We start from the raw sequence: 57,671 nt of genomic DNA, 5'->3' as shown, positions 1-57,671 counted from the left end.
GAGGTTACAAAAGGAGATGTGTTAGCCACTGTTGAAAGTAATGAAAGTTTACAAAACTACAGCATCACGGCACCAATTACCGGTACTGTTGTACAAAAAAATGCGACAAATGGGGAGTTAACTCAAAATACCAAACCGATTTATGAGGTAGCAAATTTAGCGAATGTATGGGCTGATTTTACTTTATATCGTAAAGATGCTCCCCTTGTGAAGCAAGGAATGGAGGTTATTGTCACGGGAGATGAAGGAAAACCTAAAACCTTCAGTACTATTTCCTATATCTCTCCTTTAGGAATTGAAGACAGTCAAACGAATTTAGCGCGAGCTATTCTTCCCAATGAGGAGCGTGTCTGGTTGCCTGGCATGTACATTAATGGTGCGATTATCATTAATAAAAAAACAGTTCCAGTGGCTGTTCCTCTCTCCGCAATTCAGAAAATGAATGAAAAAGATGTGGTTTTTGTTCAGCAAGGTGATTATTTTGAGGCAACCCCTGTTCTTTTAGGACAGGAAGATGGGCAATGGGCAGAGGTTCTTTCAGGTCTTGATGCCGGTCAGCGCTATGTCAGTAAAAACAGTTTCTACATTAAAGCGGAATTAGGCAAGGAAGGAGCCAGTCATGAGGATTAAGGATACAAGATGCTTGAAAAAATTATACACTTCGCTCTAAGACATCGTTGGTTTGTCCTTTTATTTACAATAATTGTCGCATTGCTTGGTGTCTATAATTTCCAGCGTCTTCCAATTGATGCAGTACCTGATATTACGAACGTCCAAGTACAGATTAATACCCAAGCCTCGGGTTATTCCCCGTTTGAAGTAGAGCAACGCATCACTTTTCCTATTGAATTGGCGATGAGTGGTCTGCCCAATTTAGATTACACGCGTTCTTTATCGCGTTATGGGTTATCCCAAGTTACCGTGGTATTTAAAGATGGGACGAATATTTATTTTGCACGTCAGTTGATCAATGAGCGTTTGCAAGAGGTTAAAGATAAACTTCCGGCAGAAGCAGAAACGACACTCGGTCCTATTTCTACTGGTTTGGGTGAGATATTTATGTACATTGTGAAGAATAAGTCTAATGTGCCTGTGTCTCAACGTTATAATCCTACAGAGCTTCGTACGATTCAAGATTGGCTCATTAAACCCCAGTTACGTAATGTGGAAGGCGTTGCAGAGGTTAATACGATTGGCGGTTATGAAAAGCAATTTCACATTACACCTGAACCGAGCAAACTGGTTCGTTATGGTTTGAGTTTAAATAGTGTGGTTGAGGCGTTACAGCGTAACAATGCCAATGTAGGGGCAGGATATATTGAGCGCAATGGCGAGCAGAATCTCATTCGAATTCCAGGGCAGGTGAAAAATATAGCTGATATTGAAAATATTGTAATCGCCAGTTTTGAGGGAACTCCTGTTCGCATCCGCGATGTGGCAAATGTCATTTTAGGAAAAGAGCTACGCACCGGTGCTGCAACGGAAAACAGCAAGGAAGTGGTTTTAGGTACGGTGTTTATGTTGATGGGGGAAAACAGCCGTACGGTGTCGGAGCGTGTGGCTGCCAAGATGAAGGAAATTAATAAATCACTTCCTGATGGAGTCGAGGCGGTTACTGTTTATAACCGAACCTCACTCGTTAACGCGACGATTAACACCGTCAAAAAAAATCTACTTGAAGGTGCTTTGCTGGTTTGTGTCATTTTATTTTTATTTTTGGGAAATATTCGCGCCGCATTGATTACCGCTATGGTTATTCCCTTATCGATGCTGCTGACAATTACGGGGATGGTCAGCAATCAAATCAGTGCCAATTTGATGAGTTTGGGAGCCCTTGATTTTGGTTTAATCGTTGATGGTGCCGTAATTATTGTTGAAAATTGCATGAAACATTTGGGGGAGCAACAGCATCGACTACAACGTACTTTAAACCTTGAAGAACGCTTAAAAGTGATTGCCTATGCGACTACTGAAGTCATCAGGCCCAGTATTTTTGGCGTATTTATTATTACTGTAGTTTATCTCCCTATCTTAACCTTAACGGGTGTAGAGGGAAAAATGTTTTTGCCTATGGCGGAAACGGTGATTATCGCATTAATGGCGTCAATGCTATTCGCCTTAACTTTTGTGCCAGCTGCAGTGGCTATATTTCTAAGGGGGCGTATTCAAGAAAAAGAAAATTGGTTGGTAGAACGTATTTCATCAGGATACGCACGAGTTTTGCGATATTGTTTCCATGCTCGATATGGGGTAATTAGCGCGGCTGTCATTTTGGTTGTCATTAGTCTTCTGATTGCTTTTCGCTTGGGTGGTGAATTTATCCCAAGCCTTGATGAAGGGGATATAGCCATGCATGCAATGCGTATTCCTGGTACCAGTTTAACCCAAGCTATTGCGATGCAAGATTTAGTCGAACAAAGGATTAAGCAGTTTCCCGAAGTACAGATTGTTTTTTCCAAATTAGGTACAGCCGAAGTCGCTACAGATCCAATGCCGCCCAATGTTGCTGATACGTTTATTATGCTAAAACCACGTAAAGAATGGCCTGATCCTAAAAAAACAAAACAGGATTTAGTGCAAGAAATCGAAGAGGCTTTGAATCAAATTCCAGGAAATAATTATGAATTTACCCAGCCGATTCAAATGCGTTTTAATGAGCTAATTTCTGGGGTGCGGAGTGACGTAGCAGTAAAAGTATTCGGAGATGATATGAGTACCTTACGCGATATTGCTGAGTCAATTAGTACACAGCTTAAGAGAGTACCAGGCGCTGCTGATGTGAAAGTAGAACAGGTAAGTGGTTTACCCTTACTCACTATTGAAATGAATCGAGATATACTGGCTCGTTATGGTTTGCAGGCAAGTACAGTTCAAGATGCTATTGTCATTGCAACAGGTGGTAAGAAAGGGGGAGAGCTTTTTGAAGGGGATAAGCGTTTTGATTTAATCGTACGTTTACCAGAGCCATTGCGTTCAAGCTCTGAGGTTTTAAGGCAAATTTTTGTTCCATTACCACCAGCAAAAGATGGAGAGCTTCATTTTATACCCTTGAGTGAATTAGCTAAAACAGTACGAAGTGAAAGCCCTAATCAAATTAGTCGGGAGAGTGGCAAGCGTCGCGTGGTGGTTACGGCGAATGTCAGAAATCGCGATTTAAGTTCGTTTATCAATGAGGCCAAACAACGCATCGAACAAAATGTTCAATTGCCCAGTGGCTATTGGATTACTTGGGGAGGGCAGTTTGAACAATTGCAATCTGCGTCGCAACGTTTACAGCTTGTGGTACCGGTTACATTATTAGGTATTTTTTTATTACTGTTTATGAGTTTCGGTAATGTCCGGAATGCACTATTAGTTTTTTCCGGTATTCCTCTTGCTCTAACTGGGGGAGTATTGGCCTTGTGCTTACGAGGTATTCCGTTGTCCATTTCTGCCGGGGTAGGATTTATTGCTTTGTCTGGGGTGGCTGTTTTAAATGGTCTTGTGATGATTACTTTTATTAACAAGTTACGTGAGCAGAAAAAATTTTATTTAAAAGATGCGGTATTGCAAGGCTCATTGGCAAGGCTTAGGCCAGTACTAATGACAGCACTGGTTGCTTCTTTGGGATTTGTCCCCATGGCTTTAGCAACTGGCACCGGTTCTGAAGTACAAAGACCTTTAGCGACAGTAGTTATTGGCGGAATTATTTCTTCTACCTTTTTAACGCTACTGGTTTTGCCAGGTTTATATTATGTGTTTCATCAACGCTATAAAAAGAGTAAATGAATGTTGCTATTAAAAGTCAATGGCTTTGCTTTTAGCGTGAATTGTGTTTGCAGTTCTTTTAAGGTAATTTAGATTTAAATACAAAATTTTACCTATGGAAGGTACTATGGCCAATATGATTATTTTGGCAGCACGCAATCCTACATTGACTTTTTTTATTTTAGGTTTGTTATTCTCTCTTGCAGAGTGGTTGAGCCAATCCCGGTCTATGGAAAAAGCTAAAATTATTGAAAGTATATTTTCCTGGTTTTTGCTGTTTAATATCGGTCTGGCTTTTGTATATAACTTTATAATGCATGTCTTCTTTGGTGATTTTACCGCACAGTTTATTGGCTGGCCTCAAAGTCCGTTTCAAATGGAATTGGGATTTGTAAGTTTGGGAATAGCTGTCAATGGGATAATCAGCTTTAGAAGCAAAATGGCATTTCGTGTTGCAACGATTATAGTTCCTGCCATATTCTTATGGGGAGCTGCTGGCGTGCATCTTTTTCAAATGTTTACTGCCCATAATTTCGAACCAGGTAATGCGGGTACTGTATTTTGGACTGATATTCTAATGCCTGCTCTCGCTTTTCTATTGCTCTGGTTGCAATACCGAAATCCGCTTATTCGATAAGCGAGGCCTCGGTCAGCGCAATCCCTCTCAGCATATACTCTATTTTTAGTGTACTGGTGGATTTGACAAAACCGTTAAATGTACCAAAATTTTATAAATATCATAGATTATATGGAGGTGTATCATGAGCAAAGTAACACAATTTAAGAAAGGGACTCCAAGGAAAGGTTCATCCACCAAAGGCTCTTCCATTCAAATTAATCGTTCACAAAATCCATTTCTAAGTCTTCAAAATGAAGTAGATAGATTATTTAGTGATTTTAACCAATTTTTTTCTCCATCTAGATTTAACTGGGGCCAATTTGAGAAAATGGATCTTGCTCCTTCAATGGACATTGTTGAAGATAAAGAGCATTTTTGCGTTCAATTAGAAATGCCTGGTATGGATGAAAAAGACATTAAAGTAACTATATCTGATAATGTGCTCACTATTAGCGGCGAAAAGTCCAGTTCGAAAAAAAATGAAGGTAAAAAATATATTGCCCGAGAAATTAGTTATGGAAGCTATGAGCGTTCTATCTCTTTACCTTCAACTGTTGATTTGACCAAAGCGAAGGCAAGCTTTAAAAAAGGAATGCTTTGGGTTGATTTACCTAAAAAAGTTGAAACTAGAGCAGGTTCTCGAGATATAAAAATTGAACAAGCCGAATAGTTTAATAGGCCCTATGGTTTAGCTATAGGGCGATACTTTAATTATCAAGATCCTCAGGCTTTTATCCAAAAAATACGAACTAAAACGTACAAAATGGTCATGCCTAGAATAGGGATAACAAGAAAGGCAAGGAAATTATAAAATCCTATTCTATTCTCCGCTGAGGCATTATAAAACTCTTTAAATTTTTTCCATAAAGACATTACCAAATAGCTCCAATTCTTGATTAAATCTTATTTTATAAGATTATAGCTCCAGTATAAATGATTCTTATCAACTCTAATCATTACCGAATTACGCTGCGTGCTTCACCCTGGTTACAATGATTAAAAATTATAATTCAACACATTGCGATTGACAGTTTCAAAAAGTCAAAATCACCAAGATCCGCACCAAATTTTGCACTCGCTTGAACCAGAGTATCGGTAATTACTGCTTCAATAATGTCTGTGAGTGGTGTTTCTTTAAAGCGTCTCATTGATTTAATGCGTTTTTCCAAATTTTGTCCCGCAATTGTCTGCGGGTTGGTATGATTCAATTGAAATTGTCCTAGACCAATTTCACTGGTGACCTTATTCAATGTATCTTGATATGAAGTAGTCATACTGGATTTGATTGTCTCTACTAAAGAGTCAACTGTAGCCCCTTGTTTTAGTAACTGAGCACACATATTTGCTAATTCATTGAGCTCATCGAGATAAGCTTGTTGGTTGCGTAACATTAATATCTTCATGGCAGAAATTGCTGTAGAAGCGACTTGGTGTCGATCTACAGTTACCTCAAAAAGTTCTTCTAAAGAAAATATGGGTTGATTTGCTAAATCAGTTTTTCCTTGCACAGTAGACTCCAAAAAATATGATTAAGACGAATGGATTGTTCGGTTGGAATACTAGGGCGTGTTGACATTTTGGTGTCACGGTCAAAAACCAAGCTAATTTGCGCAAATTTCAGCTTGAGTTCGTTAAATAGAGCTGGCTATTCGCCTCACTCAAGTTAAAATTTGCACTAAATTATCCCGATTTTTGACTCGCGCCCCCAAATGTCAACACGCCCTAATGAAAAACAAATAATTGAACATTATGTGGCGTATTTTGCTCCTCTGTAAAGAATTTTTTTAAAGCCTGAATACGTCAATAAGTACAGTATAAATAGAGCAGAGGAGGTGGGTTAAAGGTACTAAAAGTCACATATAGTGGCCATTATATGCCGCATTCTCTATGCTATAATATGTTTCTTTAATTTGAACTGTTTTTCATAGCGAGTAATTAAAATTGATTACCAATCGTATGGAGCTTCGTTCCTATCATACTGAAAGTTGTAGTCATTCCCATGATTTTGCCCAATGGGTTCTACCTCTTTCTGGCTCAATGGAGTTAGAAGCAGGTTATTATTCGGGGACTGTAGATAATCATGTTGGTGTATTTATTGCCCCCAATGAACGACATTGTTTTGCTGGAAGTCAGGAAAATCTTTTTTTAGTGATTGATGTAACTTCTCGACATCATTTTTTCGAGGATCGCGGGTCGCATGCTTTTAATTTAACAGCGAGCATCAAAAAACTTCTCTATTTTACTCATCATTATTTGGCCGCTCATGAAGGAGATTTTTTTGCTGATTCTTTAATTAATCAATTACTCATTCATTTTGCTGCCAAATCTTTTTCACCTGAGTTGGACCAAACTGCGATTAAGGCCAAAAACTGGATTGATTTTTATTTTGCAGAGCCAGTTGATGTAGGTAAAGTGGCGCAGCACTGTCATCTGAGCTTAAGCCAATTGCAACGCCGATTCAAACTCGCTTTAGGCTGTAGTATGGCAGAGTATTGGCGATTTAAAAAATTGCACTATGCTCAGAAATTACTGTCCTCTAAAGAGTGCTCTATTGAAGCCATAGCTAGTGCAGTAGGTTATGAAAATTTGTCTGCATTTAGTAGACGGTTCAGTAAAGTATTTGGTGAATCTCCTTCTCAATGGAGAATAAAAGCGTTATCAGCAAATAAAATGCGTGAAATGGATAATTCAAAATGAGTTCAAAATTGATAAGCTATGGATTCGTTTTCATGTTTCATTCAATGAAGTAATTATAATGAACAAATCCAAGGCTTCTTTTTTCCAGGGTATGTTTTTTCTAATCCTGGCGCAAATTATGGTTGGCGTAAATATTGTTTTTTCCAAGTACGTGCTCTCTTCAATTCCAGTCTTGATTATATTAACACTTCGCTTTACTTTAGCTGCTATCATTTTATTGCCTTTGCACTGGTTTACAGCGGCTAAAAATAAACCGATTAGTTATTATTTTTCGCGTTTGAAGCAAAGAGATTGGTTTTTTATCGGTGCTCAGGCCATCTCTGCAGGGGTGTTGTTTAATTTCCTTATTTTATGGGGATTAAATTATACGGATGCAAATGTCGCCGGTATTATTACCAGTGTGTTGCCTGCAATCATTGCGATGATGTCCTGGATCATTATTGGCGAAAAAATTTCTGGTAAGAAAGCCATTTGTATAGGTTTTGCCACACTTGGATTAATTGTTATTGCATATGATAAGCTTGCAGGAATCCAAGTGAACCATTCTTTTTGGGGGGATGCACTTGTTTTAATCTCTCTCTTGCCCGAAGCAAGCTATTATATTTTAAGTAAAATGCATGCTAATTCCCTGCCAGTATTTCTAATTTCTTCGTTACTTAATGCAATCAATGCCATTATATTATTATTTTGTTTGAGCTTTGGTTCATGGGGCGATTTAATCATTCATCCTTTAGATTGGCTTATTTTGATCATTCTAGGTTTAAGCTCTGGTCTTTTCTATGTTTTTTGGAATTTTGGATGTCAGAAGGTAGATGGTGTAATGGCTTCATTATCTACCGCGGTGATGCCATTAGCTACAGTACTTATTGCCTGGATGCTGCTTGGTGAACGTTTGACTGCTGGACAGTCTATAGGAATGGGAATGGTTATTTTGTCCATTGCTGTATATGCAAAACGCTAGGGTGCATAATAGAGCTCTAATGGTGCAAAGAGTGTTTTATTGGCACGGGTAAGTCGATTTTATTTTGCAACATCTCCTCAAGCCACGTTATGATTTACAATTATTCAATTTTTTAGTTTTGATTATTATGCCTCATTTGATTTTGGAATTAAGTAATAATATTAAGTCTCAGCATTTAAATCAGTTATTTGATCAGTTGCACCAAATGCTTGCAGAAAAACTTCCTACTCAATTATCAAATTGCAGGAGCAGATGTATCGTTCATCCGTTGTTTTATATTGGGGATCAGAGCGCAGTGAATGCTTTTGTACATTTAACTCTGAAAATGCTTCCTGGCAGAGATGATATGAAGAAAAAAAGCATAGGTAAGGAGCTTTTTGATTTATTGGATAATTTTTTCAGAACAGGACAAAATGAATTAAATATCATGTTGTCTGTAGAAGTTTTAGATTTGGATAATCATTATTTTAAAGGCTAAAGTATTCTTTTCCTGAACCAGGTTGTCTCATTCAGGTCATTCTCAAGCAATTGGAACGGGATTCTTATGATTGCGCAAAGTAAATGGGAGCATTTCTCTCATGAATCAGATATAGGGGTGAGGGGGGTTGGTTTTACTTTATCCGAAGCCTTTTCCATGGGCGCTTTAGCTCTGACCAATGTTATTACTAACTCACAATCCGTCCATCCTTCCAAGATTTTGCATGTAAGGTGTGAGGCACCAAGTCAGGAAATTTTATTTGTCGACTGGTTAAATGCCATCATTTATAACATGGCAGTGCACAACATGCTCTTTAGTCAGTTCGATGTCTCCATTAAGGATTTGCGGTTAACTGCTATAATTGCAGGAGAGCCAGTGAATATCAAGCGACATCAACCCGCAGTAGAAGTCAAAGGTGCTACGTTCACAGAATTAAAAGTGTACCACTGCAATAACCTTTGGGTGGCGCAATGTGTTGTAGACGTGTAAGGCTTAGATTCATTCAATAGGCTCTTAGGAGCTAAGGCAGAAAACCAATGGACTTAAACCTGTTAGAAAAAATAAGTGATTTTGAATGGCGAATTCCCAAACATGGGAAAATGCGTGTGCCTGGGATTATTTTTGCCTCAGAAGAGTTAATCCTCAATATGGATATGAAAGTCTATGAACAAGTCACAAATGTAGCAGCTTTGCCAGGAATTGTTCAGGGGTCTTATGCGATGCCCGATGCACATTGGGGGTATGGATTCCCTATCGGTGGTGTTGCGGCATTTGATCCGGACAATGAAGGTGTAGTTTCTGCTGGTGGTGTTGGTTTCGATATTTCTTGTGGTGTAAGACTTTTATCTACGGGATTTAAACGTGAAGAATTTGAACCTTACAAGGAGCAACTGGCAGATGCTCTTTTTGCTCATATTCCTGCAGGTGTAGGAAGTAAAAGTCGCATTAATCTAACGATGAAGCAGATGGATGACATGCTGCATGGTGGTGCTGTTTGGGCTGTGAAGCAAGGATATGGTGAATGGGACGATTTGGAACGAATTGAAGATAATGGTCGAGTAGAAGGGGCATTACCCGAACATGTTTCAGAACATGCCAAAAAAAGACAAAAAAATGAAATGGGTACTTTAGGCTCAGGGAATCATTATTTGGAAATTCAAGAAGTACAAACAATATATTGTGAAAAAACCGCTGCTGCATTTGGTTTGGCTCAGGGAGACGTGGTGGTAAGTATCCATTGTGGTTCTCGGGGCTTAGGCCATCAAATAGGAACTGATTACCTGCGATCCATGTTAATTTACGCACAGGAGCATGGTATCCAGCTCATTGATCGTGAATTAGCATGCGCACCTATCCGTTCACCAATGGGCGAACGTTATTTGGGCGCGATGCGCTCAGGAATTAATTGTGCTCTGGCAAATCGTGAAATCATTACTCATTTTATGCGTGAGGTTTTTCAGAATGAGATGCCGGGAACCCAAATAAAACTGATCTATGATGTATCCCATAATACCTGCAAGGAGGAAACGCATCAGGTTGAGGACAAGACGATGCGTTTATTTGTTCATCGCAAAGGAGCGACTCGAGCCTTTGGGCCGGGGCATCCTCAATTAACAAAAGCCTTTAGCCATGTAGGCCAACCGGTAATTATTGGCGGCAGCATGGGAACGGCATCTTATGTTCTGGTAGGAGTAGCAAGTGCTGAACATAAATCGTTTGGTTCTGCTTGTCATGGGGCGGGACGTGCGATGAGTCGACATCAAGCAACCAAACAATGGCGAGGTAGTGAAATCATTGAGCGATTAGCACAACAAGGCATTTTAATTCGCAGTAGTTCCTATCGTGGTGTTGCAGAAGAAGCTCCAGAGGCATATAAAAATGTTGATTTCGTTGTCGATTCGGCGCAAGCATCTGGGTTAACCCAAAAAGTCGCAAAACTTAAGCCCATTGTTTGTGTCAAAGGATAGCCATTCCATGGCAATTTTTATCGTGTGCTAAAAGGGTTAAGTAATATATTCAACGAAAGAGTAGGTTAATTTGCCATGAGCACTTTTTTTACCTTACATCCAGTTGCGCCATTTAGGTTGGATTATACTGTTTTTGCTTTGCGTAGAAGAAGTAAAAATAATGTTGATCTCTGGGATGGGCAACGTTACACACGACTATTGGTCATAGACAATGTTCCTGTCAAAGTGGTTATTGAGCAAAAAAAAGGACTTGATGAGCCTGAACTGTTGCTCTCTATACAGAGCGAACGTCACGAGTTATCTTCAAACCGAATCACTGATGAACTGGAGATGCTCCTGGGATTGAATCGCAATCTGCATGATTTTTATCAAATCACACAACACGATCCTCAACTAAATCACCTTGTTTGCCAATTTAAGGGTCTTAAACCTCCACGATTTCCCACCATTTTTGAAACACTTGCTAATGCGATTTCCTGTCAGCAAATATCGCTTGATGCTGGATTGCAAATTCAAAATCGTTTGACCGAATTCCTGGGTATAAGACTCAAGGAAAAAGAGCAAGTACTCTATGCATTTCCACAAGTGGAAGCAGTTGCCAATTGCACTGCTTCTGAATTAAAAAAAATAGGCTATAGCACTCATAAAAGTGAAACTCTGATCCGACTAGCGGCAGCGATCGTTGCAGATAAATCAAGTTTTAGTTCCTTGGAAAATAAATCAAATGATGAGGTAATTAACTTTTTATGTCGCTTTAAAGGAGTAGGGCGTTGGACAGCAGAATATGTTTTATTACGTGGCTTAGGGAGAATTGATATTTTTCCTGGGGATGATCTTGGCGCACAAAACAATTTATATCAATTGCTCCATCTTGATAAGAGACCCGATTATAAAAAAATCGCGGAAATTACTGCACAATGGCATCCCTATGCAGGGCTAGTTTATTTCCATTTATTATTACAAAAATTGCATGAAAAAGGAGCGCCAAACTAATTTATTCAAGCTCAAAAATCAATTGGATGAAAGACTATGTTTTGCGATAATTCTTGTATAAAATTATGAGCTTAGTTTGTGAGCAATCAGGAATATTTCACATAAGGAATGTGTCGAATGGAGCATCTACCCTCAAATTCAATTGCTGAGCCTATCGCATCGGATAAAGTTTCTAATGTATTAAAATGGATTCTTTTAATTACCGCAATCATCTGTTTTATGATCCTAATTTGGGGGACCTATAAAACCTATCAGCTTGTTCCTCCTTTACCGCAGCAATTTCAATCTCCTTCGGGACAGATTGTGATGACCGCCGATGATATAGTCGCAGGTAAAGCAGGTTTTCAACGCGCAGACCTTATGGACTATGGAAGTCTTTATGGCATGGGTTCTTATTTTGGAGAGGATTATACAGCAAAATATTTAGTAAGCCTTGGTCGAATTATAGAGGATAAAATAGCACAACAACGTTTCGGTAAACCTTTTATGAATCTGGCAGAAGGGGAACAATACGTTGTGCGCCAGGAAATGCAACGAGATCTGCAACAAACGGATCTGAGCAAACAAACCAGTATGTTGTCACAGCCAGTTGCTGATGCAATATTGCAACTGCGGAATCAAATTTCACAAACCCTGCTTAATCATGATGCCGAAGCCGGTTGGACCAAAGCGTACAGTTTGAATGAACAAACGGCCTTACAAACCGCTGACTTTCTTATTTATTCCTCGCTCACTACGATTGCTCATAGACCAGGACAAAATAGTTCGTATACCAATAATTGGCCCTATGAACCTACTATGGGTAATACACCTACAGCGCATACTTTTTACTGGACTTGGGTATCGTTTTGTTTTGTATTTTTGGGTTTTGGCGCGGTACTTTTTATTTATCACCGATATTTGAGTACTCCTGATGATGCATTTAAAACACCAGTGTTTTTGGGTTTTGAGCCGTTGACACCAAGCCAGCGCAAGGTAGGGCAATATTTTGTTGTCGTTGCCCTGGTTTTGCTAATTCAAATCGCTGTAGGTGCCATTATGGCGCATTATTACACGGAGCGTACGGGTTTTTATGGAATAAAGATTAATGATTATTTACCATTTAATTTCTTACGTGATGTACACATCCAAACACCTATAGTCTGGATCGCTCTTTCATGGGTGAGTGCGGCTGTTTTTATGGCGCCTCTGATTAGTAAAAAAGAAGCGAAGCGACAAGGTTTTTTTGTCGATCTGCTTTTTTGGGTCACTTTATTTATTGTTGGTGGGGCCATTGTTGGTAATTATTTGGGGATTATGGGGTACGTGAATGAATCCTGGTTTTGGATTGGTAATCAAGGTTTGTCTTATCTACAGCTTGGTCGATTATGGCAAATGGGATTTTGTGTCGGTCTTTTCCTTTGGAGCTTTATTGTTTTTCGCGGTATGTGGCCTACCTGGAGTGGCTTAAAAACTGCAACTATTGAGTTTTGGACTGGACGTATTCGTTTAGAGCATCTTTTTTGGGCAAGTACAATAAATGTTGCTGTATTGTATTGCTTTGGAATGATCCCATTAACCGGGATTGAAAAATCGTTCACAATCACTGATTTTTGGCGTTGGTGGGTAGTTCATCTTTGGGTGGAGCAGTCATTTGAATTTTTTGCTGCGTGCGCCACTGCTTATCTCTTAATGGGAACAGGATTGATTTCGCGTTCTTTAGCAGAACGAACCATGTATTTTGAAACAATTCTGGTATTTTTGGGGGGTATCATCGGCACAGGCCATCACTGGTATTGGACAGGTACTCCGGATTTATGGGTGCCGCTAGGATCCATGTTTTCATTCATTGAAGTATTGCCTTTAGTGCTCCTCATTATTGATGCGATTGAACATCATCAATTGATTAAGCGACAACGCGCATTTACATATAATCTGGCCTATCTCTATATCTTAGGCGCTTCCTTTTGGAATTTTGTTGGCGCAGGAGTATTCGGTGGAGGTACACTCAATGCACCACTTGTAAATTATTATGAGCACGGCACATTTCTTACTTTAAACCATGCACATACGGCATTATTTGGTGCATTTGGTTTGCTTGGCCTTGGTTTAATTTATTTTTGCCTGCGCTATGCTGCTGGAGATCGTTACCCCTGGAGTGATCGGTTAGGAATTTGGGCCTTTTGGTTATATAACCTAGGTCTTGTCTTATGGATCGTTTTGAATTTCTTTCCAGTTGGTTGGGCACAGCTAATGGATGTTTATGAGCATGGTTTTGCTCATTCAAGAAGCCTTGAGTTTTATAATACAACACTACTCTGGCAATGGTTACGATTACCTGGAGATGTCGTATTTGCTCTAGGTGCATTATTTATGGCCTATGACTTTATTAAAAAACTAGGTCCTTTTTTTCCTCGTTGGGCAGCCGTGAAGAATTTAGAACAACAACGTGTTCGTGATGTTTAAAGAGTAATTTAATTTAAGGGGGCTGGGCTTTTTATAATGGGTCACTCAACTTATCCTTTGCAAGAGTTTCATGAAATCGTTCAGGCACATCAAATGACTCATGATTTTGATGTGCAAACTATACCCAAAGGAGTTTAGAAAATCGCTCGCAAAGAAAAAATTGCTGATACTAACTTACCTAAACTCGGCGGTACGGATTTATTATCCATCAATTATAGTTTGATATTTGTGCCGCTTTGTTCTACGGATACGCGTAAATTTTTCTGATCTTTTTTATTTATATTCGATTTTTTTTCAGTACAAAGCAATGATAATTAAAAAATCACTTTGTTAATAAAATGTTAAGGTTGATTATTTACAATTTAACTTAATTATATTCAGCGGTTGTTAAAATGAACCTTGCAAAAATATTTCAGTATATAAAAAATAATCTCAATAATCGTTTAAAAACTCCATATGTCTCCAACAGTTATACTGAAATAGCGAAAGAAGAACTCCTTGCTGGAATCCGAATTGCTTTGCAAAATGCTGAAAAGGTACTAACAACAGACCAGATTATTGATGTTTTCAATGCGATGAATCCAGCAAAACGCGCCAATATGAAATTCCCTATTCGAAAAGGTTCAGTCGCATTTCTGACAGATAATAGTAATATTAGTGAACAGGGAATACTCGAACTTCTTGAATGGGCTGAAATAAACCGTTCGGGTTATGGACCTCGATTTGAATTGGTTAATGGTTATTCCTCTCCTAGACATTTCAAAACAGTTCAGGAAATGCGAGATAGTTTTAAATGTCAATCAAATAGTGATATGGCGAAGGTACTGTTTAATCAATTAAAAAATGAAAAATATAGACTTAGATATATTCCACCTTTTGACAGTATTAATCCATTTATTGATTCAGTAAGGCTTAGTGAAAACGAACTTTCGGAACTAACTGAAATGCAAGACATCCTTGCTAAGTATGAAGATTTCGATTTGGTTTGGCCGAAATTTGAACAATTGATCGCTGAATTTAATCAGATACAGTCTCCCTCATTAGTCGATATTGCACGTTTTATCAAATCAATGATTTTATTACATCCCTTTCCCGATGGTAATGGGAGAACCTTTACTTTAGGTATTCTTAATCAGCTGCTCTTGAAAAATAAATTAGGCATTTGTTTGGATTTGGATCCGCGGATTACTCTGTTGTCCTGTGAAGAAATTGCCGTAAGGATAAAAACGAATTTAATTAAGCTGGAACAATTTGAGCTGGAAAAATCATTTGACCCTAACAATGCAGAACAGAAACTAGACTTACTAAAAGATAACTTTAATTCACAAGACTTTGAAAGGAGATTACTCGGGGCACGAGAGACCAAAAATCAAAAAGAGTGGCAAGTGCTTAAAAAATCTCTGGTGAACTATGTTAAAGAAAGTGAGTCTTTATCAGATTTTTTAGCACGAGTAGAGCAATTAAAAAAACCGTTACAACTTCATTTTAATGTAACAACAAACCCCCAAGGAGAAGTGATCTATGGCTCAGCAATGTATCGCTTCTTCCACTATTTTGATCCTTATAAATTTCCAAATTCTTGGGAAACACTCAGAAAATTTGGGCAAGATACTTATGACATAGACATTAATGAACAATACGAACCAAAAAAAGCGCTTCAACTTGTATAGGTGCCAGGCTTTGTTTCTTAGCTCAAAAATAGATCGGTTTTAAAGTATCGGCCTCGAGTTAATGCAATTCTCCGCAACATTAAAATTTAATATGGTTGAGCTTGGCTACCCCTTCGGCAAAGCCAAAGCTTTATTGATTTAATATGGGATGACGCTGCATCCTAAAGTCTCGGACTCAGTGGTGTTATTGTTGATAATATTATCAACTGAATCACGAACCAGCTTAGGAACATTCTCACTGAAGATTGGCTGTATGTCCTCTTTATTTTCTCTTGATACAGCTAATTGAATCATTTGTGGGGTACTGCCTACAATATCTTTTTGATAGAGATATGAAGGACGTCCTTCTACCAGTCCAAATCCCATTCCTTGATGAATAAGCTGGAACCCTGCTTTTTTAATAAAATGTTCAATTTTTTCAAATTTCATTATTGGCACCCTTGTTAAATAAAGAGCAATATTATGAATAATAACCCTAAAAATTTCAATTTAATCAAATTATTAGCATCAAAATTTACAGCGACAAGACTAGTTGGATTACCATCCTCCCTGATACGGTCTATGCTTCTTCATTTGGCTTTCGTTATCACCGCGATGATAATGCAATTTCCAAACAGTTTGATTGATTTTTTTATCCCAAAAAGGATGATAGTCAATGGCAAAACAGCGTTTTAATTTGCCATTTTCCTGTTCCTTATAAATATTGAAACCACCTCCACCGCTTTTCTGATACAAAAGAAATGCTGCTCTGTAATTGCCTTTGCGAAGCAATGCATAAAGTGCTAAAGAGCTGGTTAAAAAACCAATCGTTCGATTAATTGTCTTTTGATTTTCCGGGGATATTTTTTCATTTTTACTCATCATTTTTTATATTGTGGTCTCAGTTACAGAGCATTATTAAGCTGGATTTTATATTATTTAAGACGCTCTCGCTTTAAATTTTAAAAACACTTTAAAATCAATGGGTTGTATGGTATGTATCACAGAGCTAAAGTTTTGTTATAATTTTGAATTAACCTCATATTAAATTGCTTCAAAATGTACATTAAATCCAGCCAATTAGTTTTTTCGCCAACGGATCTCACTCAGTTTATGGAGAGCCCTTTTGTATCCTGGATAGAACATCTGGCAATGGTACGCCCTGATTTATTACCTCCACCTGATAAAAAAGATGAATTAAATGATGTATTGCAGCATTTAGGCCACCAACATGAATTAGAACTCTTGGATTTTTTTGAGCAACAAGGATTATCCATTGCGAATTTGCACCAACAGGACAACTCATATGAGGCAACATTAACGGCCATGAATGATGGCATCGATGTGATTTATCAGGCTCATCTGCAATCGCTTCCATTTCAGGGTTATGCAGACTTTTTAATAAAAACTGCAGGTCAAAGTCGATTTGGTGAATACAGTTATGAGGTTTGGGATACCAAACTTGCCCGCTCTGTGAAACCTGGTTTTCTGCTGCAATTATGTTGCTATGCTGAAATGCTCGAAGTCATGCAAAGTTGTAGAACAGAATACATCACCGTCGTTTTAGGAACTAAGGAGCAGAGACGATTTCGTACTGCTGATTATATTTATTTTTATCAGAATTTGAAAAAAAAGTTTTTATTGGCGCATCAGAATTTTGATCCTGTTGCATGCCCTGATCCAGCTGTATCTAAAAGCTGGGGGAGATGGACCACTTATGCCGAGGAGTTATTAGTCAAAGCAGATCATTTGATTCAGGTTGCAACCATTACAAAAGGACAAATCAAAAAACTGCATCTGGCAGGTATTAAGACGATGACTGCATTAGCTCATGCAGATTGTTCCTGGGTAAAAGGGATTAAACCGGAACGTTTTGCGCGTTTGCAGGCACAAGCTAAAATTCAAAAAGAAAGTAGGGGCAAGGATATCCCTTTATATCAAATGATAGATCATGTCCCAGGCCAAAAATACGGTTTGGCGCTTTTACCTCCAGGATCATCACAGGACGTATTTTTTGATATTGAAGGTTTTCCCCTTGAAGAAGGGGGGCTCGAATATCTTTGGGGGATTGCTTATTTTGATGAGAACGGTCAACGCCAATATAAGGATTTTTGGGCTCATAATTCGCAGCAAGAGAAAGAAAGTTTCCAGGCTTTTATAAAGTGGGTTTATCAGCGTTGGCAAGAAGATCCGAAAATGCATATTTATCATTATGCCAACTATGAAATTTCCGCATGTCGGCGACTCATGGGGCGATATGGTGTGTGCGAAGATGAGGTGGACCAGCTTTTACGTAATGAAGTATTTGTTGATTTATATAAAATCGTCAAAGCCTCTCTGATTATTGGTGAGCCGCGTTATTCCATTAAAAATATAGAGCATTTATATCGAGCCAAACGTGATACTGAGGTGGGATCAGGGGGAGACTCAGTCGTTGTTTACGAACATTGGCGGGAAAATCCAGATGGAGAAAATTGGCAAACGTCAAAAACATTAAATGATATTCGCGCATATAATATTGACGATTGTAATTCCACTCAGGAACTGGTTGACTGGTTAAGAGTACGCCAACAAGAACAAGGTATTACTTACTTAGGTAAAACAGAACCTGTTGAACTTGAGGTAAAGGAAGAATTAAATGAACGTACTCAATTACGCGATCGATTACTGGCAAATACAGAGCGCTTAAAGGCAGAAGGTAATTTACAATTAGCCAAAATAAACTCTATTTTAGCATGGTCCATTGAGTTTCATCGACGTGAAGCCAAGCCGGTGTTCTGGCGTATGTTCGAACGTCTGGGTTTAACTGGAGAAGAGCTACTTGATGATATTGATTGTTTGGCCTATTGTCGACGAACCCCCAAGCCACCCTATAAGCTTTCACCCAAGTCACGTAATATGGCGTATGAGTATTTTTTTGATCCGGAGCAGGAGTTTAAAGGAGGAGCCAAGCAATATTTCATTTTAGGTAAGGAAACAGAAGAGGGAGAGACAGTCACAGCAAATTATTGTGAGAAAGACAGTGACCTGGAACATGGGATTATTGTCTTGCAAATGAAAAATGAAGTGGATGATCCAATTACGTTGATTCCTAATGAATATGTAGATCCTCATTCGATTCCTGATGCAATTGCCAAGCAAGCTGCTTTATTTGACCAAGGTTTGCTTGAACATACCGCGATATTGGATTTTCTGAACAAGTCTTATCCGCGAATTAAAGATCATTCTCAAGGATTAGCAATTGCACCAAGTCATCATCCCGAAGAGCGATTAACTGAAATCATTCGTGCGGTTTTAAATTTAAATAATAGTTATCTGACACTTCAAGGTCCTCCAGGTGCAGGAAAAACCTACACCGGAAAACATCTGATCGCTGAGCTTATTCACAGAGGAAAAAAAGTAGGCATCTCATCAAATAGTCATAAAGCAATCAATAACTTGCTATTGAGTACTGCGAACTATTGCCACAAAAAAGGAATAAAAGGCCATTTTGCCTGCACACGTAATACAGATGGGAACATTGATGCTTTGGATATTGCGGTACTGGAGAACAAAAATCTTGTTGATTTCATTCAACCAGGTTGTGTTGTAGGTACAACAGCCTGGGGGTTTAGCAGAGAAGAATTAGCCAATGCTTTTGATTATCTTTTTATTGATGAGGCAGGGCAGGTTAGTGTTGCGAATTTAATTGCCATGAGTCATGCAACTCACAATATTATCTTAATGGGCGATCAAATGCAGTTGGGACAACCTTCTCAAGGAAGCCATCCTGAAGAAAGCGGTTTATCGATATTAGAGTACTTGTTACACACAACTCCAACAATTCCAGATTCAATGGGGGTTTTTTTGGGTACTACCTATCGAATGCATCCTGCGGTAAATCAATTTATCAGTGACGCGATTTATGAGAGCAAACTGGAAACCGCTCCTGAAAATGAGCATCGCTTAATAAGAATTCCCAAGGGATACCAGGGGGTGCTGAATAAAGAGGCAGGAATTATTCCTGTACCTGTCATGCATGAGGGAAATACCCAAGCCAGTGATGAGGAAGTCCAGAAGATTGTCTTATTAACCAGGGAACTCTTAGGCAGAACATTTAAGGATAATAACTCGCAAAAAATAATCAGTTGGGAAGATATCCTTTTTGTTGCCCCATACAATCATCAGGTGAATAAATTGAAGATAGCACTGGGCGAACAGGCTAAAGTAGGAAGCGTTGATAAATTTCAAGGACAGGAAGCCCCAATTGTATTTTTGAGCATGTGTGCGAGCAATGCAGATGAATCTCCTCGAGGACTTAGTTTTCTTTTTGATAAAAACAGAATAAACGTTGCCATTTCGCGAGCCCAGTGTTTGGCGATTATTGTCTATTCGCCCTCATTGCTTGATGCTACTCCAACGAACATCGAGCAAATTGAGATGATGAATGTATTTTGTCAATTGGTAAAAAATTAGTATGCGTTCCCCCTATTCACGAGCGGTTGGATTTGAGCGCAGTGAGCAGTAATGCATTGAAGTCCAATGTTTTCCACTAATAAACGCGGCGGGGCCTTAATTTATGAGCAATAATCGCAAGTATGCTTACAATAGGTAAGATGATTGGAAATATTATAAATTCAATCATTTTCATCAGATACTTTTTTACTCCAGTCGCTAAGGCATAACGCTCGCTAAACTTTTTAACGATTGGCCAATTACTAATTAAAAAGCCAGTTGGCTCTTTAAACCCGAGGAAAAAATATCCCGTAAAATACCCATAAATATGCAGTATTTTTTTAGGATAAAAAATGTAACACGCGGAAGAAGAGGGCTCTAGATATTCAGTATAATGCCAACAATTTCTTGGCATAAATAACATATCCCCTTTTTCAAGCGTAACTCGATACCCCTCAGCTTGTTGTGTTCTTGGGTACTGTTGATTAATTTCTTCCAAAGGTCGGCTAAAGTCAATCAGGCTATCGCTTACAAAAGGAAGTTTATAAAGCGCTTCGCTTTGATCTTGAGTAAATAATAAAAATCTCTTTTTTCCGCTTAAACATACATGAAGATTACTGCAATGCTCTCTGTCATAATGCATATAGGTATGCGTGTTTTGGCCACCAAAGAAATAGATTACTTTTAAAGTTTTATTAAAGTATCTCGGCCTTAAGGGAATATGTTGCCAAAGGGGTATATGCTTTTCAATCTCGGCAGACTGTTTTTCGGTAAGAATTTGACCAAAGATTCGGTAGGGCATATTTTGTTTTATTTTAGCTATTATTGAACCAAAATCAGCAGGTTGATGTGCAACGCGACGATTATTTTCAAACGTAGCATAGGTTGTGTCTGCATGAATGTGTTTTTCAAAATAATCTAAATTAAAATTACCCCTAAAGTTTTTTATTTTTATGAGTAGCGGTTCGGTCGATTCGTATAGAATGTTTTTGATTTTCTCTTCATCGCCATAAAAATAATCTATGGTCTTTACATCCATGATCTTCATTGATTAACCTTTTGAATTAAATAATAAAAATAAAGTTTCTTACCATAGATAACGGTTTTTTTACGCTCCTTTTTTGCAATGTGACTCAAAGCTGATTTTTTAAACAAAAAAAACCACCAGGGAAGAAATGCTAATCCCATCGAGCCGACGAAATCTGAAAGTTCTGATCCCATTCCATTTTCATCATCATCCAGCATCGAATAGATATAAGGCAATATTTTTTTCTCATTTAAAATTAAGCGATGATAAATAGCTGATTGAACCATTCGAGTTATATCTACCTTTTGAATGACTTTTAACGTGTTCCTTGCCTTTAGATATTCTTCTAATCTTTTTGCTTGTAATTTACCGCTAATATTAAGATCAGAATAACAAAAAAAACCATTAGGAGACAAAACACGCTCTACTTCTGAAAAAAAAAGATCAATTTGTGGGTAAAGATGTGAGCTTTCAAGGTTTGTTATAATATCAAAACTGTTATTTGCAAAAGGTAAACATTCTGCATCGGATTGAATATAATTGATTTTGTTTTCTTTGTAGAAATTATGGTGCGCATGGTTTACTAATTCTTTGGTTAAATCGACACCTAAAGCGTATTTTGTTTTTAATAATTCGGAACTAACTCTTAAACCAATACCATTACCACACCCAATTTCAAGCAGTTTTTTATCAAAAAATTGCATTTTTACTAAGGGTCTTATTAGATAAAAGACAAGTAAGGGGGAATATATATCTTGAATCGTACATATTTTTGAAAAATCAAAGTTCAATGCAGCGTATTCTTTATATATTCGTTTATTCCATAGTCCCCAATTTAAAAAAGATGTATCAAAAATAATATGTGCAAAACTTGTATAGCTCTCTTGAATCTGATTTTTAATTAATTTTACTTCTGAAGAATGAAGAGTCACTCGTCGCATTAAGGAACGAATTTGCTTTAAAGCCTGGCCATACGTTTTAATGTTATTTTCCGTCATTTAACGATTCTAAATAAATAACCTAGCATGGAGTGTTGTATTAATCAAATGTAACTCCTCGCCACACAGCGACAAACAAGTAATCTTGCTCTGTTTTTTTGTTCTATTGAATCTTTTGTGCTATTAAATAAGTATGAGGGTCATGATGCTCTTTTTCAGCGCACTTTGTGAATAAAATTTTGAGCCATGACGTTCTAGTTTGTAGATGAAATAAAGCGAGTGGGGATATGTTGAATAACTATATAAAAGAAACTGATATTCAGCAATAAACAAAACCAAGATGTGTTTATCCTATCATACAAAAATTCAGTGTCTTGTTATAAGTCCTTATTATTGCTATTTTTTATTTTTATTTTGTGCACTGCCTTCGGCGGTGAGCACCATTAAACGTAATGGTATTGCCTCTGGTGGTATGGGAGTATTATAAAGTGGTGAAAAAAAACCAGGAACATAATCTAAAAGACATTCTTAATGAACCCCTTGCAATCATTGGAATGAATTGCCAATTTCCTGGTGTTGATTCGGATGTAGAAGATGTTGAGGCATTTTATGCGATGCTGCTCCAGGGGCTTTCGCCTATTAAAGAAATGCCAAAGGATCGTTGGGATGTTGATGCGTATTATGATCCTGATCGTGAGAAAGCCGATAAAATAATTGGCCGTAAAGGCGGTTTTCTTAATAATCCTCAGTTGTTCGATGCATCTTTTTTTAAGATATCTGCAGTTGAAGCCAAACAAATGGATCCCCAACATCGCCTTTTTTTAGAAGTAGCGATTCGTGCTTTAAATCATGCCAACATTCCTCTGGACTCATTAAATAATTCAACTGCTGGGGTATTCTATGGTTGTTCCACTCAGGATTACAGCCAACTCAATTATAAAGACAATATCGAATTTAATGCATACACCCAGATTGGTGCAGCCAGCAGTGCTGCTGCAGGACGACTTTCCCACGTTCTCAATTTAAAAGGACCCAGCATGGCTGTAGACACAGCCTGTTCTTCTTCATTGGCAGCGCTCTATGTTGCAGCAACCTCGTTGAGAACGAAGCAATGTTCTATGGCTATTGTGGGTGGTATTCATCTAAGTCTTTGCCCTGAAAGTTTTATCAGTGTGACTAAAGCAAACATGTTATCTGCGCAGGATCAATGCAGCAGCTTTGATATCAATGCAGATGGTTACGTACGCAGCGAAGGGTGTGGTGTTGTTATTGTAAAACGTTTAAGTGATGCGATTAAAGCTCAAGACACAATCCATGCAGTACTCAAAAGTATTGTCATGAATCAGGATGGTGATGATGGGACGATTTTGGTTGCTCCAAATATTAAATCACAAATTGCATTGCACTACGAAGTGCTGGCACAAGCTCATTTAACTCCAAGTGATATTGATTATATTGAAGCTCATGGAACGGGGACAATTGTTGGTGATTCAGTTGAATTTAATGCAATTCAACAGATCCATAAAGGGCATCATACTCAAGATAAGCCTCTGATTATTGGCGCGGTAAAAAGTAATATAGGTCACAGTATTGCATCATCTGGGGTTGCATCGCTGATTAAAGCTATTGGCGCATTAAAGCATGAAACAATTCCAGCCAATCTACATTATGCAAAGCCGAATAAAACTATAGATCCTGAAAGTATACCCGCACTTTTTCCTGTACAAGCCATTGCTTTTAAGAAGCAAAAAAATAAAAAGAGGCATGTACAAATATCTAATTTCGGCTTTAGTGGTACTAATGTAAGTGCCATCATTGAAGAAGCCACATTCAATGATACTGTAGCATCCGCATCATTTGATGATGGGCAGGAAAAATGTTTTGTTGTTTCAGCAAATAGTGAGTATTCATTAAGGCACATGTTGGCACGTTATGCATTCTATCTTCGAGAGACGCCGACGAGTTTACATGATATTTGTTTTACACTCATCAACTGTCGCGATCATTTTAAATATCGTTGTGCCATTGTTACTCGAGATAAAGAGACCTTGATTCAAAAGATTGAGGCTGATGATTATGAGCTGCACAAGATTACTGTAAAAAAAGAGACAAAAAATATAAGTGCCGATGCCCATCAGATTCATGAGGCGTATCTTGCAGGATTTAATATAAAAATCGATCCAGATAATGTTCCATTTAATAAAGCAGATTTACCACTTTATTATTTTGATAGAAAGCCCTATTGGCATGAACCTAGAAACAAGAATGGGTTGAATACTTTATGGCTGCAACCCAAAGAACAGCAAGTGGAAACGATTAAAGACAAGCTTGCCGTTCAAATACAATCTCTTTTAAAAAAAGAACACATTCACATTGATGAATATCAGGATTTCGGTTCTTTAGGGTTCGTCCAGGAGTCATTAACAGAACTCGAGCAGCGTGTTTATGAACTATTTTCCTATAAAATGTCAATTCCCGCTTTTCTAACTTTGGACAAGTTGGCCAGACACATACAACAAATCCAGATGCCAGAGCCAGTTTATCGACAACCTACTGTCAATGTGCTCAGCAATGAACCTATTGCGATCATTGGAATGAGTTGCCGTTTTCCCAAAGCAGAAACTATTGATGCGTTTTTATCCTTATTAGAACGTGGCGAAAGTGGTATGGCTGATATTCCTTTAGAGCGATGGGATAATGAGAAATTTTACGATCCGGATGTTAATGCTTTAGGTCGACTTTATATAAAACAACTGGGCTTAATTGAAAATATAAAAAATTTTGATGCCGATTTCTTTAATATCAGCCCACGTGAAGCGAAGCTCATGTCGCCTCAATTACGGGTGTTTCTGGAAACTAGCTATCATGCTTTGGAAGATGCAAATTTACCTTTGGCTGCGATTAAAGACAGTAAAACCGGGGTTTTTGTTGGTTGTGGTACGAATGAGTATCCACGATTACTAGCCGGTCTTGGTGTAGGTCTAGATGATCTAAACATTTATTTTGCGACAGGAAATGTTTTAAATGCGATACCTGGTCGAGTAGCGTATGCATTTGATTTCCACGGACCAATACAAGCAATTGATACCGCCTGTTCCTCATCGATGACCGCCATCCATGATGCATGTTTGAGTTTGCAAAATGGCGATTGTGATATGGCCCTCGCTGGAGGTGTCAATATCTTGCTGGCTCCCGATTCTAATATAACCCTTTCAAAAGCCAGAATGTTATCACCCGAAAGTCGTTGCAAGACATTCAGCGAGGATGCCGACGGTTATGCGCGAAGTGAGGGATGTGGTGTCATTGTTTTAAAACGATTAAGCACCGCTCTTAAGGACAATGATAATATTCTTGCGGTAATCAAAGGAACTTCCATTAATAGCGATGGTAAGAGCGGGGGATTTACTGTTCCTAATGGTATAGCTCAAGAAGAGGTCATTCGTAGTGCACTTGCCAAATCACAATTATCACCAAAAGATATTGATTATGTAGAAGCACATGGTACGGGTACGCCATTGGCTGATCCAATCGAAGTAAATACACTGACTAAAATTTTTAGTGAATCCCATAGCAGAGAAAAGCCCCTTTATATCAGTTCGGTAAAAACGAATATAGGTCATTCTGAAAGCGCTTCTGGAGTAGCCGGTCTGATTAAGACTGTTTTAAGTCTACATACTCATAAAATATTTAAACATCTCAACTTCAAAAAATTAAATCCAGAAATTGAGTTAAAGAATACCATTATTCCATTGAATACCATGGAATGGGTTAAGGACGATGGGTTGCGCTGTGCCGGTGTGAGCTCATTTGGATTTAGCGGTGCGAATGCACACATCGTCCTGCAAGAAGCACCTGTACGAACAATAGAGGCACGCACACTGCCGCAAGAGTCCTTATTAGTCATCTCAGCTAAAAGTAAAACCGCTCTTGAGTTACTTCTCGCAAGTTATCAAAAGTATTTAGAAAATACGCAAGAGGAGTTTGCGGATATATGCTATACCGCTGCAACATGTCGAAGTCATTTCTTATTTCGGGTGGCCATTAAGGCATGCACGGCGAAAGAAGCTGCTGCAATTATTGAAAAGAATGAATTCACGCTCTCTCAGATCAAAAAGGAAAAAAGCAATCCTGTGTCCTTGCAACAACCAAGCTCATTGGTGCAATTACAGGCTGATTATCAAGCAGGTTATATTATAAACTGGGCTGATTTTTATCGTTCGCTGAACACGCAGTTTATAAAAGTTAAACTCCCTTTATATGAATTTGCTCGCGAAGAACATTGGTTTGAAACAAAAGACAAGCTTAAAGATGCACCCTTGCCTCAAGATTGGTGTTTTCAATTGCAATGGCAACCCCTACCTTGTACCCGAACTAATCGCAAAATGCAGGGGAATAATTGGCTTTTAATTGGTGCCCAGCAGCTCGCTCCACGTCTAGTTGCTCAGGGTTTAGATATTCTGCTGGAGGAGGACTACCCTCCCTTGGAACAATTGGATGGAATTATTTTTGCGGTAGGTCTGGATGCTCCTTCAACAGCAGATATTGAGTCCAGTATCGAATTTCAAAAAAACACCCTCAAAAAGCTTTTGGCGCTGGTTAAAGAGCTTGATATTAAAGCCATTAAATTGCAACTAATTGTGCTTACTACGAATGCAATTGCCGAACTCGCAGTAGGTCAGTTGAATCTGAGCGATAGCCCACTGATTGGGTTTTGCCGGACTTTAGTTCTAGAGCTGCCTCAATTGAATACTGTATTAATTGATACGGAAAAAACAGAGGATGAAAATTATGCTGGGCAAATTGTCGATGAAATCAAGCATAATTTTGAGGAGTGCTACGAGCACATCGTCGCTTATCGCGAAAGTAAACGTTTTATCGCGCGATTGCAAAAATCCAAATTGTTGGATAAGAAGAGATCGCTCTATGGAGCGGGTCGTTATCTAATTACTGGCGGTTGTGGTGGTTTAGGTCTAGTCACGGCGCAAGCTTTACTTTCAGCAGGTGCAAGAGAAGTTATCCTTACGTCACGAAATGTGGATAAAGCTGCAGTAAAAGAAGCAATTAAAAAAATGCAATCTAATTATACCGGTCGAATTATTCGTCCTGTGAGTTTGGATGTTAGTGATAAGGAAAAAGTACGTCAGTTACTTCTTGAATTGAATGCTGATGGATTGTTAAAAGGCATAATTCATGCAGCAGGCGTAGCGGTTAAAGCTCCATTATTGGAACATAACAGTGATGATGTAGATGATTTATTTTCTGCTAAAGTGCAAGGCAGTTGGTATTTGCATGAGTTAACTAAAAACTTCGATCTGGATTTCTTTGTTGTCTATTCTTCGATTTCCTCAGTGTTCGGCAGCAATAAAGAGTCGGTTTACAGTGGTACGAATAGTTTCGTAGATGCTTTGATTGCGGAACGTCGACGTTTGGGAATGGTCGGAACTGCGATTGAATGGGGGCCTTGGGGGGAGGTTGGTATGGCTAAAAAGCGCTCCCAAGACCAAGGGTTGAAACAGTCTTTAATCAGTAATGAGCAAGGTTATACATTCATTAAAATTCTTATTAATGAGCAGTTAAGCCATGCAGTGATTATTTCCCCTGATTATCTCAAGTTTATGCTTGATTTTGTTCCTAAGCCTGTACCTGTTTTTCACAAATATTTAGCTGATAATCTGAGTGCGGCAGAGCAATTTGCAAATAAGAATTTATCATCATGGCTTAATGATTATTTAGAAATTAGCGCAGCAAATCGATTCCAGGTCTGTAACGATTTGGTGTGTTTTATTTGTAAAGAAATCCTTGAACTAACCGATGTAGACGAGCTGGATGAGGATGAGGGATTTTTTGAACTTGGTTTTGATTCATTGATGATCACTGAACTGGCAACCAAGCTAAAAGAAAAGCTAGCACCCACCCTTAAAGTGACTGCGACAATAGGTTTTGATTATCCATCAATTAATAAACTGGCTCAGCATATAGAGTCGGAATTAGGGAAACAGCTGGTTATTAAACAAGCCCATCAACCAGTGGTAGAAAAAAACGATGATGCAATTGCTATTATAGGCATGAGTTGTACTTTTCCAAATGCTCCTGATCTTGATGCCTTTGAAACGTTACTTGAAGAAGGAAAAAGTGGGATAAACGATATACCCATAGAGCGTTGGGATAACCGAAAATATTATGATCCTGATATGGATGCACCAGGAAAATCTTATGTCAATAAACTAGGGTTAATTGAAAACATTAAATGTTTTGACGCAAACTTTTTTGGTATTAGTCCTCGTGAGGCAAAATTGATGGAGCCTCAACAACGAATCTTTCTGGAGTGCTCTTATAAGGCGATAGAAAATGCAAATTATTTGCCCGCGGCATTACGCGGCAGTTTAACCGGGGTTTTTGCAGGTGTAGGTCCGAATGAATACTATGCACAACTGGAGAAATCAGGTTTTTCTAACGAGGAACTCAGTGTTTATTCGATAACGGGTAATGTGTCGAATCTGATTCCAGGACGGGTGGCCTATACGTTTGATTTGAAAGGTCCATCAATCAGTGTGGATACGGCCTGTTCGTCATCATTAGTAGCCATTCATTATGCATGTCAAAGTTTAAAAAACCGGGAAATTGATTATGCGCTCGCTGGTGGTGTCAATGTCTTGTTATTGCCTGAAGCAAACATTACATTATGCAAAGCCAAAGCTTTAGCTCCTGATGGTCAGTGTAAAACTTTTGATGAACGTGCAGATGGATATGCACGAGCAGAGGGCTGTGGTGTCCTATTACTGAAAAGACTATCTGATGCCTTACGCGATAAAGATACCATTTTAGCGGTTATTAAAGCTTCGGCAGTAAATAGTGACGGACGCTCTGCCGGATTGACTGTGCCTAATGGCAAAAGCCAGGAAGAGGTAATGAAAAGAGCCTTAAGTCAAACGGATTTATCCAGTGGTGACATCAGTTATATTGAAGCACATGGGACGGGTACCCCTTTAGGAGACCCCATAGAGGTCCATGCAATCAATCAGGTTTACGGAACGGGGCATACTCAGAATAATCCCTTATACCTTGGGGCCGTTAAAACTAATATTGGTCATCTTGAAAGTGCTGCTGGTGTGGCGAGTGTTATTAAAACAGTCATCAGTTTGCAAAATAAGAAAATTTATAAGTTGCTTCATTTTAAAAAATTAAATCCCCATATTCATCTGGGGGATATTCGTCTCGCTTTACACAACATCGAATGGGAGGCGGACTCAAAGCTACGAAGTGCCGGGGTCAGTGCATTTGGTTTTAGTGGAACTAATGCTCATCTAATTTTACAAGAGTTTCCTAAAACTGCAGAGTTGGGAGCAACAAAATCTGTTACAGCCTCTAAAGCTCAATTATTGGTTCTCTCGGCGAGTTCACAAACTGCTCTGGAGCATTTAGCCCAAAGTTACCAACGGTACTTGGCAAAAACATCAGATGATTTTAACGATATCTGCTTTACAGCAGCTACTTGTCGTGAGCATTATACTTATCGATTGGCTTTAGTTGCTCATACAGCTCAAGAGGCGAGCCAATTGTTGGAATTAGGCCAGTATGTTCTGTCTCACGGAAAAAGCAATACTCTTGATCTGCAAAATGAGCCCGAACTCAATTCTGTTGTGACCAGTTATCTGCAAGGGAAACAAGTCGACTGGAATCTATACTGTAAAAACAGTAGTCATGAGTTTAACAAAGTTAATTTACCTCATTATGTATTTGATGCGACTGAATTTTGGCTTGATAAAAAAAGCTCGACTCAGCCGCCTGCTGATGTCGTGCATCCTCTTTTAGGACAAATGTTTTCATTGCCTGGAAATGAGTTTTTATTTACTAACAAGCTGGATTTGGAGCAGTTAACATACATCAATCAGAATTTGATTTTTGATAAAGTGGTTTTTCCAGCAACCGCATTTATTGAGTCGGGTTTGGCGGCTGCAAAACTTGTATTGCGATGCGATTCTTTTTCTATTGAACAATTTCACATTGAACGTCCATTATGTCCAAAGCAGGATCAAGAGTTTCAGTTGCAAGTCAAGCCGAAAAGCGACGAGCAATATAAAATCAATATTTATGCGAAACAAGATGATGATTGGCAATTATTTTCTGAAATGGAAATCAATTCACGATCGCTGTCGCTTTCTGAATCGGTTGATATGAATGACTTAAAATCATCTTTTGAGCGTTGCTTCGATTTATCGCAAATTTATGAGTATTTTAAAAAACATGCTCTATTTTATCGAGATGAACTCCAGGTTCTGCACGAGAGTTACCTGCATCATGACAGCATTCTTTCCAAAATAGTGCTGAAAAGCAGCCAAGGTCGCAACTATTATTATCCGCCCATTTTACTTGATGGGGTGATGCAAAGTATTTTATTACTCAGAATGAATCATTTTGAGCATTCCACTTATGTGCCTTATTCGTTTGCGCGAATGACTACAACTCAGGAAGTACCTCGAAGTGTGTGGGCGCGTTTAACGCAAAGAACTTCTGAGCATGATAATGAGCTATGTTTTGATATCAAATTTTATGATAATTCAGGTTTTCTGATTGGTGAAATTGAGAAATTTAAACTAAGAAGAGTGACGCAAACTCATTTTATTCCTTATGAATCCTATCTTCAGAATCTATACCAAACTCGATGGAGTCCATTCAAGTTCAATTTACTGCCGCAAAAGCAGATTCCCAAGTTGTTCGTGATATCCAATGAGCCAGATAAGGCAAAATCAATCTTGGGCGATCTGGATTATCAATTAATATCTGGTCTGAATGAATTGGGGGCTATTGAGAATAAAAACATAGTGTTCTTATACAATCAAAGCCAATTCAATGATCTATTTCATTGTTGTCAGAAAATGTTTAAGTCGCGACCTCATCGCTTTATATTGGTTACAGAAAATGCATATGCGATTCATGATACAGATAAGGTAAATCCTTACCATACTATGGCATGTGCTTTTTGGAAAACCTTTACTAACGAACTTGAGCTTGTTAAAAATTATTCAATCGACTTGGATGCAAAGAGTACCTTGCCAGAGATATTAAAGTATCTATTAGCTACCAACAGCGTTGAAAATCAGTTTGCAATCCGAGATACATGTTATATTCCCAGATTGAAGAGAGTACAAATTGCTACAAATCTTGTACAACAAGAGTTGTTATTTAAAAGTGATGCAACCTATCTGATCACGGGTGGGACAGGAGGCTTGGCAAAAACCTTAATTGAGTACCTCATCCGTAGAGGGGCGCGTTACCTTGCCATTACCAGCCGATCTGAATGTTCCGAGGACACCAAAACGCTGATCGAGCGTGCCCGCAAAAAACAAGTATTTATAAAACATCATCAGGCTGATGCCAGTAATTATCAGCAAATGGAACAGATCATTACTGAGATTGAACAGAGTTCCAAGCCACTACAAGGCATATTTCATCTAGCTGGTATGGTGCAAGATGGCTTATTGGTTAATTTAAGTGACGATGAGATGCAAAATGTATTAAGTGCGAAAATGGATAGTGCCTTGATTTTGCATCAGTTAACTAAAGATATTCCATTGGATCTATTTGTTTTGTTTTCATCCTTAGCCTCTGTATTAGGTTCCAGGGGACAGGCAAATTATGTGGCGGCTAATGGGTTTTTGGATGGATTGGCTCATTTAAGACAACAACAAGGCTTACCCGCACTCTCGATTAATTGGGGGCCTTTTCATGCAACGGGAATGACTGCAAATCTGAGTCAGGCAATCCAGCAACGTGGCTTTAATCTGATGGATAAGGACTGTATCGATGTTCTTGATGTTTTATTAAGCGCTCAACTGGCGCAAATTGCTGTATGTCCTGTCCACTGGGACATTTATTTCAAATATTCACCGAAACAGCCATGGTTGGTTGAGCTTGTGAAGCATACTCAGCCGGCCGATCAGCATTTCTTAAATTCTCTTCGCCAACATACTAAGGAAGAGTCGATTGCCATACTGAGTCAAGTTTTGCGCGAAATTACGGTGGATGTTTTAGGGTTAGACGATATAGAACAGGTTGAAGTGGATGATGGTTTGTTCTCATTAGGTTTGGATTCGCTAATGGCCATCGAAATTCGCAATCGTATTCATGACAAATTGCAAATTCCAACTCTGAACTTATCAATAGAATACTTTATTAATGAGCCAAGTATTAGCAAGATAGCCAAGAATATTGCGGATGAATTACAAAATTTATTTAGCTTTGATAATAAAGCAGCACACCATACCGCTATAAACATCGTTGACGAAGAAGTCGCTTTATGTGATTTTCAATACGTTTTTTGGGTACTTAACAGGCAAGGCTATTCTTATAATGTTGGAACTCAATTACAGATCCAAGGCAAGCTGAATAAGGATTATGTCGCTCAAGCATTTGATGCTGTTGTGAGACAAAATAGTGCTTTTTGGTTGAACTTCAATACTGAAGTGCCAATCCAGGTGTTAAAGAAAAAAGGACAATTTGAATTAATCTATAAAGACATCTCTCTAGACAATGAGGATACGTTACTCGATCAAGAATTCCAAAATAATATGAGGAGTGATATTCCGCTAACCCATCAACCTCTGATTCGAGTATTTCTTTATAAGATAAATAGTGATCTGCATGAATTACATATGGTCATCCCTCATATCATCGTTGATGGTCCCTCATGTGATCTCGTATTGAGTCAATTTAAAAAATACTATGAAATGCTGGCGCAAGGAAAAACGTTGATTCTGGAACCAGAAAAGGAGTTGTTTCTTAATTTCGTCAAAAAGAATAATCATCTTTATGAGACGAATTTAAAACATAAAATTAGTTTTTGGCAGAATTATAATAAAGGGTTCAAAATGCTCTATCTTGGACATAAATACTTTATGCCTATAAGCAGCCAGAAAAAGTATTTATTCCATTATCCTATCGATTCGCATCAGGCAGAACAATTTATAGAGTGGCATAGAACTAAAAATATGAATGTCAGCACGGGATTAATTGCTGCATGCCATCTTGTTTTTTACAAGTTAAGTCGGCAAAAGAAAATTCCATTTATCCAGATTCATAGTGGCAGGGAAGGCACTCAATATAATTCTGTTGTCGGTTTGTTTTCAGAATATAAACGATTAAATATCGCAGCAGACGATCAATATACCTTCATTGATTTTATTAAATCGATTGATGAACAACAGTTAAAAACTGCATCGTATCAAAAATGCTCGCACGTGATTAAAAACAGTGAGTTTAAAGATTCTGGATTAACAATAAGCCATTATTTATTTTATAGGTGGAACAAACTCTGGCTAACCAACCGATTTAAGAAAAGTAAACTTCATTCGATGGTTGTTGATTTCTATCTTAAGTATTTAAGTTGGGCCGAAGTAATTGGTTTTAATACCTCACTTAAAAGAACAGTTAATAAATTATTTAATTTAAATATAGCTTTGCAAAAACCAGCGCGATTAAGAGTCTTGGTGAATGTTACCCCTTCATTTTTCAGCAAAGCAGTCCCAGAACTGGGGCAGACGCATCTTAAATATCGGTATGCGAACCATTTTGGAAGTGAGGATCGCCCTGTAAGTAATCGGTCTTTATGGGTTTTATTCTCAAAAAATCAGGAAGGTGAGTACTTAATTTCGCTTAACGGGCCCATAACGACTCAATGTAAAGAGTTAATTGCTCATGAATTTAATCAGGTGATTGCTAAGGTAGTAGAAAGTGATGGGTACACAGTTGACGATTTAATTCGATGATACAGCAGTGGAAATTAATATAGGCAACCTGTATAATAATTATACATAACATCTTTGTTGAGTTCATTATTATGCCTAATTTTCTTATCAAAACAGCCGATACTTTATTGCTTGATGTTCCTCGCGGTAAACGCTATGTAGGTGAGCCTGATATAATTAGAAATCAACCGGCTCAAAAAGGAGGTACTTGTGCACTCTATGCACTAAATCCGTTGCGCTTTCGTTTTGGGAAAAATGATAGAGATCCAGAGCATCGAAAAGAACGATTTATTGAGTTAGTTTTCTCAGATTATCGTCGGGGATTAAATAAAATTGAACTCGATAAAAATACTGTCAAATTGTTATCAGAAGAAGTTGATGACTTTATTGCAGAACAAACAGATAAGAATATTACCCAAGAGGTGATAAAAAACTTCATTAAAAAGTTGGAAGAGGACATGGAGAGCCTTAAGCTCCTATCTACCGATACCTCTAAACTGAAACAACAGATAGAGACCTATATTGAATTTTGTAACGATTATATCAAAAAGAATAAGCAATATGGTGATTTTGAAGAATACCTCAATAAAAAGGAATACGTTGATTGTGTCGCATTAGCAGAAAAAACGCTTGATCGTTTGCAAAATATAACGGGTTTTGATGCCAAAATTGCAATGCAAAATTATTTAAAATTATGTGTTAAATCAGTGGTAGGATCTCATGAAAATTATGCTGAGAATCTATACTTAACTCAAGATAACCCCGAGCTCATGGCTCCTTTCTGCCATCAGGCAGTGGTTTATTTGGCTGCATCCTGCTATCAATTAGAGGGTTCAGAGTGGGATCCTTCAAAACCGATTGATGGACTTATGGAGATACTTCAAGAGTACGGTCCTATGGTAATTTATACAGAACCTTGTGTCGTATTTGTTCCTGGATCATGTACCATTGAGAGCAGTACTGATAAATATCAAATTCATACTAAGAAACAAGGCCCTCAAACAACAATTGAAGGCAGCCATTCGCTTTTAATCGTTGGGGCAGAGCGAGGAAAAGAAACGGATTATGTCTATTTGATGGACCCTAACGTTCCAGCTCCATTAACTGGTCCATGCCAATTCTATAAAATCACTTACAAGGAAATTTTAGATAATCTTGTTAATATTTATGGGGTATCTATCAACGAAAATGCTGATAAAATTTTAGGACCTTTCGCTTTTCAAGCGAAGAAAGGGAATTTTGATAGAATATGTCAGTTTGTTGAGGGTTCAGTACAGTATGAAAAATTAGCGAACCCCAAGAAAACCTCTATTGATCTTTTTTTAGAGGAGATTGTTCAGCAAACGGAAGAAAAATTGGCTAAAAAAACATGATTAATTGAAGTGATGTATTGAGTTTTACCTAACAAAAAATAGGGATAAGTCAATTATGCAACATGGACATTGTGATCTCGCACATCATCAAAAAAAAACATCAGAACTAAGTTATCCGGATAGTTATCGGACTGTGACCGGAATGTACACTTGTCCTATGCATCCAGAAATTCGTCAATCAGCGCCAGGAAGTTGTCCCATTTGTGGCATGGCCTTAGAACCAGAAGGTGTTTCCGCAGAACAAGAAAATCCAGAATACAAAAGCATGAAGCATCGGTTTTGGTTCGCACTTATTCTGAGTATACCGGTATTTGTATTAGAAATGGGGGGACATGTATTCCATGATTTTATCTCGGCAAATAGTTCTGCCTGGATTCAGTTTGTATTAGCAACCCCTGTAGTTTTATGGTGTGGTTTTCCTTTTATCCAGCGTGCTTTGATTTCACTGAAAACACGCCAACTGAACATGTTCACCCTTATTGCTATGGGTATAGGTGTTGCATGGGTTTACAGCACTATTGCTTTAGTATTCCCTGGTTTATTTCCTGCTGCATTACGTAATCAAGGAATAATTAACGTTTATTTTGAAGCAGCCGCAGTGATCACCACTTTGGTTTTGCTCGGACAAGTTCTGGAATTAAAAGCTCGAGAACAAACTGGGGGGGCTATTCGTGCCTTATTGAACCTGGTTCCCGAAAGTGCGCGCCGAATTGATCCAAAAGGTAACGAGGAGAAAGTAAGCTTGGATCAAGTCCAGGTTGGGGACAAGCTTCATGTTCGACCTGGTGAAAAAATCCCTGTAGATGGTGAAGTGCTTGAAGGACATAGTACTGTAGATGAATCTATGGTAACTGGGGAATCGATGCCAATCAGTAAAAATGTGGGCTCAAGAGTGATTGGAGCCACAATAAACCAAAATGGCAGTTTTATAATGAAAGCAGAGCATGTTGGCAGCGATACGATGCTATCTCACATTGTACACATGGTAAGTGAAGCGCAACGCAGTCGTGCTCCTATTCAACGGTTGGCTGATACTGTTTCAGCTTGGTTTGTGCCCGCAGTCATTTTGATTGCTGTAGTTGCGTTCATCGCTTGGTTCTTCCTGGGCCCGCAGCCTTCTTTCAGCTATGGTGTACTTGCAGCAGTTTCGGTGCTGATTATTGCTTGTCCTTGTGCTCTAGGATTAGCCACACCTATGTCCATTATGGTTGGTGTCGGCAAAGGGGCGCAGAATGGTGTATTAGTTAAAAATGCGGTGGCGTTAGAACAAATGGAGCAAGTTAAAATTCTGGTTGTTGATAAAACGGGTACTCTGACGCTTGGACACCCTGAATTAACCCAAATTATCACAGAAAATGAGTTTGAAGCTGATGAAATACTCGCTCTAGCGGCGGCACTGGAACATCAAAGTGAACATCCTCTTGCCAATGCAATCATGACAGCAGCAAAAGAGAAGCAATTATCACTTGCCGCAGTATCAGATTTTGAAGCAGTTTCGGGTAAAGGAGTAATTGGCACAATCGATGGTTTAAAAATTGCACTTGGGAACCTGCAATTGATGCGAGAATATGGGACAAATAATACTTCACTTATTGAGAGTGCAGATGAGTTACGTGCCGAAGGAGCAACCGTGATGTTTCTGGCTGTTGCAGGTGAAACTGTGGCGATTCTGGCAGTTGAGGATCCCATTAAATCGAGCACACCTGATGCCATACTTGAGTTGCAAAAAAATGGGATTGAGGTCTATATGCTCACTGGAGACAGTCAAAAAACCGCAGAGGCAGTAGCGAGTCGGTTGGGCATCAATAATGTGATTGCTGAAATTATGCCTGAGGATAAGCGTCGCGTAGTTACTGAACTCAAAGAGAAAGGTTTTATTGTCGCAATGGCAGGGGATGGGGTGAATGATGCTCCAGCTTTGGCAATAGCGGATATTGGTATCGCGATGGGTACAGGTACTGATGTAGCGATTGAAAGTGCTGGTATTACTTTACTTCATGGTGATTTGAATGGAATCGTTAAAGCCCACCATCTGTCTCGTGCAACAATGAGCAACATACGCCAGAATTTATTTTTTGCGTTTATTTATAACGGATTAGGAGTTCCCTTGGCAGCAGGGGTGTTGTACCCAGTAACCGGATTGCTGCTAAATCCTATTATCGCTGCAACTGCAATGGCATTAAGTTCTGTTTCGGTGATTATTAATGCACTCAGATTGCGACGAGTTGTGCTTTAAAACAGCCTTGTTTCAACACGTGCTATAAACTATAGTTTCGTTATCGATGTGATTTATTAAACCAAAAATTTTTATGCCTAAAATACTTATGAGCGCTTGTCTTCTTGGCCAAAAAGTTCGTTATGATGGGGGCGATTGTTTACAAAACCATCCACTTCTTCAGCAATGGTTTAAGGAAGGAAAAATAATTACCATTTGTCCGGAAATGGCTGGTGGACTACCTACACCAAGATCTCCTGCGGAGATTCAGAATAAAAAATCGGGCGCTGATGTATTAAAGAACAATGCTTTAGTCAAAACAAATAGCAATCAGGATGTAACTGGTTTTTTTCTTCAAGGGGCACAGAAAGCACTTGAGCTTGTAAAAAAATATCACATACGTGTTGCTATTTTGAAGGCCAGAAGCCCTTCTTGTGGGGCAGGCGAGATTTATGATGGAACTTTTACTCGCACATTAATAAAAGGTGCAGGTGTTACTGCCGCATTATTAATGGAACACGGTGTTCAGGTATTTGATGAAAACCATATTGATGAGGCATTTCGTGTCGCAACTGCATTAGGGTAAACCTCAGGAATACAAGTTCATAATTTGTGTCTATATTGATAGAAACTTTTTATCAGGGAGGAATTCTAATGGAATACAAATGTCATAAATGTGGAATGGGTGTGAAAAACTTAACGTGCAGCAAATGCAATTCACCATTGGTTAGTGATGTTGTAAAAACGAACGACGGTACGGTTCAAGTAGCCAAATGTCCTAATGGATGTGGGAAAATTAAATCACCAACATGTTGTGGTCATGACATGGTCTGTTCTGATTAATGATTGGCTATGAATTGAAGCTGGGTGCAACGCAGCGAAACTCGAGTATATTTACACTTTTATAGAAAACTTATAGGTTTCGCCATATTCTATTAAGTTATTTATCTTATCCTACGTCCCGCGGTTTATCCCTGAAAGAGGGCCTTTTTTGTGACCATCTCTCAGGCCTAAAGCGCAATACGTAGAGAGCTATAATAGTAAGCTGTCTTTTAGAGTAGTGTGATCTTAGCGCCCAGCAACAAGACATGGGATGAAGCAAGACATAAGGTTCATTAACTTACTCAAGGTAAGCTTGCAAAAAGATGGATTTGTAAATTAAGAATAAATCCATATTTCATACAATATTCTGCTGCATATTCGTGATTACGTTGATTTTTTTCCAGATCTAAAAGACCTGGCTCCCAAAAGCTGACCACTTCATTGATTTCAGAACGTTCTGCCAAAGTCAGGTCCTGTCCTTTATCACGAATGGCGCGAACACGTTGCGGTTCTTTTTGGTATCTATTCATGGGACTCACAAACACTTGTTTCTTTGTTTTTTCAGCCCATTCATGTGCCCATGCTGGTATTTCGCTATAAGGTTTGTATTGACCCTCTTCAGGGGCTGACATGACAAACTTCAAATAATCAGCTCGCTCCAGCATTTTTGCATTGGGTTCCAAGTATCGAATCGTTTTTCCATTTTTTTCCAGGCATTTGGGACTAACTACTAATATCGTGCTTTTAGGAAGGTCCGATAAAATAGCAATACCATTCGATTCAATTTGGGTCTGTTGGAAATACGGTTGAGCAGCCTCTAAAAAGGCAGATAAATTTTGTTGTAGTGAGGGTTCTCCACCAGTAATGACTAAAATTATTTTTTTTGCCCGCCCCTGGGCCCAGGAAGGCGTAGGGAGACTCCGATTCTGAAAAAAAGCACCAATTAGGGTATCTGCTTCCTCCAATAAAGAGGAAAAACTTCTCCATTCACCAACGTCAAAGTAAGTATCACAAAATGAACATGCTAAATTACATTTGGCCAGACGAATAAAATAGGCAGGATGTCCACGAAAAGGCCCTTCACCCTGTAAGGTGAAAAAACGACTGGTAACGAAGAGTTCACCTGGATTTGCTGTTTTAAAAAAAGATTTTCCTACTTTTTCGTTCAGGCCGAACATTGATTTACCCTGGGTGTGTAATTTTTTTACATATTATATCCCAATGCATTTAAAATGTGAGTACTTGCCATTTATTTTTATTGTATAAACTGTATTTCCGGTTATTTTCGGCTAGCTATTGACTGGAGCACGGAGAAACGTTCGATTAAATTGATGTTCTCTGAGGCTAATTGGTAAATTCGTGCGATTGTCTGCTGGCTTATTTGATTGAAAGTGAGTCTTATTTCATTTTGTTGGGGCTGTGGTATTGGTAAATATCGATGTGAGTGAAGAATTTTTTTCATTGAATTCAGATTAAACGCATCAAAAGCATAAAAATTATTACGAGTATAAATCTTTAAGGGAAGTGACGCTTTCTTTATTTCAGGATTAAAATTCAATTTACTAAAAGGCAGTTTATTAGAGCACGAGCAATTCAACTCTTTATATCGTTTTATGAAGTTTACTCGATTTAAATAAAAGAAATCTTGCGAAATGCCGCTTAGTTTTCTGTTTATAAAAGAGCAGTTAATTAAGGGGAGGCCCAAGCCTACATAATTAATAAAAAGCAATTCAAATACACTTTCAATGTAGATTTCTATTTGATGTTCATGATGATTTAGTAATGCTTCGTGAATAAAATGAAAGTCTAGTCCTTTCCATGGTGTTGTATCAGAATGTAAATACCAAAGCAGGTAGTAAACTCCATCCCATGGTTTTGCATAGTACTGTTCTGCTATTTTATTTTGTAACTTACGAATCTCATGTACCAGAGATGGGGTAATAATGTAAGGAATTTTGGGTTTTAAACAAACCGCCATGCCATTTGTTTTATGATCACGAATGGCGAGTAACTCAATATTATGCACAGCAATCCTTATAAAATGAAAACGATCTTAATAAGGGAACAACATATAAGAGTGTAGTAAAGAAAAACTGGTTTTTCAAAAAACAAGCTTATTTTATTTTTTATGGGCGTTAGAAACCAATCGTACATCCATTAAACTGGGAATGTGTTTTAATTGCTCACAAAGTTGGGTTAACGATTCTTTAGGTCCGGATATATCAATCAGGTTCACAGCGATTGCCCCACGTGATTTATTTTCCATTTGTTCAATGTTGTATTTTAGTTTTGATATATTTTGAGTGATTTTACCCATAGCTCCTGGAGCATTTTTGTTGATAACTAATATACGGTAACAATTTGGTACTTGAGTTGCCGAGAGCGATATATTAGGAAAATTAACAGAATATTCGATGATGCCATGTTCTAAATAATTACAAATATTACGAATGACCATTTCTGCAGCACTTTGTTCAGCTTCCTGAGTACTTGCTCCCAAATGGGGAAAGGACAAAACATTGGGATGACCAGCCAGATTAATTGTGGGAAAATCTGTGATATATCCCATGATCTGTTGATTATTTAATTGTTGCAAAATCGCAGCTTCACTTACTATTTGTTCACGGGAAAAATTAAGTAAAAGGGTATGGGGTTTTACCAAGGTAATATTTTCTTCATTAATTAAATGAGTGGTTGCTGCGTTTAAGGGGATATGTAGGGTAATAATATCTGCGTGAGCAAGTAACTCATTCATTTCCATAACTTTTTCAACTCCAGGCATCAATGCCAGAGCATTAGTCAAAGTCATATTCGTATCAAAACCCAATACCTTCATTCCTAAAGCCAGCCCGGCATTCGCTACTTTAACGCCTATGTTACCTAAACCTATAACCCCCAATGTTTTACCTGAAATTTCGTGGCCAATAAATTTCTTTTTTTTAGTTTCGATTTCTCGGTTGAATAATTGATTATCCTCTTTTGACAGTTCAGTAATAAATGAGCGGGTATCGTCTAAATGTCTATAACCCATTATCATGGCTGCCATCACCAATTCTTTTACTGCATTGGCATTTGCTCCGGGAGCATAAAATACCGGGATACCCATCTGTGTAAGTACTTCAACAGGGATATTATCAGTACCGGTTCCGGCTCGTGCTACCGCTTTTAAGCTTTTTGAAAATGGATGATCATGTAATTTATGGGAACGTACTAGAATGACATCGGGATCAACTGGGTTAAGACCTAATTGATAAATGTCAGGATGAAACAAACTCAAGCCCTGTGGTGATATATTATCAAGAACTTGAATGATAAACATGGTCATCTCCCTTGATCAGAACATCAGAGTTATCAATTTCAGTAAGCCCCTGTTCATAATAAGCATAATATTGTGAAGGTAATTTTTTCAACTCATTCTGAGTTAGCCCTAAAGGGATTATTGGGTAAAAGCTTGCGTTTCTGATATAAAAATCAGAGTGATTTTTCACCCATTCCTTGGGATTGAGGCCAGCAAAGCCAATAAAGCGTGTTACTATTTCTCGAGCCTCCCAGTCACTTACTCCATCACCTACCAATAAAGAGCGCTCATCGGGTTTGAGTACCGAGGCAATTTCTATCGTTTTCCCATTGCCTTGGGTCATATTACTTTGTTCATCAAATCCTTGATAGTTCCCTTGCTCATCAAAATACACTTCTACTGCGAGAACATTACTCGCAGGAATTCCTAAAGTCTGAGCAAACTGAACTACTGCCAGTTTAATCCCAGCAGAAATGATATAGATTTTTTTATTCAAACCTTGTAATAGCTGAATGAGTTCCGCTGCTCCAGGAGCAATATGTTGTCTGTAGCACTCCGATAACTCTTCTATTTGTTTTCGAGTGGGTTGTACATAATCCAATCGCTGGCGATAATCACTGGGAGTCATGCCGGTTTTGCCCATACATCGTGCAGTAATCTGATGTACTTGCTCTGCGACTCCGTTTGTCGTTGCTAATACATTAATGCCCTCAATAAGGGAGAGGGTACCATCGCAATCAAAGAAAAAAGTATCAATGGGGGAATTTATAGCCCAGGGATTCCGATTATGCATGAATAATAGCCCTTATTTTTAAACTGAGAATCACAAAACTGGTGCTTCTGAGCTATGGTTATATTCTTCGTTGGCCATTAACAGGTGCAATTGTTCGGCAATTGTTTGCCAATAGTTCTTATTATAAATTATTCCTGGCCGTGGTTTACCTTCATAGCGTTCTAATAGACGATTGAATTGTTCCAATAAATAAGAGGCAAAAGAGTGATTTTCATAGCGAGTGGAAGGATCTTCGAAAAATCGTTCCATTTGCTGCATAATCTTATCAGCATTATCGCTTGCCTTTGCTTCATCGTTGATTTTCTCTGCTCTTTTTTGCCCATCGTCGGTATGGCGCCACCAACTAAACCATCCATTAGGTTGGCGGGTGTTGATACCCAGCTTATAATAATTATTATAGGCAATCCATGCATCCGATATTGTATTTTTCAACTCTTTAAGCCAGTCTACAGCTAAGTTTATATCTGTTGTGCCAGCTGTTAGTTGCTCATTTTTTTTAAAAAAATCGTGCGATGATGCATTGGGTTTGCGCCGAGTGCGTGAAGGTTTTTTATGCTCTATTTGGGGCCTTGATTTGGTAAGATGAGTCAGTGGTTTCGTATGAGTATTATTCGTATCAACGAATATCATTGATCTTAATCTGGATTGTTCTCTGGCAGCAATTAATTCAGCCCTTCTTTGAGCAACGAATCCTGTAGGAATATCAAAATTGTTTTTCCCGGCAAATAAAATTGCCTGCTTATTATTTTTGCCCATTATAATTCCTTATCCCTAAGTTATTCATCAGAGCCCTTGCATATGCATTTTTTCGTTTATTGATGCATTATCTCTGTTGGTGCGGTGTTCATTTACTTCATGTAAATTACGCGCCTCGAAACAAAAATGCCTCGTACTAAGGCAAAATCTCCTGTGATGCAAGAGCGCTATTATCACATCAAATTGATATGATTCTAAGGCAACTTAATCATATAGGCTCTTTTTTTACTATGCAATAACTCCTGTTATCAGAATAAGCTAAGTATTAATGTCGCACTTCAATAATAAGTCTATACTTGGAATAATAATCGGTTCAGGAAAAGGAAACTCCCATGAACGCTTATACCGCAGACATCCAACATCCAGTAACTATTCCCAGTAAAAATGTTTACCTCAATGGTTTTTTATTTATCCCTGAGGAAGCGAAAGGCATGGTGATTTTTGTGCATGGAAGTGGCAGCAGTCGATTCAGTAGTCGCAACCAATATGTGGCAAGTACCCTGAATGAAGGAAAATATGCGACGTTGCTTTTTGATCTGCTTACCTCACAGGAAGATGTCATTGATAATGTTACTCGTGAGTTTCGTTTTGATATTCATCTATTAGCATCTCGACTTCTTGATGTAATTCAATGGTGTACCAAAGAATTTTCAGCCTATCATTTTCCAATTGGTTTGTTTGGAGCGAGCACAGGAGGAGGCGCGGCACTTGTAGCAGCTGCACAGGCGCCTAATTTTGTCCAAGCGATTGTATCACGTGGTGGTAGACCCGATTTAGCCGGAAACTATTTACCTAAAGTCAAGAGTCCTACGTTACTTATTGTTGGTGGAGATGATGATGTAGTTATTGGGCTTAATCAGCAAGCGATGTCCCAAATGAGCTGCATCATACAATTGGAACTGGTGCCAGGGGCAACTCATTTGTTTGAGGAGCCTGGAACATTACAGGAGGTTTCAAACTTAGCCAAAAAATGGTTTGACCAATATTGTACTCGATAATGTTTGTGTCTGAGGAGGCTTTTATGAATAAGGATGCTTTGCATAAACTAGTCGATGAACTGAATAATACTATTGTTCCTTTGGGCGCTCAGGATGAAGATTATGATGCGGTGCTTGAGCAAATAGGAGATGCTCGTTTTGTAATGATTGGCGAAGCATCCCATGGAACGCATGAATTTTATCAGACCCGTATTAAAATATCCCAGCATCTTATTAAAGAGCGCGGATTTATGGCAATTGCAATTGAAGGGGATTGGCCTGATGCTTATCGTGTTCATCGTTATTTACAGGGAGAAGGAACTATAGCTCATAGTGAGCAATCTTTGGATGCTTTTGAGCGATTTCCAACCTGGATGTGGCGTAATACGACACTTCCTCCATTTCTTAATTGGTTACGTCTGTATAACGACAGTTTGCCTGCAGCAAAAAAAGTTGGATTTTATGGTCTTGATTTATATAGTTTAAATTCATCCATGCAAGCAGTAATTGATTTTCTGAATAAAATCGATCCTGAGGCGGCACTTCGTGCCAAACAGCGTTATGCGTGTTTTGATCATCTTAATCAAGATCCCCAAATGTACGGCTATCTAATTAGCGCCGGAATTAAAAAATCCTGTATTAATGAAGCTGTGGCTCAATTAGTTGAATTGCAACACCGTGCGTTTGAATACCTGCATCGTGATGGAATTGCCGTTGAAGATGAATATTTTTTTGCAACTCAAAATGCCCGATTGGTAAAAAATGCAGAAAATTATTATCGCTCTATGCTGGAAGGTAGGGTTTCTACATGGAATATCCGAGATACTCATATGGCAGAAACGCTTAATGTCTTGGCTGATCATTTGGAAACACGATTCAATAGGCCGGCCAAAATCATTATTTGGGCGCATAACTCGCATGTAGGGGATTCGCGTGCGACTGAAATGGGTGAGCGTGATGAATTTAATCTAGGCCAGCTGGTACGCGAGCAATATGGTATACATGCTTATTCCCTTGGCTTCTCAACTTATGAGGGCACTGTTATGGCTGCATCTGATTGGGGACGACCTGGAGAGAAAAAGCAAGTAAGACCTGGTTTGCCAGGAAGCTATGAAGAACTCTTTCATCAGTTAAAATACAAGAATTTTTTCTTAAACTTACTTAATAATGAGAAATTGGAACATTATTTAAATATTCCTCGCTTGCAGCGGGCTATAGGCGTGGTTTATCTTCCAGATACTGAACGCTTTAGCCATTACTTTTTTACGCGACTTCCTTATCAGTTCGATGGATTAATTCATTTTGATAAAACGAGCGCTTTACAACCATTAAGTCAAAAGCATATTGTGACGAATCAATGAAACAAAACGATATATTGTCAGTTATGTAACCTACATGCAGCGCAGTACCCAAGATTATTATTTGATATGTAATGTGGCTAAATCTTCTTCATTCAGGGTTTCTTTTTTCAATAATAAAGTTGCGCCTTTATCTAATATTTTAATATGTTTTTTTATAATATCTACGGCATCATCAAATACATTTTGGATAATTTTGCGGACTGCTGTATCAATCTCACAAGCGGTTTCTTCACTAAATTCACGATCGTGATATGTCATTGGAGATTCCAGGAACGGTGAATGTTCTTTCTGGTAGGTTACAGGTCCGAGTTCCTTATCCATACCGTAACGCATGACCATACTTCGTGCAATATCTGTTGCCTTGGCAAGATCATCGGCTGCTCCCGTTGAAAATCGACCAAATACAACAAATTCTGCTGCTCTGCCTCCGAGCAAGACCATCATTTTATTTTTTAATTCTTGCTCAGTCATCAGATAACGGTCTTCAGTAGGTCGTTGAATGGTATATCCCAAACTCCCTATACCGCGTGGAATAATAGAAACTTTGTGTACCTGGTCTACATTAGGTAAAGAAAGGGCGATCAAAGTGTGACCCATTTCGTGATAAGCCACTGCTTTTCGTTCTTCAGGGTTGAGTAAGCGATTTTTTTTCTCCAAACCTGCTACGATTCGTTCAACAGCGTTGGTGAAGTCATCCATGCTTACAGAGTCAGCATCATGACGCGTGGCAAGCAGAGCAGCCTCGTTGACTAGATTTGCCAAATCTGCACCAGAAAAACCTGGCGTTAAGGCCGCAATTTTTTCGGGATCAACATCGGAGGCTTTTTTTATTTTTTTCAGATGAACATTTAGAATGTCTATTCGACCTTTTTTATCAGGTCGATCGACGAGTACATGGCGATCAAAACGTCCAGCACGCAATAATGCCGGATCAAGAATTTCCGGTCGATTCGTCGCGGCGAGCAAGATTAATCCTTCGCTGGGGTCGAAGCCATCCATTTCTGAGAGTAACTGATTTAACGTCTGTTCCTTTTCATCATGTCCACCGCCAAGGGGATATGCACCACGAGCTCTCCCCAACGCATCAAGCTCATCAATAAAAATGATTGCCGGAGCTGTTTCTCGGGCATGGATAAAGAGATCTCGTACGCGCGCGGCACCAACACCAACAAACATCTCTACGAATTCTGAACCATTAATTGAAAAAAATGGCACTCCTGCTTCACCTGCCACAGCTCGCGCGAGTAATGTTTTACCAGTTCCAGGAGGACCAACTAAAAGTACTCCTTTAGGTATATGGGCTCCGATACGAGTATAATGCTGCGGATTCTTAAGGAACTCGACTACTTCCATAAGCTCGGCTTTTGCTTCATCTACTCCAGCAACATCTTGAAATGATACATGTGTTTCTTTTTCCATGTATATTTTAGCTTTACTTTTCCCAACATCCAGAACTCCGCCAGCAGCTGAACCCATGCGCCTTATCAAAAAACTCCACAAAGCAAAAAAAAGCAATGCAGGAATAATCCAAGACAGTACCATAGTTAACCATTTGTTTTCGGCTTGTCCATTAAATTTTACTTTTGCTGCTTCCAGAACGGATACAAGAGAGGGATCATTAATGCGAACCGTAGAGATTTGGGGTTCTTTGCCACCATATTCTTTTATTTCTTTGAGTTTATCTTCTGGGAGTAATTCTGTTAAACCATCGGGTTTTAAGTTTGCGGTAATGTAGTCCTCGGATAGTAAGACGTTATCTAACTTATCTGCTTTTAAAAGTTTTATAAAATCGCTATAGGCAATATCTACAGGATGTGATGCGAAAAAAAAGTTCTGGAATAAGAGGATAATCCAGAAAAACATCAAAATATACCAGAGCGAAAACTGCCATTGTTTATTTTCCACCACTCCCCCTGATTTAAGATTTTTATCTTACTTAGTAGAAAAACGAACTGGTTTTATACAGTATATACCAAAGGATGAATGATCATGTCATCAGTATTAGCCTAATTCCATATTTTTTATGTAGTGATGTCATGACATGAGGCGAAGTTGATCAATTGTAACTCAATTTTTAACTCGCAAATCAATAAATCTTAGGTTCAAGATGCATAATCCATTTAGATGACAATAAGAAAAGGTGAGGTATCTGATTCAGAGCTATTGGAGGGGACGCAACATCCCGCCAAAAAATCGACTTTGAATTAACATAGAGAACGAATACAAAACATCATCAAATTCCAGAAAAAAATGTCGTTGTTGTTTGCCACTACGCTCTCAATTTAGGACTATTATTTTATTAGTAGAAAAAATGAGCTGATTTTATCACTCGATACTAAAGGATAACTCATCATGTCGCCAGCTTTACCCCCATTCCAGATTTTTTTATGTGGTGATGTCATGACCGGGAGAGGAGTGGATCAAATTTTAACGCATCCTTGTGAACCACAACTCTATGAATCTTATGTCAAAGATGCTCGTGATTATGTTTCGCTTGCTGAAAGGGCCAATGGTGCGATTCCTCTTGGCAACAAAGGAGCGTATGTCTGGGGGGATGGCTTAAATGAGTTAAAAATAAGGAAACCAGATTTTCGTTTAATTAATTTGGAAACCAGCATTACCTGCAGCAATACTCCATGGCCATCCAAGGGGATCAATTATCGCATGCATCCTGAGAATATAGATGCTATTACTTCGGCACATATTGATGTTTGTGCCTTGGCAAATAATCATGTATTGGATTGGGGAAGAGAAGGCCTTTTAGAAACACTATTGACTCTGGACAAGGCACGAATAGGTTATACTGGTGCTGGAAATAACATTCACAAAGCGACTGCACCAGCAATTCATTTTATTCCAGGTTTCAAGGGGAGAATTCTCGTGTTCTCTATGGGAGTTGGTTCCAGTGGTATTTTCAAAGAGTGGGGCGCTACTCAGGAACAACCAGGAGTATGGTTGCTATCGGATCTGGAAGAAGACTCCATCAAGCAAATAAAGAACGTAATTGAGAATTATAGAAAAACAGACGATTTATGCATTGTCAGCATTCATTGGGGGGGTAATTGGGGGTATGAGATCCCAGCCCAACATCAGCAATTTGCTCATAGACTTATTGATGAGGCAGGTGTTAACGTGATTCATGGCCACTCATCACATCATCCCATGGGTATTGAATGGTACCATCAAGGTTTAATTTTTTATGGTTGTGGCGATTTGATTAATGATTATGAGGGCATAAGAGGCTGGGAAGAGTTCAAAAGTGATTTGTCGTTGATGTATTTTTTTACTTTTGATCCTCATTTACAGTTGGCGCAATTGGAGTTGGTTCCAATGCTAAGAAAAAATTTCACATTGCGCTATCCAAGTAACGATGCCAGCCAATGGATGGTGAAAAATCTTGCTAAATCCTCCCAAGATTTTAAGACATCCTTTGAATTGAAAGGCCATGTCATTTATTGTTATAAATAGATTAATCTGGATCGTTGCTTTGGGGGCAGCAATTATTCTTAATTTCATAGTAATGATTTGTAAAAAGGGGTTGAAAACCAATGCGCTTATAGAGATTTAGGCCTGCGCTGGACGCTTCTAAAAAACAGGTTTGGACGTTTAAATCCAATGCTTTTCTCAAGGCATAAGTCATCATCGCACTAGCAAAACCGCGTTTTTGAAAGTGGGGTATTGTGGCTAAATCATCGATACGTGCAAGGTGTTTTTTTACTGTTAAGGTCATAGATACAACTACTTCTCCGGCAAAAAAACCAGATAAATGATAAATTCCTTTACACTTGTTCAATGCTTCATTGTGTCTTTGAGTATAAACTTGGTTAATTTCTGTGGTTGATTGAAAACCATGAACCAGTGGGACTCCCCAGGTATCTAGATCTTCATTCATTACTCTGAATTCAACTTGATTATCCAGGGATTGCAGTGGAGCCGATAAAAGATTGAATGCCATTCCTATACCGGTATCGGTTAATTCATAATCGTGTAGAAATTGACGCTTTTGTTGTGAAAAAATCAGTGTCTGCTCTGCAATAACAATTGTCCATGGTACATTCTTTTGAGTGAAGTAGGATCTGCAATGTGTGAGATCGTTTAAAAATTCCTTATCTGTTTGAGTTACAAAAGCAGGATTAAGTCCTGCTGTAAGTACACCAGTTTCAAACGCAGTGATGGTTTGATGGTTTAGGCAGTGTAAGCTAATGAGCGAGAAAAAATGCTGCTCCAATTCATGAAAATCATTAATCAGTTGTTGCATTAAATAAATCCAATAAGTATTTTTTGGCTGCATTATAACAAGCTCATGAGAGTATACTATGTGCAAAAAAAGAAATACTCCAGGAATCAACCAATCGCATATCAGCCCAAGTCAGCGAAAGAATTTCCATTCTGGTGCATGCCAGGAGATGGATAACTCTTCGCTAAAAAACAAAGTCACTGCAGTCGAATTCTTTAGGACTGTTTGCCTCGAATTAGAAGAATCGGCATGGGAGCGTTGCGAATAACACCTTCTGCGACACTACCAAGCAATAAATGCTGATAGCCTCGACGGCCATGTGTTCCGATGACAATCAAATCAGCAGGCCAATTTTTTGCTGCTTCAATTATTTTTTCAGCAACTTTCTCGTTAGAAGGATTCATTTCAAGAAGCTGTGTTTCACAGTCGGCATGCTGTTGGCGTGCTATAGTTTGCATCTTATTCAAAAATTGTTGACCATATTCTTTGAATGAAGCCTCCAGCTTCTCATAATCAACCCCGGTTCCAAGATAAGGAGCATAAAATTCATTTGTAACGTGCACAATTCGTAATTTTGCCTGATGCACTTTACTTAGCTTAATTGCTTCCTGGAAGGCTTGCATTGATGTATCACTATCATCAATCGCAACTAAAATATTTTGATACATTTCTATTTCCTTATGAAAGTAAAGGGTTCCACTGTTCGGCAATATCTTACCCTATAATCTAGAATGAAACATAGATAGAATGTTTTAATTAAGTTAAAAGAAATAAATGAATTAATTTTGAGTATAAACAACTGCATGAGGCAAAAATGACTACGAACCATGAAATTTTATTTAGTCCCTTTAATTTAAGAGGTCTTCCGCTAAAAAATCGCATTGTCATGGCGCCACTAACGAGAAATCGTTCAATCCATGGAATTGATACTCCTTCAGAACTTAATGCAGAGTATTATGCACAACGTGCGGATGCAGGCTTAATTATCGCTGAGGCAACCCAAATTTCTCCGACCGGAAAGGGATATGCCTGGACTCCCGGAGTCTATTCCTCAGAACAAATTGCTGGATGGAAACTGGTAACGGAAGCTGTTCACGCGAAGGGAGGGGCTATTTATTTGCAACTCTGGCATGTAGGGCGAATCTCTCATTCTTCTCTGCAGCCCGGAGGGATTGCTCCTGTTGCTCCTTCTGCCATTGCGGCATCAGGACAGCGCACATTTATTGAAAATGGTACTTTTGTCGAAGTTGGGGTACCACGTGCATTAAAGCTTAGTGAAATTCCCCACATTATTGAAGATTATCGAATTGCTGCAAGGAATGCTATTTTAGCAGGGTTTGATGGCGTTGAAATTCATGCAGCCAATGGATATCTCATCCATCAATTCTTGTGTGATGGGACAAATCATCGAACGGATCAATATGGTGGTTCAATTGCAAACCGATTACGTTTTGCACTGGAAGTAACTGCTACCATTGTCGATGAAATTGGTGCACATCGAACAGGAATCCGTCTCGCTCCAGTAAGTCATGCCAACGGAGTCACAGATACTGCACCTGCGGCTGTATTTTTTCCACTTGTACAAGAACTGAGTCGATTTGAGTTGGCTTATGTTCATGTTATTGAAGGAGAAACTCAAGGTGCACGCGAGTATTATGGTTTTGATTTCAAAGCATTACGCAAAGAATTTAATGGCCCCTGGATGGTAAATAATGGTTATACATTGGAAATGGCCGACGAAGCAGTCAACAGTGGCTATGCCGATCTCGTGGCTTTTGGGCGATATTTTATTTCCAATCCCGATCTGGTCATGCGATTTAGAAAAAATGCGCCATTGAATGAATTAGATCGTGCGACTTTATACGGGGGGAGTGCAAAAGGTTATACGGATTATCCGTTTTTACAATCAAACCAATAAATCTAGATGAAATAATGATGCAAAAGCAATGGTTACTGGTTCTCATTCTTTTTATTTTAATTGCTACCGTGGCATATTTCTGGCAACGTTATTTCATTTATTTTCCATCTTCTGAAAAACCTAATTTGCAAGATTTTCAAGCTGAAGACATGCAAATTATTAAAATCCCTGTCGTGAATGGATTGACTTTAAGTTCTTGGTATAAACCCCCAGTGGATAAGAAACCAGTAATTCTCTATTTACATGGAAATGCAGGGCATATTGGTTATCGGATGCCTCTTGTTCGTCAGTTCCTCTCAGAAGGTTTTGGCGTGTTATTACTTGAATATCGTGGGTATGGAGGAAACTCGGGAAAGCCAACTGAATCAGGATTATATCAGGATGCGCGAGCCGCAATGCAATTTTTACAACAACGGGGTATTGAGGGAAAGAATATTGTGCTCTACGGGGAATCATTAGGAACCGGGGTGGCAACACAAATGGCTATAGAATTTCCTGTGTGCGCTTTAGTGCTGCAATCGCCATATACCTCATTAACGGCCCTGGCTCGCTTTCATTATTCCTGGTTACCAATGCCCATGATTGACAGGTATGATTCTTTATCACGCATTCAAAAAATTCATGTTCCCATCTTAATGTTACATGGGAAGCTGGATGAAGTTGTACCTTATAATCAAGGTTTAGCTTTGTTTAATCAAGCTAACCAGCCTAAGGAATGGATTGAGTTTTCAGATAAAGGGCATCAGAACTTATGGAATGCTCATTTTGCGCAAGCGGTTGTTCATTTTATTAATGTTTATTGTGGCGCGCACTTCAAGCAAATACTTGATAGATAGTCCTCATGTGGCCTGCCGAGTCGAAAAGGTACATCAGCAGATTAATTGATAATAAACCTGATAAATTTTAACCCAATGGTCTTGCAGTAGGAAAAAATATTAACATAGAATGGATTATGTTTCTTGTTAAGGGGTTATGGATGACCTATTTGAAGCACATTACCATTATTTCCAATGTTCTATTGTTAGTTCAGGGATTATCTTTCGCGAAAACAAACACAGAAACAAGGATATGTGATGCGAGTATCCATAATCCCTGTATTGTGCAAGACAGTGAACGTTCATCTTCTCCATTAAAATGGTTACGTGATACCTCTATGATTGCCAATGCGTATCAAGGCAATATATTGGGTATTAGTGAATTGACCATGTCTGGTAGTGAAGAGCCGAGTGAGAAGGGATGGAAAGATATTTCTGACTATATTGCCAGGCATGGACATTTACGGAATAAACCAGTGCTGGTGTTGGATTTACGCCAGGAAAGCCATGGCTATCTTAATGGCAGAGCGATTACATTAGTAAGTGAATATGACTGGATAAATCGCGGAAAAACAAATGCCCAAAGTCTTGCAGATCAGGAAAATTGGCTCAGTTCATTAAAAACTCAAAAAAAAATAAGTGGAATTCTCTCTTCGCAACAGTTCGCTGCCAAGGAGTTTTCTAGTGGTAAAAGCGTCCTGGTAAAAAAGATAAAAAATGAGGCGGACATCGTTTCAAAATTAGGTTTTGAATATCATCGATTATACGTTACGGATCACAGTGCACCGTCTGATTCAGAAGTCGATGCATTTTTAACCATAATAAAAAATGCGCCAAAAGATACTTGGTTTCACATTCATTGCAGAGGTGGTAAAGGGCGGACAACGAGCTTTTTTGTGATTTATGACATGTTAAAAAATGCAGATAAAGTGAGTTTTGAAGAAATTATTGCACGACACGCATCTATACCTCCTTATTATAATTTGTTTGAAGTCAATCGAGCAGAGCCTTACCTTACTCCTTATTACGAGCAGAGAGTCTTGTTCCTTGCTCATTTTTATCAGTTTGCTCAACAGCGTTTGAAGGGATATCAAGGAACGTGGAAGCAATGGAATATCAGTAATTCTGAAGGGTTTTATAAGGTTTGATTTTCCACCTTTATATTACCTTAACATTCTTTTTGTATGGGGGAAGTCGTATACCACTTTTCTCCAAGAATGATTTGCTCCCACCAGTCCTGCATTTTTGACTCATTCATTTCTTGCCATTCTACAGGGTGTAATACTAAGGCATCAGCCATTCGTTTTGATAAATCATACATCGCAACTCGTTTAGGAAGAGCGTCTTTCTCCCATTCCTTAATTGCTTGTTGAAAATCATCGTATTTCCAGAGATGTTCGCTGAGACTTAATGCATCCTGAATGGCTAAGGAAGCACCATTTCCCACGTGGGGGCGTAATACGGTGCTGGCATCTCCCAATAAAAGCGCTCCGTGAGTCACAAGACGATGAGCACAGACATCAACAATTTTCTGCATAAAAGGAGATTGAGTATCGAGGATTATTTGGGCTACAGCCTGAGGTAACTTGTCATGTGCTAATTGATAGAGATGTTCTTTTGCTTTTACAGAAAAGTCGATAAAAGACGTTGGGCCCAAATTTTCTAGATCCTCAAGCGCAATTTTTTCATAAAAAACCCAGTTCAATTTATTTTTTTGGTGATGATAGACCGGATAAGTTAATAGATGTCCTTTATTAAAACAGTAATAAAGTCCTTGTTCATTGAAAAGAGTTTTATTTTGTATTCGTTCAAATTCCAAGGTCCCGCGCCATGCAACATAACCTGAATATTCTGGTTGCACATTGGATATCAACTGCCTCCCTAAAGATTGAACACCATCTGCAAAAACAATTAAATCAAATTGCAGTGTTTTGCCAGACTCTAAAGTAATTTGACCAGGCCCTTCATTATTGAGTTGTACGTCGATAACCTTAACACCTTGAAGGTATATTGGGTCTGGTATTCTTTTTCTTAAATTGGAAAATAAAGTATCCCAGTGCAGACTTGTCATGGAAATTCCCTGCTGCCATAACAATTTTCCATAAACTGGTTCATTGTCTGCCTGACAATAAAAACTGCGTGCGGTGCATGTATGGGATAATGTATCTTGATCAATAAGATTTTTGGCTAATAATGCGTTCAGTAATTCAATCGAAATCGTAATACCTGCTCCGCGCGATTTTAAATCATCTGCTCGCTCAAAAACTGTAACCTGGAATTGATCTTTTAATAATAAGGCCAGGGCGCAACCAGCTATGGAACCACCAATAATACCGACTTTCAATGTAATTTCTTCCTGGAAATTGAATGAATACAGTGGATTATATAAAGTAATCAAACAAAATCAATAAAGACCAATTACACGTACTGTGGTTTTAGTTAAACCAGCAATTTTCATGGGCAAAACCATCCTTGGTACGTGATGCGGTTTCTGAGCATGATTGGATGAACGAAATAGTCATTTTCCCACCAATACACATTAGATATGAGCTACAAAGCGCAGGATTCCATTTGTACCTTGGGGGCGATTTCTGGCATCTTGCTCAGAGTATACGTTAAAAAAAATAAAGTGGTTTTTGCTAAGACTATAGACCATACCCGGACCAATTGCCCAAACACTTTCCTTACGACCGGGGAATCCAACTCCATTAACCAGGGTATCAGTAATCTGATTGAAAAAGTAGCCATTAACCCCTACAGTAAACTTTTCTATTACTGCATAACCTACAGCAATGTCTGCAAAAATAGCCTGTCCTGCTTGAATGGAGTTAACATTCGGTCCAAAGGCAACATTAGGACTATGATTGACACTATTCCACAGATAATGCAATCGCGCAGACGTAGACAATTTAGGAGTCATCCAAAACGTAAAAGCCCAATACGGATTTAAAGACCAAAAGCGGCTGCTGGAGTTAATTGCATTAATGCTGCTGTATCGTCCTATTGGGGCGACGACATCCAGTTCGACACGCGAAACAAATAACGGTCCCTTTCCATCTTTTCTCATAATAGGATCAAATTGCAGCGCCGGCCCAATCCACAAATCACCTGGTCCATTTTCTGCTTTTAATACACTATTTCCCAACCCATCATCTACGCGATCATTAACTACCCAGGGTAAAAGCGCAGAAAAACCTAAATTAGCTCCGAAAATTTTTTTTGTTGTAACATAAATAAACTGGGTTATATTCGCAACAACATCAAGGTCGGTACGAGGCAGAGGGAGTTTGTTGCCCTTGTTGTCGTTAAAGCGATTCGATGTGTAGTACTGAAAATAATCCTGGAAATAAAAGCCTGGGCCAGAAGGCGGACTTCCATCATAAAAACTGGTATAGCCCAGATTCACAACTGGTTCATCGTAAGCCAGTGCTGATGATGCGCTCAATACGATTACTAAACTAAAAAAAGAATGCAGTATCCCTTTCCATTGCATAAAAAATTGTCCCTTCTAAATCTGTCTCTTTTCTGGAGTTACTCAATTGATATGTTCTATTATCTTGAACTAAATTATTATTACTTGAAATATAAGCGTGTTCATGACTCGGCGTTTTGCTTTGGAAAATCCCGATCACTTTTTTGTATATCCACTAGCCATAGTTTAATCATTATTCATTGATAATTCATGAAATTATGTCTGATTTATGCAAGAAGGACAATATGAAAAAAAATTGATTTTTTATATAAAACAATGAATAAACATTAATGACAAAAGTTTTATAAATTGAAGCTAATAGTTTTTAAAGAAAATCCAGGTAAATAAAATCAGACCACTTAGTGTTTCTATGGGATAAAAAATTAAAAAAATGTGCTTTCTTTAAAGATATTCGGGAGTATTTGATGGGGGTAAATACAATGCGTACCGCATTTATAGGTCTGGACTATATTATTGATATTATGCATCCACAAGGCAAGATAGCGCGTTCAGCCGCGCACGCCCAGGAGCGTGATATAATTAAAAAGGTAAATAAAGTTCTTGAAATTGCAAAATTAAAAAATTGGTTAACCATTATGGTGAAAGTGGGTTTTAGTGCGCATTATACGGAACAACCAAAGCATTCGCCTATCTTTGGCAAGGTTCATGTGTTGGATGCTCTAAAACTTGGCTCTAAAGGAACAGAGTTTCATCCTGAATTACTGATTGGCAATAGTTTAGTAATGGTCAAACCAAGAGTTAGCGCATTTTATGGAACTGCACTTGATGCAGCGCTACGAGCAAACCAAATTGAACGAATAATACTGGGGGGAGTCAGTACTTCCTGGGCCGTGCAAAGCACCGCTCGCGATGCTCATGATCGTGATTATAAAGTATGTATTGTTGAAGACATTTGTGCGGCGGCGAGTCAGGAAGAACATCAATTTTCCATCCAATTAATGGAAAAAATAGCGCAAATTGTCACAGTAAATGAACTAAAAGGTATCTAATGCACGTTATTTCCAAGACGATACAAGCATTAAAAGATGAAATTCAGATAGGATCTTTGCTGCGAGGTATCATTGTATTGTTACCCTTTGCCCTTCTTTATTTGAGTACCAATAACTCGATTTGGCTTCAGTCTTCTGTTTTAACTATATCAACGCTTATTGTAGAGGAACGACTCGAGCTTACTGCATTAGGGGTATTGCTTCATGGTTGCATGATCGTTGTAATGTTTTACTTACTTTTTTTAACCCAGCTTATGCCTGTGCTGTATATTGTCTCATGCACCCTCGCTGCGACGACAGTAATTTTGGTGACGATAAAGGGCGAGAAGCTGCGTCCTTTAGGGAGTTGGACTTTTATTCCTGCCATTATTCTTGCTACAGAATTTGCTGCAGAGACTAATCATACAGTGATGTTACATCAGGCTCCTCAATTTTTACCCTATCTGTTAATTGCATTAGTCCCTACGTTATTGCTTGCCCAATTCGATGAAATAAGCGCCTATTACAAAAAACGAGAGATTCATTATCACCCATTGCGATTAGGTGGTTTAAATGATTTTGGAGAGCAAAATCCTTATGTTGAAAGTATGATTGCTATGGCAATCGCCGTTTGTATTTCAGCATTTTTGGTTGAATATTTTCAGATGCAAAATGGGCAGTGGATGATTTGGGGGACTGCCAGTGTCGTTACTGGTAATGTAATGACAACGCCGCAAAAATTGAGTCAACGTGTTATTGGTGTATCACTAGGTGTTCCCTTAGGTATTTTATTCGGATTTATTCTTCCCAGCACTCCTTTTGCTTTGACCTTTGCCATTTGCGGCATTTTCTTAACTTTAGTTGCCTTCCGTCGTTATGTTATTGCATATTCTTTTCGTTGTTTCTTTGTTGCAACAACAGTGATGTTAGTCACGCATTCAGCAAG

At 38.6% G+C, this 57,671-nt stretch carries 41 protein-coding genes (2 of these 41 cut by a window edge); 26 read left to right on the top strand and 15 right to left on the bottom strand.

Going from position 1 to position 57,671, the window contains the following annotated elements; genetic code table 11:
• The 4 genes from BW930_RS07460 to BW930_RS07445 all read left to right on the top strand — a co-directional run.
• A protein-coding gene (locus BW930_RS07460) for a permuted SH3 domain-containing protein (protein ID WP_058468529.1) crosses the window boundary here: on the top strand, nt 1–630 show its 3' portion. The gene continues 624 nt to the left of window position 1, outside the view; only the last 630 of its 1,254 coding nucleotides appear in the window; its start codon lies beyond the left edge, outside the window; its stop codon occupies nt 628–630.
• Nucleotides 631–639: 9 nt separating this feature from the next.
• Entirely contained in the window at nt 640–3,768 is a 3,129-nt protein-coding gene (locus BW930_RS07455) for a CusA/CzcA family heavy metal efflux RND transporter (protein WP_058468528.1), read from the top strand.
• Between the two features lie 106 nt (nt 3,769–3,874).
• The gene (locus BW930_RS07450; RefSeq protein WP_058468527.1) at nt 3,875–4,384 is read left to right on the top strand and encodes a DUF6790 family protein; all 510 of its coding nucleotides are present in this window, start codon (nt 3,875–3,877) and stop codon (nt 4,382–4,384) included.
• Nucleotides 4,385–4,508: 124 nt separating this feature from the next.
• Nucleotides 4,509–5,036, top strand: coding sequence for an Hsp20/alpha crystallin family protein (locus tag BW930_RS07445; protein ID WP_058468526.1), 528 nt, complete (start codon nt 4,509–4,511; stop codon nt 5,034–5,036).
• A gap of 340 nt (nt 5,037–5,376) precedes the next feature.
• Here the strand turns inward: BW930_RS07445 and BW930_RS07440 are convergent, their stop codons facing one another.
• Nucleotides 5,377–5,874: a hypothetical protein gene (locus BW930_RS07440; RefSeq protein WP_058468525.1), complete on the bottom strand. Its 498-nt coding sequence runs from the start codon at nt 5,872–5,874 to the stop codon at nt 5,377–5,379.
• Nucleotides 5,875–6,322: 448 nt separating this feature from the next.
• Here BW930_RS07440 and BW930_RS07435 point away from each other — a divergent pair, with 448 nt between their 5' ends.
• The 8 genes from BW930_RS07435 to BW930_RS07400 all read left to right on the top strand — a co-directional run bounded on the left by BW930_RS07435 (nt 6,323) and on the right by BW930_RS07400 (nt 15,577).
• Nucleotides 6,323–7,063, top strand: coding sequence for an AraC family transcriptional regulator (locus BW930_RS07435; RefSeq protein ID WP_172461609.1), 741 nt, complete (start codon nt 6,323–6,325; stop codon nt 7,061–7,063).
• Nucleotides 7,064–7,121: 58 nt separating this feature from the next.
• Nucleotides 7,122–8,024: a DMT family transporter gene (locus tag BW930_RS07430; RefSeq protein WP_115266260.1), complete on the top strand. Its 903-nt coding sequence runs from the start codon at nt 7,122–7,124 to the stop codon at nt 8,022–8,024.
• Nucleotides 8,025–8,151: 127 nt separating this feature from the next.
• A complete protein-coding gene (locus tag BW930_RS07425) occupies nt 8,152–8,502 on the top strand; it encodes a 5-carboxymethyl-2-hydroxymuconate Delta-isomerase (protein ID WP_076547504.1) in 351 nt (116 codons plus the stop codon).
• A 66-nt stretch (nt 8,503–8,568) separates the two neighbouring features.
• The gene (locus tag BW930_RS07420; protein WP_058468522.1) at nt 8,569–8,991 is read left to right on the top strand and encodes an archease; all 423 of its coding nucleotides are present in this window, start codon (nt 8,569–8,571) and stop codon (nt 8,989–8,991) included.
• 47 nt (nt 8,992–9,038) lie between these two features.
• Nucleotides 9,039–10,469 (top strand): RtcB family protein, encoded by a 1,431-nt coding sequence (locus tag BW930_RS07415; RefSeq protein WP_058468521.1) that lies wholly within the window; start codon nt 9,039–9,041, stop codon nt 10,467–10,469.
• 75 nt (nt 10,470–10,544) lie between these two features.
• On the top strand, nt 10,545–11,462 hold the full coding sequence (locus BW930_RS07410) for a DNA-3-methyladenine glycosylase family protein (protein ID WP_058468520.1): 918 nt from the start codon (nt 10,545–10,547) through the stop codon (nt 11,460–11,462).
• A 117-nt stretch (nt 11,463–11,579) separates the two neighbouring features.
• Nucleotides 11,580–13,907, top strand: a complete 2,328-nt coding sequence (locus BW930_RS07405; RefSeq protein WP_058468519.1) for a nitric-oxide reductase large subunit — start codon at nt 11,580–11,582, stop codon at nt 13,905–13,907.
• A 392-nt stretch (nt 13,908–14,299) separates the two neighbouring features.
• The gene (locus BW930_RS07400; protein ID WP_058468518.1) at nt 14,300–15,577 is read left to right on the top strand and encodes a Fic family protein; all 1,278 of its coding nucleotides are present in this window, start codon (nt 14,300–14,302) and stop codon (nt 15,575–15,577) included.
• 138 nt (nt 15,578–15,715) lie between these two features.
• Here BW930_RS07400 and BW930_RS07395 read toward each other — a convergent pair whose 3' ends face one another.
• Both BW930_RS07395 and BW930_RS07390 read right to left on the bottom strand, forming a co-directional pair.
• Nucleotides 15,716–16,006 (bottom strand): hypothetical protein, encoded by a 291-nt coding sequence (locus BW930_RS07395; protein ID WP_058468517.1) that lies wholly within the window; start codon nt 16,004–16,006, stop codon nt 15,716–15,718.
• A gap of 108 nt (nt 16,007–16,114) precedes the next feature.
• Nucleotides 16,115–16,441: a hypothetical protein gene (locus BW930_RS07390; RefSeq protein WP_064276574.1), complete on the bottom strand. Its 327-nt coding sequence runs from the start codon at nt 16,439–16,441 to the stop codon at nt 16,115–16,117.
• Nucleotides 16,442–16,615: 174 nt separating this feature from the next.
• On the opposite strand from BW930_RS07390, the gene BW930_RS07385 reads away from it, so the two are divergent.
• Nucleotides 16,616–20,011 (top strand): TM0106 family RecB-like putative nuclease, encoded by a 3,396-nt coding sequence (locus BW930_RS07385; protein WP_058468515.1) that lies wholly within the window; start codon nt 16,616–16,618, stop codon nt 20,009–20,011.
• 76 nt (nt 20,012–20,087) lie between these two features.
• On the opposite strand, the gene BW930_RS07380 is transcribed toward BW930_RS07385, so the two are convergent.
• Both BW930_RS07380 and BW930_RS07375 read right to left on the bottom strand, forming a co-directional pair.
• Nucleotides 20,088–21,038: a cupin-like domain-containing protein gene (locus BW930_RS07380; RefSeq protein ID WP_058468514.1), complete on the bottom strand. Its 951-nt coding sequence runs from the start codon at nt 21,036–21,038 to the stop codon at nt 20,088–20,090.
• Complete coding sequence (locus BW930_RS07375; protein WP_058468513.1) at nt 21,035–22,015, bottom strand: class I SAM-dependent methyltransferase; 981 nt, start codon at nt 22,013–22,015, stop codon at nt 21,035–21,037. Before BW930_RS07375 ends, BW930_RS07380 begins: the two co-directional genes overlap by 4 nt.
• A 428-nt stretch (nt 22,016–22,443) precedes the next feature.
• Between BW930_RS07375 and BW930_RS07370 the strand changes: the two genes are divergently transcribed.
• From BW930_RS07370 to BW930_RS07350, 5 genes are all read left to right on the top strand, one after another.
• Nucleotides 22,444–33,720 carry an SDR family NAD(P)-dependent oxidoreductase gene (locus tag BW930_RS07370; protein ID WP_274519379.1) on the top strand — a complete coding sequence of 3,759 codons (11,277 nt, stop codon included), beginning with the start codon at nt 22,444–22,446 and terminating at the stop codon, nt 33,718–33,720.
• A gap of 71 nt (nt 33,721–33,791) precedes the next feature.
• Complete coding sequence (locus BW930_RS07365) at nt 33,792–35,072, top strand: hypothetical protein (RefSeq protein WP_058468511.1); 1,281 nt, start codon at nt 33,792–33,794, stop codon at nt 35,070–35,072.
• A 55-nt stretch (nt 35,073–35,127) separates the two neighbouring features.
• Nucleotides 35,128–37,308, top strand: a complete 2,181-nt coding sequence (gene copA, locus BW930_RS07360) for a copper-transporting P-type ATPase (protein WP_058468510.1) — start codon at nt 35,128–35,130, stop codon at nt 37,306–37,308.
• Nucleotides 37,309–37,381: 73 nt separating this feature from the next.
• The gene (locus BW930_RS07355; RefSeq protein WP_058468509.1) at nt 37,382–37,873 is read left to right on the top strand and encodes a 2-thiouracil desulfurase family protein; all 492 of its coding nucleotides are present in this window, start codon (nt 37,382–37,384) and stop codon (nt 37,871–37,873) included.
• A 68-nt stretch (nt 37,874–37,941) separates the two neighbouring features.
• The gene (locus tag BW930_RS07350; RefSeq protein ID WP_076547503.1) at nt 37,942–38,130 is read left to right on the top strand and encodes a hypothetical protein; all 189 of its coding nucleotides are present in this window, start codon (nt 37,942–37,944) and stop codon (nt 38,128–38,130) included.
• Between the two features lie 281 nt (nt 38,131–38,411).
• On the opposite strand, the gene BW930_RS07345 is transcribed toward BW930_RS07350, so the two are convergent.
• The 5 genes from BW930_RS07345 to BW930_RS07325 form a co-directional block, all read right to left on the bottom strand.
• Complete coding sequence (locus tag BW930_RS07345; protein WP_058468508.1) at nt 38,412–39,287, bottom strand: 7-carboxy-7-deazaguanine synthase QueE; 876 nt, start codon at nt 39,285–39,287, stop codon at nt 38,412–38,414.
• 101 nt (nt 39,288–39,388) lie between these two features.
• Entirely contained in the window at nt 39,389–40,135 is a 747-nt protein-coding gene (locus BW930_RS07340; RefSeq protein WP_058468507.1) for a hypothetical protein, read from the bottom strand.
• 93 nt (nt 40,136–40,228) lie between these two features.
• Complete coding sequence (locus BW930_RS07335; protein ID WP_058468506.1) at nt 40,229–41,428, bottom strand: 3-phosphoglycerate dehydrogenase family protein; 1,200 nt, start codon at nt 41,426–41,428, stop codon at nt 40,229–40,231.
• A complete protein-coding gene (locus BW930_RS07330; protein ID WP_058468505.1) occupies nt 41,406–42,200 on the bottom strand; it encodes an HAD-IB family phosphatase in 795 nt (264 codons plus the stop codon). Before BW930_RS07330 ends, BW930_RS07335 begins: the two co-directional genes overlap by 23 nt.
• Nucleotides 42,201–42,230: 30 nt before the next feature.
• Nucleotides 42,231–42,956: a TIR domain-containing protein gene (locus BW930_RS07325; RefSeq protein ID WP_058468504.1), complete on the bottom strand. Its 726-nt coding sequence runs from the start codon at nt 42,954–42,956 to the stop codon at nt 42,231–42,233.
• A 332-nt stretch (nt 42,957–43,288) separates the two neighbouring features.
• On the opposite strand from BW930_RS07325, the gene BW930_RS07320 reads away from it, so the two are divergent.
• Together BW930_RS07320 and BW930_RS07315 are read left to right on the top strand one after the other, a co-directional pair.
• A complete protein-coding gene (locus BW930_RS07320) occupies nt 43,289–43,954 on the top strand; it encodes a dienelactone hydrolase family protein (RefSeq protein ID WP_058468503.1) in 666 nt (221 codons plus the stop codon).
• 23 nt (nt 43,955–43,977) lie between these two features.
• Nucleotides 43,978–45,294, top strand: coding sequence for an erythromycin esterase family protein (locus tag BW930_RS07315; protein ID WP_058468502.1), 1,317 nt, complete (start codon nt 43,978–43,980; stop codon nt 45,292–45,294).
• Between the two features lie 57 nt (nt 45,295–45,351).
• Here the strand turns inward: BW930_RS07315 and ftsH are convergent, their stop codons facing one another.
• Nucleotides 45,352–47,199, bottom strand: a complete 1,848-nt coding sequence (gene ftsH / locus BW930_RS07310; RefSeq protein ID WP_058468501.1) for an ATP-dependent zinc metalloprotease FtsH — start codon at nt 47,197–47,199, stop codon at nt 45,352–45,354.
• A gap of 447 nt (nt 47,200–47,646) precedes the next feature.
• On the opposite strand from ftsH, the gene BW930_RS07305 reads away from it, so the two are divergent.
• Nucleotides 47,647–48,762, top strand: a complete 1,116-nt coding sequence (locus BW930_RS07305) for a CapA family protein (RefSeq protein ID WP_058468500.1) — start codon at nt 47,647–47,649, stop codon at nt 48,760–48,762.
• Nucleotide 48,763: 1 nt separating this feature from the next.
• Here the strand turns inward: BW930_RS07305 and BW930_RS07300 are convergent, their stop codons facing one another.
• The gene (locus tag BW930_RS07300) at nt 48,764–49,585 is read right to left on the bottom strand and encodes a GNAT family N-acetyltransferase (RefSeq protein ID WP_238587881.1); all 822 of its coding nucleotides are present in this window, start codon (nt 49,583–49,585) and stop codon (nt 48,764–48,766) included.
• Nucleotides 49,586–49,746: 161 nt separating this feature from the next.
• The gene (locus BW930_RS07295; RefSeq protein ID WP_058468499.1) at nt 49,747–50,199 is read right to left on the bottom strand and encodes a universal stress protein; all 453 of its coding nucleotides are present in this window, start codon (nt 50,197–50,199) and stop codon (nt 49,747–49,749) included.
• Nucleotides 50,200–50,345: 146 nt separating this feature from the next.
• Here BW930_RS07295 and BW930_RS07290 point away from each other — a divergent pair, with 146 nt between their 5' ends.
• The 3 genes from BW930_RS07290 to BW930_RS07280 all read left to right on the top strand — a co-directional run bounded on the left by BW930_RS07290 (nt 50,346) and on the right by BW930_RS07280 (nt 53,412).
• On the top strand, nt 50,346–51,449 hold the full coding sequence (locus BW930_RS07290; RefSeq protein ID WP_058468498.1) for an alkene reductase: 1,104 nt from the start codon (nt 50,346–50,348) through the stop codon (nt 51,447–51,449).
• A 17-nt stretch (nt 51,450–51,466) separates the two neighbouring features.
• Entirely contained in the window at nt 51,467–52,285 is an 819-nt protein-coding gene (locus BW930_RS07285) for an alpha/beta hydrolase (protein WP_058468497.1), read from the top strand.
• 140 nt (nt 52,286–52,425) lie between these two features.
• Entirely contained in the window at nt 52,426–53,412 is a 987-nt protein-coding gene (locus BW930_RS07280) for a phosphatase domain-containing protein (RefSeq protein ID WP_058468496.1), read from the top strand.
• A 20-nt stretch (nt 53,413–53,432) separates the two neighbouring features.
• On the opposite strand, the gene BW930_RS07275 is transcribed toward BW930_RS07280, so the two are convergent.
• Together BW930_RS07275 and BW930_RS07270 are read right to left on the bottom strand one after the other, a co-directional pair.
• Nucleotides 53,433–54,662, bottom strand: coding sequence for an FAD binding domain-containing protein (locus BW930_RS07275; protein WP_238587880.1), 1,230 nt, complete (start codon nt 54,660–54,662; stop codon nt 53,433–53,435).
• Nucleotides 54,663–54,803: 141 nt separating this feature from the next.
• Nucleotides 54,804–55,757 carry a SphA family protein gene (locus tag BW930_RS07270; protein ID WP_058468494.1) on the bottom strand — a complete coding sequence of 318 codons (954 nt, stop codon included), beginning with the start codon at nt 55,755–55,757 and terminating at the stop codon, nt 54,804–54,806.
• Nucleotides 55,758–56,161: 404 nt separating this feature from the next.
• On the opposite strand from BW930_RS07270, the gene BW930_RS07265 reads away from it, so the two are divergent.
• The gene (locus tag BW930_RS07265) at nt 56,162–56,746 is read left to right on the top strand and encodes a cysteine hydrolase family protein (RefSeq protein ID WP_238587879.1); all 585 of its coding nucleotides are present in this window, start codon (nt 56,162–56,164) and stop codon (nt 56,744–56,746) included.
• Nucleotides 56,746–57,671 carry the 5' portion of an FUSC family protein gene (locus BW930_RS07260; RefSeq protein ID WP_058468493.1) on the top strand. Its footprint extends 112 nt past the window's final position, so only the first 926 of its 1,038 coding nucleotides appear in the window; the start codon lies at nt 56,746–56,748; the stop codon falls past the right edge of the window. The genes BW930_RS07265 and BW930_RS07260 overlap by 1 nt, the downstream gene beginning before the upstream one ends.

The sequence above is a fragment of the Fluoribacter gormanii genome, assembly GCF_900156395.1.
Taxonomy (GTDB): Bacteria; Pseudomonadota; Gammaproteobacteria; order Legionellales; family Legionellaceae; genus Legionella; species Legionella gormanii.
This window is presented reverse-complemented; position numbering and strand designations above follow the sequence as displayed.

Coding starts and splice junctions, on each gene's coding strand:
- BW930_RS07410 (WP_058468520.1), top strand. CDS start 10,545: ATGAGCACTTTTTTTACCTTACATCCAGTTGCGCCATTTAGGTTGGAT.
- BW930_RS07350 (WP_076547503.1), top strand. CDS start 37,942: ATGGAATACAAATGTCATAAATGTGGAATGGGTGTGAAAAACTTAACG.
- BW930_RS07430 (WP_115266260.1), top strand. CDS start 7,122: ATGAACAAATCCAAGGCTTCTTTTTTCCAGGGTATGTTTTTTCTAATC.
- BW930_RS07355 (WP_058468509.1), top strand. CDS start 37,382: ATGCCTAAAATACTTATGAGCGCTTGTCTTCTTGGCCAAAAAGTTCGT.
- BW930_RS07390 (WP_064276574.1), bottom strand. CDS start 16,441: ATGATGAGTAAAAATGAAAAAATATCCCCGGAAAATCAAAAGACAATT.
- BW930_RS07435 (WP_172461609.1), top strand. CDS start 6,323: ATGGAGCTTCGTTCCTATCATACTGAAAGTTGTAGTCATTCCCATGAT.
- BW930_RS07335 (WP_058468506.1), bottom strand. CDS start 41,428: ATGTTTATCATTCAAGTTCTTGATAATATATCACCACAGGGCTTGAGT.
- BW930_RS07300 (WP_238587881.1), bottom strand. CDS start 49,585: ATGCAGCCAAAAAATACTTATTGGATTTATTTAATGCAACAACTGATT.
- BW930_RS07315 (WP_058468502.1), top strand. CDS start 43,978: ATGAATAAGGATGCTTTGCATAAACTAGTCGATGAACTGAATAATACT.
- BW930_RS07455 (WP_058468528.1), top strand. CDS start 640: ATGCTTGAAAAAATTATACACTTCGCTCTAAGACATCGTTGGTTTGTC.
- BW930_RS07265 (WP_238587879.1), top strand. CDS start 56,162: ATGGGGGTAAATACAATGCGTACCGCATTTATAGGTCTGGACTATATT.
- BW930_RS07400 (WP_058468518.1), top strand. CDS start 14,300: ATGAACCTTGCAAAAATATTTCAGTATATAAAAAATAATCTCAATAAT.
- BW930_RS07305 (WP_058468500.1), top strand. CDS start 47,647: ATGTCGCCAGCTTTACCCCCATTCCAGATTTTTTTATGTGGTGATGTC.
- BW930_RS07285 (WP_058468497.1), top strand. CDS start 51,467: ATGCAAAAGCAATGGTTACTGGTTCTCATTCTTTTTATTTTAATTGCT.
- BW930_RS07325 (WP_058468504.1), bottom strand. CDS start 42,956: ATGGGCAAAAATAATAAGCAGGCAATTTTATTTGCCGGGAAAAACAAT.
- BW930_RS07415 (WP_058468521.1), top strand. CDS start 9,039: ATGGACTTAAACCTGTTAGAAAAAATAAGTGATTTTGAATGGCGAATT.
- BW930_RS07420 (WP_058468522.1), top strand. CDS start 8,569: ATGATTGCGCAAAGTAAATGGGAGCATTTCTCTCATGAATCAGATATA.
- BW930_RS07380 (WP_058468514.1), bottom strand. CDS start 21,038: ATGAAGATCATGGATGTAAAGACCATAGATTATTTTTATGGCGATGAA.
- BW930_RS07375 (WP_058468513.1), bottom strand. CDS start 22,015: ATGACGGAAAATAACATTAAAACGTATGGCCAGGCTTTAAAGCAAATT.
- BW930_RS07270 (WP_058468494.1), bottom strand. CDS start 55,757: ATGCAATGGAAAGGGATACTGCATTCTTTTTTTAGTTTAGTAATCGTA.
- BW930_RS07405 (WP_058468519.1), top strand. CDS start 11,580: ATGGAGCATCTACCCTCAAATTCAATTGCTGAGCCTATCGCATCGGAT.
- BW930_RS07290 (WP_058468498.1), top strand. CDS start 50,346: ATGACTACGAACCATGAAATTTTATTTAGTCCCTTTAATTTAAGAGGT.
- BW930_RS07345 (WP_058468508.1), bottom strand. CDS start 39,287: ATGTTCGGCCTGAACGAAAAAGTAGGAAAATCTTTTTTTAAAACAGCA.
- BW930_RS07365 (WP_058468511.1), top strand. CDS start 33,792: ATGCCTAATTTTCTTATCAAAACAGCCGATACTTTATTGCTTGATGTT.
- copA (WP_058468510.1), top strand. CDS start 35,128: ATGCAACATGGACATTGTGATCTCGCACATCATCAAAAAAAAACATCA.
- BW930_RS07445 (WP_058468526.1), top strand. CDS start 4,509: ATGAGCAAAGTAACACAATTTAAGAAAGGGACTCCAAGGAAAGGTTCA.
- BW930_RS07395 (WP_058468517.1), bottom strand. CDS start 16,006: ATGAAATTTGAAAAAATTGAACATTTTATTAAAAAAGCAGGGTTCCAG.
- BW930_RS07320 (WP_058468503.1), top strand. CDS start 43,289: ATGAACGCTTATACCGCAGACATCCAACATCCAGTAACTATTCCCAGT.
- BW930_RS07280 (WP_058468496.1), top strand. CDS start 52,426: ATGACCTATTTGAAGCACATTACCATTATTTCCAATGTTCTATTGTTA.
- BW930_RS07450 (WP_058468527.1), top strand. CDS start 3,875: ATGGCCAATATGATTATTTTGGCAGCACGCAATCCTACATTGACTTTT.
- BW930_RS07425 (WP_076547504.1), top strand. CDS start 8,152: ATGCCTCATTTGATTTTGGAATTAAGTAATAATATTAAGTCTCAGCAT.
- BW930_RS07295 (WP_058468499.1), bottom strand. CDS start 50,199: ATGTATCAAAATATTTTAGTTGCGATTGATGATAGTGATACATCAATG.
- BW930_RS07385 (WP_058468515.1), top strand. CDS start 16,616: ATGTACATTAAATCCAGCCAATTAGTTTTTTCGCCAACGGATCTCACT.
- BW930_RS07330 (WP_058468505.1), bottom strand. CDS start 42,200: ATGCATAATCGGAATCCCTGGGCTATAAATTCCCCCATTGATACTTTT.